Source organism: Streptomyces sp. NPDC048278, from assembly GCF_040652195.1.
In the GTDB taxonomy this organism is placed as follows: domain Bacteria; phylum Actinomycetota; class Actinomycetes; order Streptomycetales; family Streptomycetaceae; genus Streptomyces.
The window spans coordinates 57,672-113,735 of the sequence record NZ_JBEZLP010000033.1 but is presented as its reverse complement, the minus strand read 5'-3'; the positions used below and the strand labels follow the sequence as shown (position 1 = coordinate 113,735).

The 56,064-nt window shown below is 71.1% G+C and carries 55 protein-coding genes (2 of these 55 running past the window's edge); 38 read left to right on the top strand and 17 right to left on the bottom strand.

What is annotated here, in order from left to right:
- The 3 genes from AB0D74_RS39485 to AB0D74_RS39475 form a co-directional block, all read right to left on the bottom strand.
- On the bottom strand, positions 1-471 hold the 5' portion of the coding sequence (locus tag AB0D74_RS39485) for a TetR family transcriptional regulator (RefSeq protein WP_362598043.1). Its footprint begins 144 nt before the window's first position; 471 of the gene's 615 nt are visible here — the first part of the coding sequence; it begins with the start codon at positions 469-471; the stop codon falls past the left edge of the window.
- A gap of 5 nt (positions 472-476) precedes the next feature.
- Complete coding sequence (locus tag AB0D74_RS39480; RefSeq protein WP_362598040.1) at positions 477-2,045, bottom strand: MFS transporter; 1,569 nt, start codon at positions 2,043-2,045, stop codon at positions 477-479.
- A 127-nt stretch (positions 2,046-2,172) separates the two neighbouring features.
- Positions 2,173-2,889, bottom strand: coding sequence for a hemolysin III family protein (locus AB0D74_RS39475; RefSeq protein ID WP_362598038.1), 717 nt, complete (start codon positions 2,887-2,889; stop codon positions 2,173-2,175).
- 353 nt (positions 2,890-3,242) lie between these two features.
- Between AB0D74_RS39475 and AB0D74_RS39470 the strand changes: the two genes are divergently transcribed.
- Both AB0D74_RS39470 and AB0D74_RS39465 read left to right on the top strand, forming a co-directional pair.
- Positions 3,243-5,084, top strand: a complete 1,842-nt coding sequence (locus AB0D74_RS39470; RefSeq protein ID WP_362598035.1) for a phosphoenolpyruvate carboxykinase (GTP) — start codon at positions 3,243-3,245, stop codon at positions 5,082-5,084.
- A gap of 350 nt (positions 5,085-5,434) precedes the next feature.
- Entirely contained in the window at positions 5,435-7,411 is a 1,977-nt protein-coding gene (locus AB0D74_RS39465; protein ID WP_362598032.1) for a calcium-binding protein, read from the top strand.
- A 126-nt stretch (positions 7,412-7,537) separates the two neighbouring features.
- On the opposite strand, the gene AB0D74_RS39460 is transcribed toward AB0D74_RS39465, so the two are convergent.
- The 7 genes from AB0D74_RS39460 to AB0D74_RS39430 form a co-directional block, all read right to left on the bottom strand.
- Positions 7,538-8,140: a hypothetical protein gene (locus tag AB0D74_RS39460; protein ID WP_362598029.1), complete on the bottom strand. Its 603-nt coding sequence runs from the start codon at positions 8,138-8,140 to the stop codon at positions 7,538-7,540.
- The gene (locus AB0D74_RS39455; protein ID WP_362598026.1) at positions 8,127-9,668 is read right to left on the bottom strand and encodes a VWA domain-containing protein; all 1,542 of its coding nucleotides are present in this window, start codon (positions 9,666-9,668) and stop codon (positions 8,127-8,129) included. Before AB0D74_RS39455 ends, AB0D74_RS39460 begins: the two co-directional genes overlap by 14 nt.
- Positions 9,665-10,831 carry a toxic anion resistance protein gene (locus AB0D74_RS39450; protein ID WP_362598088.1) on the bottom strand — a complete coding sequence of 389 codons (1,167 nt, stop codon included), beginning with the start codon at positions 10,829-10,831 and terminating at the stop codon, positions 9,665-9,667. The genes AB0D74_RS39455 and AB0D74_RS39450 overlap by 4 nt, the downstream gene beginning before the upstream one ends.
- A gap of 63 nt (positions 10,832-10,894) precedes the next feature.
- A complete protein-coding gene (locus AB0D74_RS39445; RefSeq protein ID WP_362598023.1) occupies positions 10,895-11,974 on the bottom strand; it encodes a hypothetical protein in 1,080 nt (359 codons plus the stop codon).
- A gap of 109 nt (positions 11,975-12,083) precedes the next feature.
- A complete protein-coding gene (locus AB0D74_RS39440; RefSeq protein WP_362598085.1) occupies positions 12,084-12,677 on the bottom strand; it encodes a Uma2 family endonuclease in 594 nt (197 codons plus the stop codon).
- 88 nt (positions 12,678-12,765) lie between these two features.
- Positions 12,766-13,173 (bottom strand): hypothetical protein, encoded by a 408-nt coding sequence (locus tag AB0D74_RS39435; protein ID WP_362598020.1) that lies wholly within the window; start codon positions 13,171-13,173, stop codon positions 12,766-12,768.
- A 101-nt stretch (positions 13,174-13,274) separates the two neighbouring features.
- Entirely contained in the window at positions 13,275-14,486 is a 1,212-nt protein-coding gene (locus tag AB0D74_RS39430; protein ID WP_362598017.1) for a pyridoxal phosphate-dependent aminotransferase, read from the bottom strand.
- 149 nt (positions 14,487-14,635) lie between these two features.
- On the opposite strand from AB0D74_RS39430, the gene AB0D74_RS39425 reads away from it, so the two are divergent.
- From AB0D74_RS39425 to AB0D74_RS39415, 3 genes are all read left to right on the top strand, one after another.
- Positions 14,636-15,286, top strand: coding sequence for a hypothetical protein (locus AB0D74_RS39425; RefSeq protein WP_362598014.1), 651 nt, complete (start codon positions 14,636-14,638; stop codon positions 15,284-15,286).
- Positions 15,287-15,372: 86 nt separating this feature from the next.
- Positions 15,373-17,124: a P-loop NTPase fold protein gene (locus AB0D74_RS39420; RefSeq protein ID WP_362598011.1), complete on the top strand. Its 1,752-nt coding sequence runs from the start codon at positions 15,373-15,375 to the stop codon at positions 17,122-17,124.
- 106 nt (positions 17,125-17,230) lie between these two features.
- Positions 17,231-18,064 carry a serine protease gene (locus AB0D74_RS39415; RefSeq protein WP_362598008.1) on the top strand — a complete coding sequence of 278 codons (834 nt, stop codon included), beginning with the start codon at positions 17,231-17,233 and terminating at the stop codon, positions 18,062-18,064.
- 95 nt (positions 18,065-18,159) lie between these two features.
- Here the strand turns inward: AB0D74_RS39415 and AB0D74_RS39410 are convergent, their stop codons facing one another.
- Positions 18,160-19,779, bottom strand: coding sequence for a D-aminoacylase (locus tag AB0D74_RS39410; RefSeq protein ID WP_362598005.1), 1,620 nt, complete (start codon positions 19,777-19,779; stop codon positions 18,160-18,162).
- Positions 19,780-19,787: 8 nt separating this feature from the next.
- Positions 19,788-21,065, bottom strand: coding sequence for an amino acid deaminase (locus AB0D74_RS39405; protein ID WP_362598002.1), 1,278 nt, complete (start codon positions 21,063-21,065; stop codon positions 19,788-19,790).
- 140 nt (positions 21,066-21,205) lie between these two features.
- On the opposite strand from AB0D74_RS39405, the gene AB0D74_RS39400 reads away from it, so the two are divergent.
- The 5 genes from AB0D74_RS39400 to AB0D74_RS39380 all read left to right on the top strand — a co-directional run bounded on the left by AB0D74_RS39400 (position 21,206) and on the right by AB0D74_RS39380 (position 26,057).
- Positions 21,206-22,477 (top strand): PfkB family carbohydrate kinase, encoded by a 1,272-nt coding sequence (locus tag AB0D74_RS39400; protein WP_362597999.1) that lies wholly within the window; start codon positions 21,206-21,208, stop codon positions 22,475-22,477.
- On the top strand, positions 22,474-23,241 hold the full coding sequence (locus tag AB0D74_RS39395) for an IclR family transcriptional regulator (RefSeq protein ID WP_362597996.1): 768 nt from the start codon (positions 22,474-22,476) through the stop codon (positions 23,239-23,241). The genes AB0D74_RS39400 and AB0D74_RS39395 overlap by 4 nt, the downstream gene beginning before the upstream one ends.
- Positions 23,238-23,648: a RidA family protein gene (locus tag AB0D74_RS39390; protein WP_362597993.1), complete on the top strand. Its 411-nt coding sequence runs from the start codon at positions 23,238-23,240 to the stop codon at positions 23,646-23,648. The genes AB0D74_RS39395 and AB0D74_RS39390 overlap by 4 nt, the downstream gene beginning before the upstream one ends.
- Before the next feature lie 124 nt (positions 23,649-23,772).
- On the top strand, positions 23,773-25,251 hold the full coding sequence (locus AB0D74_RS39385) for a gluconate:H+ symporter (RefSeq protein ID WP_362597990.1): 1,479 nt from the start codon (positions 23,773-23,775) through the stop codon (positions 25,249-25,251).
- A 65-nt stretch (positions 25,252-25,316) separates the two neighbouring features.
- Positions 25,317-26,057, top strand: coding sequence for a hypothetical protein (locus AB0D74_RS39380; protein ID WP_362597987.1), 741 nt, complete (start codon positions 25,317-25,319; stop codon positions 26,055-26,057).
- Between the two features lie 54 nt (positions 26,058-26,111).
- On the opposite strand, the gene AB0D74_RS39375 is transcribed toward AB0D74_RS39380, so the two are convergent.
- Positions 26,112-27,467 carry a M14 family metallopeptidase gene (locus AB0D74_RS39375; protein WP_362597984.1) on the bottom strand — a complete coding sequence of 452 codons (1,356 nt, stop codon included), beginning with the start codon at positions 27,465-27,467 and terminating at the stop codon, positions 26,112-26,114.
- Positions 27,468-27,770: 303 nt separating this feature from the next.
- Between AB0D74_RS39375 and AB0D74_RS39370 the strand changes: the two genes are divergently transcribed.
- The gene (locus AB0D74_RS39370; RefSeq protein ID WP_362597981.1) at positions 27,771-28,694 is read left to right on the top strand and encodes an MEDS domain-containing protein; all 924 of its coding nucleotides are present in this window, start codon (positions 27,771-27,773) and stop codon (positions 28,692-28,694) included.
- A 67-nt stretch (positions 28,695-28,761) separates the two neighbouring features.
- On the opposite strand, the gene AB0D74_RS39365 is transcribed toward AB0D74_RS39370, so the two are convergent.
- Positions 28,762-30,486, bottom strand: a complete 1,725-nt coding sequence (locus AB0D74_RS39365) for a glycoside hydrolase family 18 protein (RefSeq protein WP_362597978.1) — start codon at positions 30,484-30,486, stop codon at positions 28,762-28,764.
- Positions 30,487-30,800: 314 nt separating this feature from the next.
- Between AB0D74_RS39365 and AB0D74_RS39360 the strand changes: the two genes are divergently transcribed.
- The 16 genes from AB0D74_RS39360 to AB0D74_RS39285 all read left to right on the top strand — a co-directional run bounded on the left by AB0D74_RS39360 (position 30,801) and on the right by AB0D74_RS39285 (position 42,831).
- Positions 30,801-31,628, top strand: coding sequence for a hypothetical protein (locus AB0D74_RS39360; protein ID WP_362598082.1), 828 nt, complete (start codon positions 30,801-30,803; stop codon positions 31,626-31,628).
- A 74-nt stretch (positions 31,629-31,702) separates the two neighbouring features.
- Complete coding sequence (cpaB, locus tag AB0D74_RS39355; protein WP_362597975.1) at positions 31,703-32,407, top strand: Flp pilus assembly protein CpaB; 705 nt, start codon at positions 31,703-31,705, stop codon at positions 32,405-32,407.
- 12 nt (positions 32,408-32,419) lie between these two features.
- Positions 32,420-33,685 carry a P-loop NTPase gene (locus tag AB0D74_RS39350; RefSeq protein WP_362597972.1) on the top strand — a complete coding sequence of 422 codons (1,266 nt, stop codon included), beginning with the start codon at positions 32,420-32,422 and terminating at the stop codon, positions 33,683-33,685.
- 194 nt (positions 33,686-33,879) lie between these two features.
- Positions 33,880-34,209 carry a pilus assembly protein gene (locus tag AB0D74_RS39345; RefSeq protein ID WP_362598080.1) on the top strand — a complete coding sequence of 110 codons (330 nt, stop codon included), beginning with the start codon at positions 33,880-33,882 and terminating at the stop codon, positions 34,207-34,209.
- A 1-nt stretch (position 34,210) separates the two neighbouring features.
- Positions 34,211-34,567 carry a TadE/TadG family type IV pilus assembly protein gene (locus AB0D74_RS39340; RefSeq protein ID WP_362597969.1) on the top strand — a complete coding sequence of 119 codons (357 nt, stop codon included), beginning with the start codon at positions 34,211-34,213 and terminating at the stop codon, positions 34,565-34,567.
- Positions 34,568-34,586: 19 nt separating this feature from the next.
- Positions 34,587-35,924 (top strand): CpaF family protein, encoded by a 1,338-nt coding sequence (locus AB0D74_RS39335; protein ID WP_362597967.1) that lies wholly within the window; start codon positions 34,587-34,589, stop codon positions 35,922-35,924.
- A 7-nt stretch (positions 35,925-35,931) separates the two neighbouring features.
- A complete protein-coding gene (locus AB0D74_RS39330; protein ID WP_362597964.1) occupies positions 35,932-36,876 on the top strand; it encodes a type II secretion system F family protein in 945 nt (314 codons plus the stop codon).
- A gap of 19 nt (positions 36,877-36,895) precedes the next feature.
- Positions 36,896-37,783 carry a DUF5936 domain-containing protein gene (locus tag AB0D74_RS39325; RefSeq protein WP_362597961.1) on the top strand — a complete coding sequence of 296 codons (888 nt, stop codon included), beginning with the start codon at positions 36,896-36,898 and terminating at the stop codon, positions 37,781-37,783.
- Between the two features lie 271 nt (positions 37,784-38,054).
- Positions 38,055-39,218, top strand: a complete 1,164-nt coding sequence (locus AB0D74_RS39320; RefSeq protein ID WP_362598077.1) for a histidine kinase — start codon at positions 38,055-38,057, stop codon at positions 39,216-39,218.
- Complete coding sequence (locus AB0D74_RS39315) at positions 39,215-39,979, top strand: response regulator transcription factor (protein ID WP_362597958.1); 765 nt, start codon at positions 39,215-39,217, stop codon at positions 39,977-39,979. The genes AB0D74_RS39320 and AB0D74_RS39315 overlap by 4 nt, the downstream gene beginning before the upstream one ends.
- 114 nt (positions 39,980-40,093) lie before the next feature.
- On the top strand, positions 40,094-40,279 hold the full coding sequence (locus AB0D74_RS39310) for a hypothetical protein (RefSeq protein WP_093499360.1): 186 nt from the start codon (positions 40,094-40,096) through the stop codon (positions 40,277-40,279).
- Positions 40,279-40,860: a pilus assembly protein TadG-related protein gene (locus AB0D74_RS39305; protein ID WP_362597955.1), complete on the top strand. Its 582-nt coding sequence runs from the start codon at positions 40,279-40,281 to the stop codon at positions 40,858-40,860. The genes AB0D74_RS39310 and AB0D74_RS39305 overlap by 1 nt, the downstream gene beginning before the upstream one ends.
- A 35-nt stretch (positions 40,861-40,895) precedes the next feature.
- The gene (locus AB0D74_RS39300; protein WP_362597952.1) at positions 40,896-41,477 is read left to right on the top strand and encodes a hypothetical protein; all 582 of its coding nucleotides are present in this window, start codon (positions 40,896-40,898) and stop codon (positions 41,475-41,477) included.
- 7 nt (positions 41,478-41,484) lie between these two features.
- Positions 41,485-42,114, top strand: a complete 630-nt coding sequence (locus tag AB0D74_RS39295) for an OmpA family protein (RefSeq protein ID WP_362597949.1) — start codon at positions 41,485-41,487, stop codon at positions 42,112-42,114.
- Positions 42,115-42,160: 46 nt separating this feature from the next.
- Entirely contained in the window at positions 42,161-42,442 is a 282-nt protein-coding gene (locus tag AB0D74_RS39290) for an Arc family DNA-binding protein (RefSeq protein ID WP_362597947.1), read from the top strand.
- Positions 42,439-42,831, top strand: coding sequence for a hypothetical protein (locus tag AB0D74_RS39285; protein WP_362597945.1), 393 nt, complete (start codon positions 42,439-42,441; stop codon positions 42,829-42,831). The genes AB0D74_RS39290 and AB0D74_RS39285 overlap by 4 nt, the downstream gene beginning before the upstream one ends.
- Positions 42,832-42,898: 67 nt before the next feature.
- On the opposite strand, the gene AB0D74_RS39280 is transcribed toward AB0D74_RS39285, so the two are convergent.
- Complete coding sequence (locus tag AB0D74_RS39280) at positions 42,899-43,264, bottom strand: DUF192 domain-containing protein (RefSeq protein WP_362597943.1); 366 nt, start codon at positions 43,262-43,264, stop codon at positions 42,899-42,901.
- A gap of 212 nt (positions 43,265-43,476) precedes the next feature.
- Here AB0D74_RS39280 and AB0D74_RS39275 point away from each other — a divergent pair, with 212 nt between their 5' ends.
- The 6 genes from AB0D74_RS39275 to AB0D74_RS39250 all read left to right on the top strand — a co-directional run bounded on the left by AB0D74_RS39275 (position 43,477) and on the right by AB0D74_RS39250 (position 47,909).
- On the top strand, positions 43,477-43,788 hold the full coding sequence (locus AB0D74_RS39275; protein ID WP_362597941.1) for a hypothetical protein: 312 nt from the start codon (positions 43,477-43,479) through the stop codon (positions 43,786-43,788).
- Positions 43,785-45,089 (top strand): hypothetical protein, encoded by a 1,305-nt coding sequence (locus AB0D74_RS39270; protein ID WP_362597939.1) that lies wholly within the window; start codon positions 43,785-43,787, stop codon positions 45,087-45,089. Before AB0D74_RS39275 ends, AB0D74_RS39270 begins: the two co-directional genes overlap by 4 nt.
- Positions 45,086-45,712 carry a hypothetical protein gene (locus AB0D74_RS39265; protein WP_362597937.1) on the top strand — a complete coding sequence of 209 codons (627 nt, stop codon included), beginning with the start codon at positions 45,086-45,088 and terminating at the stop codon, positions 45,710-45,712. The genes AB0D74_RS39270 and AB0D74_RS39265 overlap by 4 nt, the downstream gene beginning before the upstream one ends.
- A gap of 1 nt (position 45,713) precedes the next feature.
- Positions 45,714-46,370, top strand: a complete 657-nt coding sequence (locus AB0D74_RS39260) for a hypothetical protein (protein ID WP_362597935.1) — start codon at positions 45,714-45,716, stop codon at positions 46,368-46,370.
- A gap of 68 nt (positions 46,371-46,438) precedes the next feature.
- Positions 46,439-47,317: an LLM class flavin-dependent oxidoreductase gene (locus AB0D74_RS39255; RefSeq protein WP_362597933.1), complete on the top strand. Its 879-nt coding sequence runs from the start codon at positions 46,439-46,441 to the stop codon at positions 47,315-47,317.
- Positions 47,318-47,363: 46 nt separating this feature from the next.
- Complete coding sequence (locus AB0D74_RS39250) at positions 47,364-47,909, top strand: GNAT family N-acetyltransferase (protein WP_362597931.1); 546 nt, start codon at positions 47,364-47,366, stop codon at positions 47,907-47,909.
- A 99-nt stretch (positions 47,910-48,008) separates the two neighbouring features.
- Here AB0D74_RS39250 and AB0D74_RS39245 read toward each other — a convergent pair whose 3' ends face one another.
- Positions 48,009-48,521, bottom strand: coding sequence for a DinB family protein (locus AB0D74_RS39245; protein WP_362597927.1), 513 nt, complete (start codon positions 48,519-48,521; stop codon positions 48,009-48,011).
- Between the two features lie 43 nt (positions 48,522-48,564).
- Here AB0D74_RS39245 and AB0D74_RS39240 point away from each other — a divergent pair, with 43 nt between their 5' ends.
- The 5 genes from AB0D74_RS39240 to AB0D74_RS39220 all read left to right on the top strand — a co-directional run bounded on the left by AB0D74_RS39240 (position 48,565) and on the right by AB0D74_RS39220 (position 55,606).
- Positions 48,565-49,374 carry a class I SAM-dependent methyltransferase gene (locus tag AB0D74_RS39240; protein WP_362597924.1) on the top strand — a complete coding sequence of 270 codons (810 nt, stop codon included), beginning with the start codon at positions 48,565-48,567 and terminating at the stop codon, positions 49,372-49,374.
- An 899-nt stretch (positions 49,375-50,273) separates the two neighbouring features.
- Positions 50,274-51,047: an isoprenyl transferase gene (locus AB0D74_RS39235; protein WP_362597921.1), complete on the top strand. Its 774-nt coding sequence runs from the start codon at positions 50,274-50,276 to the stop codon at positions 51,045-51,047.
- Between the two features lie 409 nt (positions 51,048-51,456).
- Entirely contained in the window at positions 51,457-52,782 is a 1,326-nt protein-coding gene (locus AB0D74_RS39230) for a PhoH family protein (RefSeq protein WP_362597918.1), read from the top strand.
- A gap of 424 nt (positions 52,783-53,206) precedes the next feature.
- Positions 53,207-53,902, top strand: a complete 696-nt coding sequence (locus tag AB0D74_RS39225) for a transglycosylase SLT domain-containing protein (RefSeq protein ID WP_362597915.1) — start codon at positions 53,207-53,209, stop codon at positions 53,900-53,902.
- Positions 53,903-54,151: 249 nt separating this feature from the next.
- Positions 54,152-55,606: an AI-2E family transporter gene (locus tag AB0D74_RS39220; RefSeq protein ID WP_362597912.1), complete on the top strand. Its 1,455-nt coding sequence runs from the start codon at positions 54,152-54,154 to the stop codon at positions 55,604-55,606.
- A gap of 21 nt (positions 55,607-55,627) precedes the next feature.
- On the opposite strand, the gene AB0D74_RS39215 is transcribed toward AB0D74_RS39220, so the two are convergent.
- A protein-coding gene (locus tag AB0D74_RS39215) for an alkyl hydroperoxide reductase (RefSeq protein ID WP_362598075.1) crosses the window boundary here: on the bottom strand, positions 55,628-56,064 show its 3' portion. The gene runs 103 nt beyond the window's last position; 437 of the gene's 540 nt are visible here — the last part of the coding sequence; its start codon lies off the right edge, out of view — the gene reads right to left on this strand; it ends in the stop codon at positions 55,628-55,630.

Sequence of the window (56,064 nt, the reverse complement as noted above, 5' to 3'; positions counted from 1 at the left end):
GACCTCCAGGCTGTCCGGGTCGCGGCCGGTGCGCTCCCCGATGGCGTGGCAGAGCAGGCGCCCGGTGGACGACATGCTCTCCATCATCCGGGAGCGCACCGAGGGGACCTCGACCATCAGCCGGGTGCGCAGCCGGGAGACCACCGGGTCGTCCTTGACGCCCAGCCGGATCGCCCGGTGCATCACGTAGCGGATGGACGCCGGCCACGGCTCGTCGGCGGGCCGTGCCCGGAGCTCCTCCATGATCAGCAGGTCGTACTCGTCCGTGAGGACGATGTCCTCCTTGGTCGGGAAGTACCGGAAGACCGTCGACGGCGACACCTCGGCACGCTCGGCGATCTGCTCGATCGTCGTGGCGTCCCAGCCCTGCACCTCGACCAGCGCGTACGTGGCGGTGCGGATCGCCTCGCGGGTCTTGATCTTCTTGCGTTCACGCAGGCCGGGCTGGGGGGAGGTGTGCGGTGCCGTCATGCTGGTCATTGTCCGGCATCGGCGGTGGCGGGGGCCACGGCCGGGGACTCGTTCCCCTCGGTAGGTCGCTCGGCGGGGGCGTTGGGCAGGAGCGCGGCGGCCAGCAGGGCGGTGGCGAGCGCGGCGATGCCGCAGACCAGCAGGACCAGGCCCATGCCGTGGACGTACGAGGCGTTCGCCGAGGCGATCAGGTGCGTCGAGCCCGTCTTCTCCGCGACCAGGTGGGCGGCGACCACCGACTCGCCCGCGGTGTGGCCGAGGGGGGCGGGCAGGCCGGTGACGTCGAGCCGGTCCCGGAAGGCACCGGCCAGCAGGCTGCCGAGCAGGGCGATGCCGATCGCGCCGCCGACCTGGCGCATCGTCATCAGCAGCCCGGAGCCGCTGCCGGCCCGGTCGGCGGGCAGGGCGCCGAGCGCGCCGTCCATGGACGGGACGACCGAGAAGCCGAAGCCGAGGCCCGCGACGGACAGCCACAGCGCGGTGAAGCCGTAGCCGTCGCTCACCTGGGTACGGCTGCCGAGCAGGGCGGCGAAGGCGAGCACGACCAGGCCGGCGGAGACCACCGCGCGGGCGCCGAAGCGGGCGACGACCGGCTGGGCGGCCCGCGCGGCGACGATCAGGCCGCCCATCATGGGCAGCAGCCGCAGGCCGGTGCCGAAGGCGTCGTTGCCGAGGACGGCCTGGAGGTAGGGCGGCAGCACGAACATCAGGCCGGACAGCACGAACATCACCAGGGTCGCGGCGAGGGTGTTGAGCAGGAAGCCGCGGTGGGTGAGGAGCCCCATGTCGAGCATGGGGCGCCCGGCCCGGCGTTCGCGCAGCACCAGGGCGGTGACCAGGACGACGGCGACCGCGAAGAGGGCCAGCACCAGCGGGTCGCCCCAGCCGCGGTCGGGGGCCTCGATGATCGCGTAGACCAGGGCGCCGAGGCCGACCGCGGTGAGCGCGGTGGAGAGGGTGTCGACCCTGGGGGAGGCGGGGTCGCGGGTCTCGGGGAGCAGGAGGACGCAGGCGGTGACGCCGATGGCGGCCATCGGCACGTTGATCAGGAAGACCGAGCCCCACCAGAAGTGGTTGAGCAGGAAGCCGCCGATGATCGGGCCGAGCGGCAGGCCGAGCGCCGAGGCGGCCGAGACGATGCCGACGGCCCGGGTGCGCTCGGCGGGCCCGAACAGGGAGGGCAGCACGGACATCGCGAGCGGCATCACCAGGGCCGCGCCGACGCCCATGGCGGCGCGGGCGGCGATCACCCAGTTCACGTCGCCGGCCAGCGAGCCCATCACCGAGCCGGCCAGGAAGACCAGCAGGCCGACGACGAGCATCCGGCGGCGCCCGAAGCGGTCGCCGAGGAGTCCGGCGGGGAGCATCAGCGACGCGAAGACGATGACGTACGCGTCCGCCATCCACTGCTGCTGGCTGGTGGTGGCGCCGAGCTGCTCGGCCATGGTCGGGAGCGCCACGTTGAGGATCGTCGTGTCGAAGCCGAGCACCAGCATGCTCGCGACCAGGGCACCGAGGGCCCACCAGCGGCGGGGGTTCTGATGTGTCTCTTCAAGATGAGTGACAGTAGCCATGAAATGAGAGTAGCTCTCAAAATCTAGTTGCTGTCAATGGGGAGCTGATGTCGTAATGTGGGAGAGGGCATCAAAAAAGCGGCCACGGCTCGGGGAGCCGTGGCCGCTCGGGGAGCGGTGTGGAGGGCTACGCGTGCTGGTAGGCCACCAGGGAGATGCCGACGTAGTGCACGACGAACGCGGCCAGCGTGAAGGAGTGGAACACCTCGTGGAAGCCGAAGTAGCGCGGTGACGGGTTCGGGCGCTTGATGCCGTAGATCACGCCGCCCGCGCTGTAGAGCAGGCCGCCGACGACCACCAGGACCAGGACCGCGATGCCGCCGGTGCGCATGAAGTCGGGCAGGAAGAAGACCGCTGCCCAGCCCATCGCTATGTAGCAGGGCGTGTACAGCCAGCGCGGTGCGCCGACCCAGAAGACCCGGAAGGCGATCCCGGCCGCCGCGGCACCCCAGATGCCCCACAGCAGCCACTGCCCCTTCGCTTCGGGCAGCAGCAGCATGGTCAGGGGCGTGTAGGTGCCCGCGATGATCAGGAAGATGTTGGCGTGGTCGAGTCTGCGCAGGATGCCGTCCATGCGCGGGGTCCAGTTGCCCCGGTGGTAGAGCGCGCTCACGCCGAACAGTAGGCACGCCGTCAGGGCGAAGATCCCGCAGGCGACACGGCCGCGCGGTGAGTCGGCCAGGGCGGTGAGGACGAGACCCGCCACGAGGACGGCCGGGAACATGCCCAGGTGCAGCCAGCCGCGCAGCTTGGGCTTGACCTGTTGCGACAGGGAGGAGAGCGCGGCGGGACCGCGGCCGGCGGCCGGCGGATCCGTGGGCGCGTCGGGGGCGGACGCAGTCATGAGGGGCATCGTACCTACGGAACCGTAAGTTACGGATCAGTCTCGCTCGATGACCGCCGAAGAGTGGCCATCGTCTCACGGAGCCTCGGTTGCGCTCACATCGATGAGCAAAAAGACCTTGAGGCGAACTCAATGTGGACGCAAAGAAACGCAGGTGGACGCAGAAACCGTGGCCTTCCTCACGTCGCTCATCTGTGACTCCCTCTGGACAGATGGGAGATCGAGTCGGAGGATCAAATGAGTGCGGTCGGCACCGGATGAGCGGCTACGAAGCGTCCGGGTCGCAGCCCCCACGGGGCAACAAGGCCTGAAACAGGGCCGCAAGATCAAAAATCCCTCATTTAGGAGCAATCGTGGCGCGCGACATCGCGGCTCCCACCACCGTCATCCCCACCAACCATCAGGAACTGATCTCGTGGGTCAACGAGATCGTCGAACTGACGCAGCCGGACAGCGTGGTCTGGTGTGACGGATCCGAGGCCGAGTACGAGCGACTGTGCGAAGAGCTCGTGGCGAAGGGCACCTTCAAGAAGCTCGACCCGATCAAGCGCCCCCACTCCTACTACGCGGCCTCCGACCCGACCGATGTCGCCCGGGTCGAGGACCGCACCTTCATCTGCTCCGAGCAGGAGAAGGACGCCGGCCCGACCAACCACTGGAAGGCCCCCGCGGAGATGCGGGAGATCTTCAGCGGCGAGAAGGGCCTGTTCCGCGGCTCGATGAAGGGCCGGACGATGTACGTCGTCCCGTTCTGCATGGGCCCCCTCGGCTCGCCGCTGTCCGCCCTCGGCGTGGAGATAACGGACTCGGCGTACGTCGCCGTCTCGATGCGCACGATGACGCGCATGGGCCAGGCCGTCCTCGACGAGCTCGGCGACGACGGCTTCTTCGTGAAGGCCGTCCACACCCTCGGCGCCCCGCTCGCGGAAGGAGAGGCGGACGTGGCCTGGCCGTGCAACCAGACCAAGTACATCTCGCACTTCCCCGAGTCGCGCGAGATCTGGTCCTACGGCTCCGGCTACGGCGGCAACGCCCTGCTCGGCAAGAAGTGCTACGCCCTGCGCATCGCCTCCGTCATGGCGCGCGACGAGGGCTGGCTCGCCGAGCACATGCTGATCCTCAAGCTCACGCCCCCGCAGGGCGAGTCGAAGTACGTCGCCGCGGCCTTCCCGAGCGCCTGCGGCAAGACGAACCTCGCCATGCTGGAGCCCACCGTCTCCGGGTGGACCGTCGAGACCATCGGCGACGACATCGCCTGGATGCGGTTCGGCGCCGACGGCCGCCTCTACGCGATCAACCCCGAGGCCGGCTTCTTCGGCGTCGCGCCCGGCACCGGTGAGCACACCAACGCCAACGCGATGAAGACGCTGTGGGGCAACGCCGTCTTCACCAACGTCGCGCTCACGGACGACGACGACATCTGGTGGGAGGGCATGACGGAGGAGACCCCGGCCCACCTCACGGACTGGAAGGGCAACGACTGGACGCCGGCGTCCGAGACCCCGGCCGCCCACCCCAACGCCCGCTTCACCGTCCCCGCCGCCCAGTGCCCGATCATCGCGCCGGAGTGGGAGGACCCCAGGGGCGTGCCGATCTCGGCGATCCTCTTCGGCGGCCGTCGTGCCACCGCCGTCCCGCTGGTGACCGAGTCCTTCGACTGGAACCACGGCGTCTTCCTCGGCGCCAACGTGGCCTCCGAGAAGACCGCCGCCGCCGAGGGCAAGGTCGGCGAGCTGCGCCGCGACCCGTTCGCGATGCTGCCGTTCTGCGGCTACAACATGGGCGACTACATGGCCCATTGGATCGATGTGGGCAAGGCCGCCGCGCAGCGGGAAGGGTCCCAGGCGAAGCTGCCGAAGATCTACTACGTCAACTGGTTCCGCAAGAACGACGCGGGCAAGTTCGTCTGGCCCGGCTTCGGCGAGAACTCCCGCGTCCTGAAGTGGATCGTGGAGCGGCTGGACGGCAAGGCCGAGGGCGTGGAGACGCCGATCGGCGTGCTGCCGACGCGCGAGTCCCTGGACACCAACGGGCTGGACCTGGCCGACGGCGACCTCGACTTCCTGCTGACCGTCGACAAGGAGATCTGGCGCGAGGAGGCGGCACTCGTCCCCGACCACCTCAACACCTTCGGCGAGCACACGCCGAAGGAGCTGTGGGCGGAGTACCACGCGCTGGTGGAGCGGCTGGGATAGGTCCCCCCGTCACCAGCAAAGACTCCGCGGCCGGTTGGGGGATGTGCCCTGACCAGCGATCGTCACGGCCGGCCGCGGTGCCTACCGGCGAGGCCGCGTACAACGGCGTGCGCGGCTCCTGGGCCTGTCGTCACTCGCTCCCGTCCGCCCCGACGGGAGACCGGTGGCGACAGGCCTTCGCCTGCGCAGGGGCCTCACCCGCGCGGGTGGATTCCTGCGGCCGGTGAGCGCAAGACGGCTCGTGGCGGGCCGAGCTGCGGACCGGCGTCGGAACGCTGTCGCCCATGTTCACACCACACGTTCGATCGTTCACACCTGGTGTTCGATCGCTCACGGTCCGGGCCGGGACCGTGGCAGCCACCCTCGCGGCGCTGCTCCTGGCCCTGCCCGGCACCGCGGTCGCCGCCCCCGGCGACCTGGACACCGCCTTCGCCGGCGACGGCACGGTCCTCACCGACTTCGGCGGCAACGACTCCGCCAACGACATCGCGGTGCAGTCCGACGGCAGGATCGTCTCCGTCGGCACCACCTTCGACAACTCCGGGGCGGAGAGCGACTTCGCGCTGACCCGGCACAACCCCGACGGCTCGCTGGACACCACCTTCGGCGGCGACGGCCGGGTGACCACCGCCGTCAACAACCTGCCGTCGAGCGAGGGCCTCCAGTGGAGCGATGCCCACGCCGTCGCCCTGCAGCCCGACAACGGCGACATCGTGGTGGCGGGCAGCACCTGGCGCGGGCCCGAGAACTGCTGCTGGTTCACGCTGGTCCGGTACAAGGCGGCCGACGGCTCGCTGGACACGGGTTTCGGCAACGGCGACGGCCGGGTCTTCACCGACTTCGGCGTCCCCGAGGAGGCCGCGGACGTCGTGGCACTGCCCGGCGGGAAGATCGTCGCCGCGGGCTATGTCGGCGGCCGGGCCGCGGTGGCCCGCTACAACGCCGACGGCTCCCCGGACACGAGCTTCAGCGGCGACGGCAAGGTGACCACCGCTCTGGGCGACTCCCTCCAGGAGGGCGGCGACGTACGCGCCCTGGCCGTGCAGCCCGACGGCAAGGTCGTGGTCGCGGGCGAGGTCGGGACGACCCGCTTCGACTTCGTCCTCGTCCGCTACAACGCCGACGGCAGCCTCGACACCGGATTCGGCACCAACGGCATCCAGCGCACCGACTTCGGCGACTACGACTCCGCGGAGGCGCTCGCGGTCCAGCCCGACGGCAGGATCGTCGCGGCCGGTTCGAGCGGCGGCCGGGTCGCGCTCGCCCGCTACACCACCGACGGCTCCCTGGACCCGAGCTTCCACGGAAACGGCCTGGTCGTCACCCCCGGCGGCGGCGCCCAGGACATGAAGCTGCAGAGCGACGGGCGGATCGTCGTCGCAGGCAACGGGCCGGGCGGCTTCAACGTCCTGCGGTACAACACCGACGGCGCCCTGGACAGCGGCTTCGGCAACGGCGGCCGGACGGCCACCGGTTTCGGCGGCAGCGACGTCGCCCACGGCGTGGCCGTCCAGTCCGACGGCAGGATCGTCGCGGCCGGCCAGGGCGGACCGGACGACGACTTCGCCCTGGCCCGCTTCCTGGGCGGCGGAGGCAGCACGCCCCCGCCCCCGCCGCCCAGCGCGGACCTCTCCGTCACCAAGACGGGCCCGTCCACCGTGACCATCGGCGACCGGGCCTCCTACACCGTCCGCGTCACCGACGCGACCGCCTCCACCGCGTCCGCCACCGGCGTCACGCTGACCGACACCCTCTCCGGGGCGGGCGCGACCCTGGTCTCGGCCACGCCCTCCCAGGGCAGCTGCACCACCACCGCCACCGGCGCCACCTGCGCCCTGGGCACGCTGGCCCCGGGTGCGAGCGCCACGGTCACGGTCGTCGCCGAACCCCGCGCCACCGGCACGCTCACGAACACCGCCAGGGCCGCGGCCACCCAGACCGACCCGGCCACGGGCAACAACACCGCCACCGCGACCGGCACCGTCGACAACTCCCGGGGCTGCACGATCATCGGCACCAGCGGCGCCGACACCCTCAACGGCACCTTCCGCAACGACGTGATCTGCGGCCTGGGCGGCAACGACACCCTCCGCGGCAACGACGGCACCGACACCGTCTACGGCGACTACGGCAACGACAACATCGACGGCGGCAACGCCAACGACACCCTGTACGGCGGCCCGGGCAACGACACGGTGAACGGCGCCGCCGGCAACGACCGGGTCATCACCACCGACGGCGTCTCCGGCAACGACACCGCCAACGGCGGCCCCGGCACCGACACCTGCACCACCGACCCGGGCGACACCCGCATCAGCTGCCCTTGACCGCCCCCCCGCTCCGGCCCCTCGCGCTCCGCGGGGGGCCGGCCGTCTGCTGTCTGCCGTCTGCGGCGCCGTCGTGGCCGGTCGCGCAGTTCCCCGCGCCCCTTTGGGGCGCCGAACCGCAGCGGATCAGTTGTTGCGGTCCTCCAGGTACCGCGTGTGGGTCTCCTGGCGCCTCGCCTCGGTGTCCCGCAGTCCGGCCGCCAGTTGCTCGGCCTCCTCCTTCAGGAGGCCCAGCTGGCGCTCCAGATGCCGCTCCGGCGGCTCCTGCCCGGGCGTCAGACGCGTCCACCACCGCGTCCGTACGAAGCTGTCGACCGCCTCCGGGATGTCCTGCCGTACCGTGCGCGAGAGGACATGCACCCCCTCCGGATCCTGGGCCAGCAGTTCCGCCGCCCACCCCGGGTCGAGCAACGCCGTGAGCAGGTCGGTCAGTTCGGCGAGCCGGGTCTCCGTCGAGGCCGGCAGGCCGACCTCCGCCAGGTAGGTCTCCAGCCTGCGGAAGTCGGCCCGCACCTCCTCCAGTTGGGCGGAGGGCGTCGGGAAGTCCGGCAGCGGGGGGCGTTCCGGCGGCGCGATCAGCGCGCCCGCGCCGTACAGGCCCGCCACCACCACCGGCCAGTACGGGCCTGCCACGCCCGTGAACGTCAGGACCAGGCCCAGCAGGCCGCCCGCCGAACCGGTCAGGTTCTTGCGGGACTCCAGGTAGGCGAGGGCCCTATTGGTAGCCACGGATCTCCTCGAAGGCGCCGTCCAGGGAGCCCTGCCGGCCGTCGAAGAGACGGCCGCCGGTCAGGTCGGCGATGTGCTGGAGTTCGGCGCGGGACGAGTCGCCGAAGAGGATGGGGAAGACCGGGATCTGCTGCCGGTCGGCGGAGAGCTTGTTGTAGAACGCGTCGAAGTCGCCGACCTTGGCGCCCGTGGTGTTCTCGCCGTCGGTCATCAGCACGATCGACGTGAAGGTCTCCTCGGAGGGGTTCAGCTGGGCGTACGCCTTCTCCAGGGAGGTGTAGATCGCCGTGTTGCCGTCGGCGTGCAGGGCGTCGGTGTCCTTGCGGATCGCGGCGAGGTCGGACTTGTCGTCGACCACGTGGGTGCTGACGCTCTTCACGGCCGAGCCGAACGGCATCAGGGTGACCTCCTCGCGGTTGCGGAAGTCACTGGTCAGGCCGGTGAAGGCCGCCTTCAGACGGGAGAGGCGGTCGCCTTCCATCGAACCCGAGGTGTCCAGGACGTAGACCGTGCGGGAGGGCCGGCGCAGGTCGTTCTCGTAGGCCGAGATGAGCCCGTCGGCCACCGACTGGGTACCGGGGAAGGGGAGTTCACGGCGGCGGCTGGTGTCCAGGCCGGCCGCAGGGGCGACGGAGGCCACCACCGGGCGGCGGTGGGTGGTGTCCGTGACGAGCTTCTGCACGGCCGCCGTACGCAGGTCCTCCGTCACCCTGCGGACGTCCTCGCGGGTCGCGGAGGAGGTCGAGGCCAGGGACGAGAACGGGTAGTCGGCGGTGATCACGCCGTCGCTCGGGCGGATCACGGTGAGACCGGGGATGCCCTGAAGCACCGACTCGTAGTTGAGCAGGGCGTCCACGTTGCCGCGCCGCTGGTAGGCCGAGGCCAGCCAGCCGGAGGAACCGGACGTCAGGGTCTGGCCCTTGAAGAACTTCTTCAGCCGCGGAGTCGCCTTCGTGACGTCGGCGTCCGTGAGCGCCGACTGGGCGCCGGAGAGCGCCGAGGCCACCGAGACCAGCGTGGCGAAGCCGGAGTTGGAGCGCGCCGGGTCGGTCATGCCGTACGTCAGCTTGCCGGCTTCCACGGCCTGCTCGACCTGGGACCAGGTGACGTCGGCCGGCTTCCAGCCCAGTGACCGGACGGTGGCCGTCTTCACGCCGATCGCGACCGGGCTGGACATGATCGACGTCTCGGAGACCACCTTCTTCGCCGCCTCCGGGCGCAGCCGCAGATAGTCGTCGGAGGAGAGCCAGAGCGCGTCGTACCTGCCGTCCGTCTTCCCCTTGGCCAGCAGGTCGACGGCGTCCAGGGTGCCCATGTAGGTGGGCCGGATCGTGACCCCGGTGTCCTTGCGGACCCGGTCGAACACGGCGGTCATGTCGCTGAGTTCGGAGGAGGCGAGGACCCGCAGGGTGCCCGCCTTCGGGGCCGTGGAGTCGTCGTCGCCGTGGTCCTCGGAGGTGCAGCCGGTCAGGACGACGGCCGCCGTCGCGAGGAGTGCGGAGAGGGCGGGGAGGGTGCGTCTGTTCATCCGAGGCCGCCCTCCAGCGCGCTCTTCGAGCGGCTGCGCTCCAGGTAGGCGCTCGCCTGGTGGAGTTCGTCGGTGAGGGACTGCACGGTGCTCGCCATCGCCTCGGTCGCCTGCACCTTGTAGGTGTCGATGGCATCGAGGGTGCGGTAGATCTGCTGGAACGCGGAGCGCAGCGTCTCGGCGCCCACCGCCGGGTCGGCGGCGATCCGCTGGATCTCCCCGCTCTGCGTCGCGAGCATCTCGGCGTTGCCCCGGATCAGCTCCTCGGTCGTCCCGCGCAACGCGTTGACCTGCTCGATCACCTTCTTCTGGTTGTCGAGCGCGGAGGCCAGCATCACCGAGATCCGCAGCGCGGAGACCGTGGTGGTGGCGGCCCGCTCGACGCCCTTGATCAGCTCGTCGTTGTTGCGCCGTACGACGTCCATCGCGAGGTAGCCCTGCGCGGACACCGCGAGCTGGGTGAGCAGGTCCTGGTACTTCTGCCGGACCGGGAAGAGCACGTCCGCCCGCACCGCGTCGGCCTCCTGGGGGTCCGGGATCCGGGCAGCGTGCTGCTCGACCGCGGTGTCCAGGGCCTGGGTGAGCACGACGTACTCCTGGAGCTTGCCCATGGTCTCCCAGAGCCGCACCCGCTCCGTCTGCAACGCCGCGTTGTCCCGCCGCAGTTCGTCCTGACCGCCGCGCAGCGAACCCACGATCTTGTTCAACGTGCCCTGCGCGGAGGCGTACTTGGCGACGTGGTCGCGGAGCTTGTTGCCGCCGGGCAGCCGGGAGAGAAACTTGCGGCCCTTGCTCGCCGGCAGGTCGCGCGGGTCCAGATCCTCGACGACCCGCCGGAGTTCGACCAGCGAGCCGGCCACCTTCGCCTGGGCGTCGCCGCCCTTGTCGGGCAGGCTGCGGACGGCACGCTCCAGCATGCGGTTGGACTGCGCGGCGGCGGTGCGCATCTCGCCGGCGCCGAGTCCGGTGATCTCGCCGACCTTGCTCGCGAACTCCGGCGACCGGGCGTCCAGCGCGGCCAGGTCCCGGACGTAGTCGGAGGCCTTGCGGGCCATGTCCGTACGGACGCCGTCGTCGACGGGCACCAGCCCGCCGGCCTTCTCCCGCGGCACCGGCGCGACCGCCTCCGGCGGGGTCAGCGTGAAGACGTCCTCACCGCTCAGGGTGGGCGGGTGCTCGCCGCCGCTCGGCCGTATCTTGTCGAAGTTGCTCACAGGGTCCCCCCGTCAGCCGCGCGCCCGGCGGGCCATCTCGTGCAGCACCGCGGAGGTGGGCACGGGCGCCTGCCGAACGCCGGTCAGTGTCTGGTTGAGGTAGGCGGCGTGGTCGGCGGTGTCCTTGACGAACTCGGCGGAGTCGCCCTGGGGCCGGAAGCCGTGCTTGACGGCGAGCCTGCGCAGGGTCGGGTCGCTGCTGAGGAGTTCGCCGAGCTGCCGGCCGGCGTCGTCGAGCGGCACGATGGTGTGGTCGCTGTTGACCGTGGTGTCCGGGTAGAGGACGACGAGGTCGTCGGCGTCGTGCTGTTCTGCGAGCAGCGACACCACCTGCGACTCGTACAGGCACACCAGCGGGTTGCCGGCGCCGCTGATGAAGTCCCTGAACACCGAGTCGCTGCTGGGCTGTTGTGCCCCCTGCACGCTGACCAGCTTGTGCAGCAGCGGTGCGGTCCTCGCGACGTCGGCGTCGCTCGCCACCACGCGCCCCCCGTTGGCGACGTAGGAGGCGGCGGCGAGGTACAGCGCACCGGAGTTGGAGGTCTCCGGGTCCGTACTGGTGATGTACAGCGTCCCGGTCAGCTCCCCGTGCGCCTTGGCCCCCTTGAGCTGCTGCCAGGTCCGGTCGTGCCGGGCGGCGTCCAGGTAGGCGGCCATCTTCAGGGTCCCCTTGCCGCCCTTCGCGTCGAGCACGGCGAGCCCGTTGGCGGCCAGCACCCGGGCCGCGCTGCGGTGGGCGACCACGACGAGGGGCGAGTAGAAGGGGCGGGGGAGGGGCTGGCGGGCGTGGTACTTCGCGGCCAGCGTGTCGGCGGGCGCCGAGCTGGACGGGAAGGCGAAGTCGTAGCCCTTCAGGTCCAGATCCTCCATGGCCCAGGATCCGGATGCCTCCGTCTTCACGGTGTAGCCCTTGGCGGCGAGGGCCTTCACCACATCGGGATCGGCGAAGAAGTCCGACTTCTCCGAACCGATCACACCACGCACGGTCTTCGTTGCCGTGCCCTTGTCCTCCCCATGCCGGCCTGCGACGACGGCAGCCACCACGCCACCGATCAGCAGCACCGCGAGGACGATTCCAGCGATACGTCTCACGAGGTGGAGAGTGCTCCCGGAATCCCTCAGTCCTGGGTGGAACGGATGAACGGGGGGTGAAGGGGGCGCCCCGGAACGAAACCGGAGCGCCGAAGTCCGCCGGGCGCCGTCAGACGGGGCCGTTCGGGTCGTTCCCTGCCTTGCCGTAGCGGCGGAAAGCGGAGGTCTCCACCTGCCAGGGGCCGAAGGGCACCAGGTCGCCGTAGATGTAAGGGTCCATGCGCCGGTAGCGGTTTCCGCACGGGTCTGAATGCACTTCGATCGTGCCCTTCCGGGGGTCGACGATCATGTAGTGGGCGATGCCCATGGCCGAGTATTCGCAGATCTTTTCGACGTAGTCGTTCTCCGGGTTGGACGGTGAGACGATCTCGACGACGGCCAGCACGTGGGACGCGTCTACGGCGAGACCCTCCTCGTCGAGCACATCCTCCGGGATGACCACGGCGTCCGGGCGGCGCATGCGGGCGAGAGCGGGGTGTTCGACCTCGGGGCCGGGGATGCAGCCGTAGCCGGGGTGCGTGGTGAGCAGCTGTCGGTCCAATTGCTTGGAGATGCGGCGGATGGTGCCCTCGTGCCGCTTCGACGGGCACATCATCGCCAGTATCGGACCGGACGGCCCGATCTCGACGCTCCAGGTCCCTTCGAGCTGCTCGGCGTAGGCCCCGAGTTCTTCGGCGATCGCGCGCATCTTCGAGTAGTCCATGCCCATGACCTCAGCGTACTGAGATATGGCAACCCGGTCCGCGCGTCGCTGCGGGAGCGCGCGGACCGGGGCCGTAGGGGGGGGTGGGTCAGCCGGCCGTGGTGAGTTCCGTGGCTGCCGCGTGGGCGTCCATGCGCTCCGCGGCGAGGATCGCCGCCGCGGTGTCCGCGCGGGACGCGGCGACCAGCAGGGCGCGGCCGGCGACGGCATGTGCGCGCTCGTGGAGCGCGGCCGGCTCCTGGACCGCGGTCAGTGACGCGCGGACCGGCGTACGCCCGCCCCGCAGCCGGGCCACCTGCTCGGCCAGCCGGGTCGCGGCGGCGTCGAGGTCGGTGGACGGCGCGAGTGCGCGCAGCTCGTCGGTGACGGCGAGCAGCGCGGCGAGGTGTCCGGCGAGCTGGATGTCCAGCTCCTCCTCGCGCGTCCGGTGCGGGAAGTCGGAAGAGGGGCCGGCCATCGTGCTGTGGACCGACTTGGTGCGGATCGGTTCGTACATGGGATGGCCTCCTGTGCTCTGACAGGAAACCATCCTAGCTTAGATTTCGTCTAAAGTTGACCAGGGTCACGGACGGTCGCCCGGCGGCTGCCGTGGGCCGCCTACGGCTGGCCGTAGCCGTCCAGGAACCGCCCGACCCGGGTGATCGCGTCCCGCAGATCGCCCACCGCCGGCAGAGTCACCACCCGGAAGTGATCCGGCTCCGGCCAGTTGAAGCCGGTGCCCTGGACGACCATGATCTTCTCCTGCCGCAGCAGGTCGAGGACCATCTGCCGGTCGTCCTTGATCTTGAAGACCTGGGGGTCGAGGCGCGGGAAGAGGTACAGCGCGCCCTTGGGGCGGACGCAGCTCACCCCCGGGATCTGGGTGAGCAGCTCGTAGGCCGTGTCCACCTGTTCCTTCAGGCGCCCGCCCGGCAGCACGAGGTCGTTGATCGTCTGGCGTCCGCTGAGCGCGGCCACGACCCCGTGCTGACCCGGCATGTTCGCGCACAGCCGCATGTTCGCGAGGATCGTCAGGCCCTCGATGTAGGAGTCGGCGTGCGCGCGGGGCCCGGAGAGGGACATCCAGCCGACCCGGTAGCCGGCCACCCGGTACGCCTTGGACATGCCGTTGAAGGTGAGCGTGAGGAGATCCGGGGCGACGGCCGCGGTCGGCGTGTGCGTGGCGCCGTCGTAGAGGATCTTGTCGTAGATCTCGTCCGAGCAGACGAGCAGGTTGTGGCGGCGGGCGATGTCGGTCAGCCCGCGCAGCATCGCCTCGTCGTACACCGCGCCCGTCGGGTTGTTCGGGTTGATGATGACGATCGCCTTGGTGCGGTCGGTGACCTTGCGCTCGACGTCGGCGAGGTCGGGCATCCAGTCCGCCTGCTCGTCGCAGCGGTAGTGCACGGCCGTACCGCCGGAGAGGGAGACGGCGGCGGTCCACAGGGGGTAGTCCGGCGCGGGTACGAGGACCTCGTCGCCGTCGTCCAGCAGCCCCTGCATCGCCATCACGATCAGCTCGGAGACGCCGTTGCCGATGAAGACGTGCTCGACGTCGGTCTCGATGCCGATGGTCTGGTTGTGCATGACGACGGCGCGCCGGGCGGCCAGCAGCCCCTTCGCGTCGCCGTAGCCGTGCGCCGAGGACACGTTCCGGAGGATGTCCTCCAGGATCTCCGGCGGGCACTCGAAGCCGAAGGCGGCCGGGTTGCCGGTGTTGAGCTTGAGGATGCGGTGACCCGCCGCCTCTAGCCGCATCGCCTCCTCGAGAACCGGGCCCCGGATCTCGTAACAGACGTTGGCGAGCTTGGTCGACTGGATCACCTGCATGTCGGTGAGCTTACGGGGCGGTAACGCCCGTCGGGTCGTGTTTTCCACCACGTGAGACCCGTGTGGGGGACAGCCGCAGGTCCGGCGCTTTGGCCTGTTATCGCCGGTAGCTGTCTCAAAGGCCGCTGCCCTCCCTAGAATCCGCGTTCATGCCGAGACCTGCCGAGGACGAGACCGGGGCGCCCAGCGTCTACCGACCCGAGGGCGAACCGGCCCCCGCCTACGAGGAGTACCGGGATCCGGCCTTCGCGCACGGCTGGCTCAACGCATACGACGAGACGCGCGAGCTGCCGAGGGTCGCGCTCGCCGCGCCGGGACCGGGCCGGGCGGAGCGGCGGCGGGCGGCCCGTGGCGTGGGCGGCCTGCGCGCGAAGCACGTGGCGGTCGCCGTGGGTGCGGTGGGTGCCGCGTCCGTGGCCGCACTGGTCGCCGGTTTCGCCTTCTCCTCGTCGTCCGGCGGCGGCCAGGTGGAGCAGGACCGCGCGAAGCACACGGCCGGTGATGCGTCGGCGCTGGCGCAGGCGCCGGAAGAGAGCCCGAGCAGTGCGTCGTCCGCCTCGCCCGCGGTGAAGTCGGCCGCGCCGGTCGTGGAGTCGCCGTCGGCCCGGACCGCGTCCACGGCCGGGACACCGGTGTCGGCGGCGGAGACCCACTCGGCGAGTGCCACCCCGACGGGCAGCGCGAGTGCGAGTGCGAGCGTGACACCGTCGCCGACGGCCGCCGTCACGTCCCCGACGGCGAGCCCCACGTACGGGGGCCACGGCTGGGGGCACGGGCGGGGCGGCGGCAGGGGGCGCTAGCGGCGAGCCCCGTGGGCAGGGCGGTGCGCTCGGTCCCAAATGGCCGCGGAAATATATAGTTTGGCCCCCTGAGCGAAGGGGGCCGCATGGAATTCTCGCTGCTCAACGACGAGCCCGTGACCGGCCCCGCGGCCGATCGGCTCGGCGCCGGGCAGGCCGCCCGGCAGCTGGCCAAGCTGCTGCACGACTCCCGGTCCGCGACCCCGCTGACGCTTGCCGTGGACGCCGGCTGGGGCATGGGGAAGAGCAGCCTGATGCGGCTGGTCGAGGCGGAGTTACGGCAGAAGGACGTCGAGACCGTCTGGTACAACGCCTGGACCTCCACCGGCGCCGACGCCCTCGAAGGGCTCATCAAGACCGTCCTGATGCAGCTGGACGAGCGGGTGCTGCGGCGGGCGGTGGCCCGGCTCTCCGGGAGGAAACCGTGGCTCACGACCCTGCGGGCGACGCTGACGGTGGCGGGCGCGACGGTCGGGCTCGCGGGCCTGGTCGACCGGTTCTGGGAGGAGCTGTCGGTCGACGCGAAGGCCCGCAACGACCTGCGGACCGAGCTGCGGGGACTCGCGACCGCTTGGGCGGAGGGGGCCGGTGACCGGCCCCGCCGCATGCTGGTCGTCTTCGTCGACGACCTCGACCGCTGTGCCGAGGAGACGGTCCTCGCGGTGTGCGAGGCGGTGAAGGTCTACCTGGACGTCCCCGGTCTCGCCTTCGTCATCGGCTGCGACCGCGCCGCGCTCGGGTCGTCGGGGCTGCTGCGGGATCTGGGGCCGGCCGGGACGGCGTTCATGGAGAAGATCTTCCAGACGAGCTACCGGCTGCCGGTGGCGGGCGGCGAGCACCTGGAGGCGTACGTCCGGAGCTGTGCCGAACGCTCGGGGCTGCGTGAGCTGCTGGACGACGACCTGGTGCGGCTGATCGCCGCCCGCTCGGCCCGCAACCCGCGCCGGATCAAGCGCCTCATCAACGGCTTCGGACTCGAGTGCGCGCTCAATCCGGTGTGGGCCCGGTTCAGGCCCGAGGCCGTCGTCAGGACCCTTCTGCTGCAACACCTGTACGGCGACTTCTACCGCCTCCTCGTCTCCAGCGACGGCACCTACGGGCACGCGGCCCGGGAGTTCCTGGAGTACCGGACGGCCAGGCGGGTGCTGAGCCGGTGGGTCGAGGTCGACGCCGAGTCGTGGCGTACGACGGTGGACTCGGTGACCGGGCACGGGCTCGTGGCGCCGGAGACGGGGGCTCCGGACAGCTGGGAGGCGGTGCTGACCCGGCTGGAGGAGGAGCTGCCCACCGCGTTCCCGGAGCTGGCGAGGGACCACGGCTTCGTCCATCTCGTCGAGGAGTGGATGCGGCTGCCGCAGGCGGACGAGCTGCTGCGGCGGTTGCAGGAGGGTGCCGCGCCCGTCGCGGTCCGCGCGGACGAGGACCCGCCGGCCGGGCAGCCGGAGGGCCGGGACGAGTACCGGGGTGTCAGCGTCCTGTGGGTGGACGACTACCCGGAACAGAACGCGACCTCCGTGCGCCACCTCCGGGCGCACGGAGCGGACGTCCTGGTGGCCCAGAGCGGCCCGACGGCCGACCGGATCCTCTCCACCCACCCCGTGGACCTGGTGATCTCCGATGTCACGCGCGGCACGGAACGGGACGCGGGGTTCGCCGATCTGGCGGCCTGGCGGAGCAGGGGCCTCTTCGGCGGTCCCGTCGTGTTCTTCGTCGGCCGTGTCACCCCCGCCCGCGAGCAGCGCAGCCGTGAACTCGGCGCGCGCATCACGTCCGGCTCCTCGGATCTCTTCGAGCACATCGACGCCGCCTGCGCGGAAATCCGCCAACGCCCTTCCTGAAACAGCTCCTTGCCCGCGCGGCCACTTGTGTTGAGAATGTGCATGACAAAAACAGCGGGTGGCCGGAAGATCTCCGGTCACCTCGTCGTATAGAGGGGACCCCCACATGAACAAGCCTCTCGTCGCCGCGCTCGCCTCCCTGGCCATCACCGGGATCGGCACGGCACCGGCGGTCGCAGCGCCGCAGACGGCCAAGGCCGCCGCGGTGACCGTCAACTTCGCGGGCACCGTCTCGCTCAGCAACTGCTCCGGCTCCGTCATCCGCTTCCCGAACTCCGCGGACAGCGACCCGGCGCTGGTCCTCACCAACGGCCACTGCCTGGAGACCGGCTTCCCGGAGCCCGGCGAGGTCATCACCGGCCAGTCCTCCAGCCGTACCTTCGGCCTGCTGAACTCCTCCGGCACCAGGGTCGCCACGCTCCGCGCCAACCAGGTCGTCTACTCGACGATGACCGACACGGACGTCACGATCTACCGCACCACCACGACGTACGCGGCGATCAAGAGCTCCTACGGCATCAGCCCGCTCACCGTCAGCGCCACCCACCCCGTCGCCGGCACCGCCATCAAGGTCGTCTCCGGGTACTGGAAGACGATCTACAGCTGCAACATCGACGGGTTCGTGTACCGGCTCAAGGAGGGCGACTGGACCTGGAAGGACTCGGTCCGCTACACCTCCGCGTGCAACACGATCGGGGGGACCTCGGGGTCGCCGGTGATCGACACCACCACCGGGCAGGTCGTCGCCGTCAACAACACGGGCAACGAGGACGGGGAGCGGTGCACCGTCGACAACCCGTGCGAGGTGGACGAGAGCGGGAACGTGACGGTGCGGCAGGGGATCAACTACGCGGAGGAGACGTACATCATTCCGGCGTGCTTCACGACGGGGAACGTGCTGAACCTCAGCGCGAGTGGTTGCACCCTGCCCAAGCCGTAGCGCTTCGCTGGGGGCGCCGTTTTCGGGTGCGGGTCGGTGGGGGCCGGTCGCGCCCACGCGGCGGAGCCGCATATCGAATACAGCCCCGCGCCCCTTCAGGGGCGCTGCAGCGGGGTGCGTCGGATTGCTCGGCCCGCCAGGGCGTCCGTGCGGCCGCCGTCCTCGATGACGAAGCGGCCGTCGATCAGGACGTGCGGGATGCCCGTCGGCAGTTGGCGGGGGTTGTCGAACGTCGAGCCTGCCGCGACCGTCTGCGGGTCGAAGAGGACCAGGTCGGCCCGGTAGCCCTCGTGTACGAGGCCGCGGTCCGGCAGGCGCAGCCGGGCCGCGGGGCGGGCGGTGAGGTGGGCGACGCACTCCTCCAGGGAGAGCACGCCCAGCTCCCGTACGTAGTGGCCGAGGTAGTGCGGGAACGTGCCGTAGGCGCGGGGGTGGGGCTTCGTGCCCTGGAGGATGCCGTCCGAGCCGCCGGTGTGCACCGGGTGGCGCATGATCGTGCGGACGTTCTCCTCGTGGCCGACGTGCTGGAGGATCGAGGGGGCGAGGCGGTCCGTCAGGAGGAGGTGGCGGGCCGTCGTCCACGGGGGCTCGCCGCGCAGCCGTGCCGACTCCTCGACCGTCCGGCCGACGAACTCCGTCAGCGCGGGGTCGCCCACGCCCGAGATCTCGATCGTGTCCCACTCGATGGGCACGCCGTGGCAGCCGTCGGAGCCGACGGCCTCCAGGTGGTGGCGGATGCGCTCGGACGTGTCGTCGTCGGCCAGGCGGGCCAGGGCCGCCGCCGGGCCGCCCTCGTTGGCCCAGCTCGGCAGCATCGCCGCGAGGGTCGTGCTGCCGGGGGTGTACGGGTAGGTGTCGAGGGTGATGTCGGCACCGGCGGCGAGGGCCTCGTCGAGGAGGGCCAGCAGTTCGGGCGCCCGGCCCTTGTTCACGCCGAAGTTCATGGTGGCGTGGGCCAGATGGAGCGGGCAGCCGGCCTCCCGGGTCAGGGCCACCATCTCCGCGTACGCCTCCAGCGCGCCCGCGCCGTAGGAGCGGTGGTGCGGGCAGTAGTAGCCGCCGTACTCCGCCACCACCCGGCACAGCTCGGTCAGTTCCGCGTCCGGCGCGTACATGCCGGGGGTGTAGGTGAGCCCGGAGGACAGGCCGACCGCGCCCTGGGCCAGGCCCTCGGCCACCAGCCGGCGCATGTGGTCCAGTTCGGCCGGGGTCGCCGCGCGGTCCTCCCAGCCGACGGCCAGCGCACGGACCGTGCCCTGCGGGACGAGGTAGGCCGCGTTGACGGCGATGCCGCGGTCGAGGCGGTCCAGGTACTCGCCGACCGACCGCCAGTCGACGTCGATGTCGTCGCCCGAGCCGTTCCAGCCGGCGATCGCGCCGCGGACCTCCGCCAGCGTGCGGTCGTCGACCGGGGCGTACGACAGGCCGTCCTGGCCGAGCACCTCCAGGGTCACCCCCTGCGCGGCCTTCGCGCTGTGGTCGGGGTCGCGGAGCAGGGCCAGGTCGCTGTGGGCGTGCATGTCGACGAAGCCGGGGGAGAGGACCAGGCCCTCCGCGTCCAGCTCGCGCATCGCCCGCGGGCGCTGGCAGCCCGCCGCCGCGGCCTCCTTGACGATGGACACGATCCGGCCGCCGTCGATCACCACGTCGGCGCGGTAGGAGGGTTCCCCGCTGCCGTCGACGACGTCCGCGTCCCGGATGACGAGCTGCTCCACGACCCCTCCTAGAAGAACGTGCGGATGTAGTCGACGACCGTCCCGTCCGCCTCGGCCACCGGGATCAGCTGCCACTTGTCGAACGACGTGCACGGGTGGGAGAGGCCGAGGCCCACCCAGTCCCCGACCTCCAGGTCCGCTCCGGGCCCGGTGCGCAGCCAGGCGTGCTGGTCGGAGAGGCCGGTGACCGAGACCCCGGTCGCCGGGCGCTCGGTGCCCGCCCGGCGGATCACCTGGGCGACGGGCAGGTCGAGGTCGTAGGCCGCGTCCCGCTTGCCCGCGTTGGTGAAGGCCTGCTCCGGGGAGGGGCGGGAGACGACCTGCGTCCAGAGCCGGAAGGCGGGCTCCAGGGCGCCCTCCTCGGGGACCCGGTTGAAGGGGGTGACGTCCCGGTAGCGGCCGTCGTCGTGCGAGACGTACGCCCCCGAGCGCAGCAGCTTCAGTACGGGCGCCGACAGTTCGGGGATGCCGGCGAAGACGTCCGCGACCGCGTCGAACCAGGCGCTGCCGCCCGCGCTCACCACGATCTCCGTCAGGCCCATGAACCGGCCCGCCTGGTCGAACCCGACGGCGAGGGCGACCAGCCGGCGCAGATAGGCGCGCACCCGGTCCGGGTCGGCCTCGGGGACCTCGCCCTCGTACCCGGCCACCCCGACCAGCCGCAGCGTCTCCGTCCCGGCCACCGCGTCCGCGACCGCCGCGCACTCCGCCTCGGTACGGACGCCGGTCCGGGCGCCCTCACCGGCGGCCAGCTCCACCACGACGTCCACGGGGCGGGCGGTCCCGCGCAGCGCCGCGTCCATCAGCTCGACCCCGCGCACGGAGTCGACGTAGCAGACGAAACGGAAGTCGGCGTCGCGCTCCAGCTCGGCCGCGATCCAGCGGAGCGCCGGGGCGTCCACGAGTTCGTTGGCGAGGAAGACCCTGCGGGTGCCGAACGCCCGCGCCACCCGCACCTGGTGCGGCACGGCGAGGGTGATGCCCCACGCCCCGCGCCCGGTCTGCCGGTGGAAGAGCTGCGGGGCCATCGAGGTCTTGCCGTGCGGGGCGAAGGCGAGGCCGTGCCGTTCGGTGTACGACTCCATCAGCGCGAGGTTGTGCTCCAGGCGCTCGGCGGAGAGGGCCAGCACCGGGGTCGCGAAGCCGTCCGTGAACAGGTTGCGGCGCTGGGCGGCCAGCTCGCCGACGGTGAGGCCCTCGGCGTCCGGCGGGAGGCCCTTGAAACGGTGGTCGACGCGTTCCTCCGCGAGCCGGGCGAGCGCTTCGGTGCCGGTGTCGAGGGACACGGAACCTCCCTGATCAGGTGGGTTGCATTCTGTGCAACGTCCATTGCGTATATCGCTTACCGCTGTCTAACATCCACGCCAACGCCGGGTCAATGGAGCCCGCAGCGACCCTTCCCCGACGACGAGGAGCCACGACCATCGTGAAGGCCACCGGCGCCGTTGACGCCGTGGACGTCGTCGCGCTCGGCGAGTCCATGGTCACGTTTCTGCCCACCCGGCCGGGGCGCCTCGCGGACGTGCCGTCCTTCGACCGCGCGATCGGCGGTGCCGAGTCCAACGTGGCGTGTGCGCTGGCCGCCGCCGGGCACGCCGTCCGCTGGGTCAGCCGGGTCGGCGCGGACGGGTTCGGCGACCACCTGCGGGAGACCGTCGCCTCGTACGGCGTGGACGTCTCGGCCGTGGGCCGGGATCCGGCGCGGCCGACGGGGGTCTACTTCCGTACGGCCGGGGACCGGGCGACGGACGCGCACGAGGTCGCGTACTACCGGGCGGGGTCGGCGGCGTCCGCGATGTCGGCGGCGACGGTGGACCTCGCGGCGGTGCGCGCGGGCCAGATCCTGCACCTGTCCGGGATCACGGCGGCCCTGTCGGAGGGCTGTCTGGAGCTGCTGCGCGAGCTGACGGCTCCCGCCGGGGGTGGCCGCCCGGTGGTGTCGTTCGACGTGAACTACCGGGCGGGGCTGTGGGGTTCGCGCGACGGCTCGCAGATCCTGCTGGAGCTGGCCCGCCGGGCCGACGTCGTCTTCGTGGGGGAGGACGAGGCGGAGCAGGCGTGGGGGGTGACGGGAGGGCCGTCGGCGATCCGGGAGGTGCTGCCGGAGCCGGCGGTGCTGGTGGTGAAGCAGGCCGCGAAGGGGGCGACAGCTTTCGTTTCGCCCGCGGCCCGGAGGGGGCCCGCGCAGTTCCCCGCGCCCCTGACGGGGCGCTTCACGGCTCCCCAGCTGCGGGCAGGCATGCCGCAGGGCGGCACGGGTGGGCGCTGGGGGTCCCCCCGGCCGAAGGCTGGGGGAGGCACCCCGCAAGCGCGGGCGAGCGAAACCCACCTCCGCCCAGCCCCCGCTGACGGCACCCGGCCGGCGCCGGTGAGTGTCCCCACCCCCCGGCCCCACCCCACCGGCACTTTCGAACCCGCCCCCGCCGTCGACGTCGTGGCAAACGTCGGCGCCGGCGACGCCTTCGCCGCCGGGTTCCTCTCCGGGATGCTGCGCGGCCTGCCGCTCACGCGGACGCTCAGGCTCGGTCACCTCTTCGCCGCCGCCGCCCTCACCACCCCCGCCGACCTCGCCCCGCCCCCCGCCCGCGACACCACCGACCGGCTGACCGCCCTGGACGCCGGCGCGTGGGGGAGACTTCGACTCGGCCCCGGCTGGACCGAAGCCGACGCGGCCGAAGAGGAGGTACCCAGCCCATGAGCCAGACCGTCGACCGAGCGCTCAGCATCCTGCCGCTGCTCGCCGAGGGACCCGCCGACCTCGGCCAGGTCGCCGAACGCCTCGGCGTGCACAAGTCCACCGCACTGCGGCTGCTGCGCACCCTCCACGAACACGGGCTCGTCTACCGCCAGTCCGACCAGCGCTACCGCCTCGGCGCCCGCCTCTTCGCCCTCGCCCAGGAGGCGATGGAGAACCTCGACGTCCGCGAGATCGCCCACCCCCACCTGGCCCGCCTCAACACGGCCTGCGGACACACCGTGCACCTCGCCGTGTTCGAGGAGGGGGAGGTCCTCTACATCGACAAGGTCGAGAGCCGCTACCCGGTGCGCATGTACTCGCGGATCGGCAAGCCCGTCGCCATCACCGTCGCCGCCGTCGCCAAACTGCTCCTCGCCGACCTGCCCGAGCCCGAGCGGCGGGCCCTCGCCGACAAGCTCGACTACCCCCTGTACACGGCCCGTTCGACGCCCAACGCGGAGGCGTTCCTGAAGGAGCTGGCCAAGGTGCGCGAACAGGGCTGGGCCACCGACCTCGGCGGCCACGAGGAGTCCATCAACTGCGTCGCGGCACCCATCCGCGGCGCCGACGGGCGCGTCGTCGCCGCGATGTCGGTCTCCGCGCCCAACGTCGTCGTCACCGCCGACGAACTCCTCACCCTGCTCCCGCAGGTGCGCCGTGCGGCGGACGCGATCAGCGGCGAGTACTCAGGCAGAACACCGATCAAGGAAGCCGGCACCAGATGACCGAGAAGACCGCCCTCACCCCCACGACCCACACCACCCCGCCCGCGAAGTTCTCGCACGGCGTCCGCAAGGGCAACATCCTCCAGGTCGCCGGCCAGGTCGGCTTCCTGCCCGCCGAGGAGGGCAGGCCCCCGACCCCGGCAGGACCGACCCTGCGCGAGCAGACCCTCCAGACCCTCGCCAACGTCAAGGCGATCCTGGAGGAGGGCGGCGCCTCCTGGGACGACGTCATGATGATCCGCGTCTATCTGACGGACGTGGACCACTTCGCCGAGATGAACGGCATCTACAACACCTACTTCGAGGAGCAGGCGCTCACCGCCCCGCCCGCCGCCCGCACGACCGTGTACGTCGGTCTGCCCGCCGGCCTGCTCATCGAGATCGACGCCCTCGCCGTCCTCGGCTGAGGCCGATACCCCGTCAACTCCCGCACACCGTACGTCCGTCACGGCGCGGCGCCCGCCCCGGGTGCCGCGCCGCGATCTCCCCTGCCCGAAAGCGCGATGCACTTACGCAGAAGAGGACCCCCACATGTCCCTACCGCTCGCCGCCTCAGCCACCCCCACCACCCCACCCCACACCGGAGGCCTGCTCCTCCTCCTCGACGGCACCGCCGGCCTCCTCACGGTCGCCGCCATCGGCATCGCCCTGCTCCTCTTCCTCATCATCAAGGCGAGGCTCCAGCCCTTCGTGGCGCTCCTCGCCGTCTCCATAGCCGTCGGCCTGCTCGCCGGGCTCTCGGTCACCGAACTCTTCGGCACCGTCCAGCGCTCGGACGCCGTCTCCACCGTCGAGTCCGGCATGGGCGGCATCCTCGGCCATGTCGCGATCATCATCGGCCTCGGCACGATGCTCGGCGCGATCCTCGAAGTCAGCGGCGGCGCGGAGGTCCTGGCGACCCGGCTGCTCAACCTCTTCGGGGAGAAGCGGGCCCCGCTCGCCATGGGCCTCACCGGGCTCATCTTCGGCATCCCGGTCTTCTTCGACGTCGGCATCTTCGTCCTGGCCCCCCTCGTCTACGCGGCGGCCAAGCGCGGCGGCAAGTCGATCCTCCTCTACTGCCTCCCGCTCCTCGCCGGCCTCTCCATGACCCACGCCTTCCTGCCGCCGCACCCCGGCCCGGTGGCCGCCGCCGCGCTGCTGCACGTCCAGCTCGGGTGGGTCATCCTGATGGGCGTCGTCTGCGGCATTCCGGCGGTGCTGGCCGCGTGGGCGTACTCGGCGTGGATCGGCAGGCGGATCTTCGTCGCCGTACCGCAGGACATGGTCGAGGCGGCCGAGGAGGCCAGGCAGGCGGTGGTGGCGGAGCAGCGGGCGGCCGGAGTCGAGCCCCAGGAGAAGCCGGTGCCGCTGGGCACGGTCCTCGCCATCATCGGAACGCCGCTCGTCCTCATCCTCGCCGCGACCTTCTCCTCCATCGCCCTGGACCCCTCCACCGGCCGCTCGGTGCTCGAGTTCTTCGGCACGCCGATGGTCGCCCTCACCCTCGCCCTGGTCCTCGCCTACTACCTGCTCGGCATCCGGCGCGGCTGGTCCCGCAAGTCCCTGGAGACCGTGTCGACCGCGTCCCTCAAGCCGGTCGGCAACATCCTGCTGGTGGTCGGCGCGGGCGGGATCTTCGGCGCCGTGCTGAAGGCGAGCGGCGTCGCCCAGGCCCTCTCCGACACCTTCCACGGCGTCGGGCTGCCGGTGATCGTCCTGTCGTACCTGATCTCGGTGGTCCTGCGGGTCGCCCAGGGCTCCGCCACGGTGGCGATCGTGACGACGGCCGGCATCGTCGCCCCGCTCCTCGCCGAGGGCGACCACTCCCAGGCCTTCGTCGCCCTCGTCATCATGGCCATCTCGGCCGGCTCCATCTTCGCCTCGCACGTCAACGACGGCGGATTCTGGATGGTGGCCAAGTACTTCGGCATCAGCGAGCGGGACACCCTGAAGACCTGGACCGTGCTGGAGACGGTGTTGTCGGTCGCGGGGTTCGCGGTGGCGGGCGTCCTCGGCGTCTTCGTGTAGGCGTCTGATAACGAAGTCAGGGGCTGGCTGTGTCCGGCACAGGTTCTTGGACCATACTGCCCGCTGTGGAGCAGCGCATAGGAGCCAACAGCCAGCCCCTGGAAGGCGCCGGATTCGACCCGGCCTTCATCCCCGGGCTCACCTCACCCGCGTCCGGCGAACCCGCGGACGCGAAGGCGGAGGACGCCCGGCCGGAGAAGGCCGAGGAGGTCGAAGAGGCAGCGGCGGCAGCGGAGGTGGAAGCGGCGGAGGCGGCGGCAGAGCCCGTGGCCGCGGCCGATGCCGACGCCACGCCGGCCGAGGACGCCGCCGACGCCGCCGACGCGGACGACGCGGACGATGCGGACGACGCCGACGCCGGGGAGACCGCCGAGGGCCCCGCCTTCGAGGCCGCCGACCGGCGCGCCCGGATAGTGGCCGACCGCCAGGGCGTGCGCCTCAGCCTCGACGAGGAGAACTGCGAGTTCCGCTGGGACGAGATCGGCGCGATCGAGACCGAGGCGCCCCGCTTCGGCAAGCGCTTCACGATCACCGTCCACACGCCGGAGCGCCGCTGGTACCCCATCGAGATCGAGGCGACGTCCCGCTCCCGCTTCAAGGAGTGGGAGGAGCAGCTGGACGCGGTCCTCGACGCGTACTTCGACGACGGCGAGGCGGAGAAGGCGGAAGCGGCGGACCTCCCCGTGGGAGATGCCGAGGCAGAGGCCGACGACGCCGACGACAAGGCCGAGGACAAGGCCGAGGACAAGGCCGACGACAAGGCCGACAGCAAGGCCGAGGACAAGGTTCTCGGCAGCGACAAGTAGTCGCCGGACCGCTCCGGCCCTGGCTGCCCCACGGCCGGAGCGGTGCTCTCGCGGCTAGCCGCAGTACTGCGCCTCCTTGCCGATCGACCGGTACATACAGTCCGCGTTCTCCAGCAGCTGGAACACCGCGTCCCGGTTCCGGGAGGTCTCCCGCTCGATCACCTCGTCCGGCGGGTAGAAACCACCGCCGGAACTGGACGTCGGGTACATCTCGAAGGTGTAGTCGAAGATCTTCTGGGTGCCCCACAGGTAGTCGTCGATCGAGCCGTCGGTGATGTACAGGTCGCTCGACTGCTCCGGCGTGTAGCCGTTGCTCGCCGCCATCTTCCGCCCGACCGCCTTGAACGCGGCGGCGTCGTCCGCGGTCATCCCGGTGGCGGTGTCCGCGGTCGTGTAGCCGAACGGCCACAGCACCAGCTCGCTGTACGTGTGGAAGTCGATCCCGGCCTTGATCTGCTGCTTGCCGCCGACGACCCGGCCGCGCACGAAGTCGGCGACCACCTTCACCTCGGGCGCCGACTCGGCGGCCGAACCCCGGTAGGTCTCCGAGGACGTCGATCCCGAAGAGCCCCCGCAGCAGCCCCACTTGTAGTTCCAGTTCCGGTTCAGGTCCGTACCGACGTACGACGAACCGGAGTTGGGCTGCCTGTTCTTGCGCCACGACCGGTAGGACCCGGTGGCGATGTCGTACTCGCCGCCGTCCGGGTTGAGGTCGGGCACGATCCAGATCTCCCGGCTGTTCACGATGTTCGTGACCCTGGAGTCCGTGCCGTACCCGGCGCCGAGCTCGCGCAGCAGGTACAGCGCCATCTCCACCGTGAGGTGCTCGCGCGCGTGCTGGTGGAAGGTGAGGAGGACCTCGGGTTCGTTCTCGTCGGTCGCCACGTTGTCGCTGACCTTGATGGCGACGATGTCCCGGCCCTGGTACGACTTGCCGATCACCTGCTTGCTCATGATGCCGGGGTAGGCCGCGAGCCGCTGGTCGATCTCGGCGTTCGTCTCCGCGTAGTTGTGGTACTTCGAGTCGGCGGTCGGGAAGTCGAACAGCCGCAGCTGATCGGCGGGGGCCGACCGGTCCGGGGCCGCGCCGAGGGGCGTGACCTCGTAGCCGAGCCGCTTCAGCGCGGCGATCTGCGCGGCCCGGCCGGAGACGACCACCGTCTCCTCGTCGGCCTCGTCCACGGTGACACCGGTCCGCTGGATGGCCGCACGGGTCACGGGGGTGGTGCTCTGGTGGATCTCGTACTGCCGGACGTCGTCGGCCGAGGGCGCGGGCCGCCGGGCGCTGTCGGCCGACGCGTGGGTCGCGGTCGCCGACACGGGGGCCGCGAGGGCGAGGGCCAGCAGGGCGCCGAGCGCGGCGGTCCGTCTGCCGCCGCGGGCGCCGGAGGCGCGGATGCGAAGTCGCATGAAGTCTCCTGGGGGAGAGGTGGGGGTGGTCCGTGCGACGTACCTGTGCGTGGGCTGTGCGGGTGCCGCCCATCGTCCAAGGAATGGCATGAACAGGTCAAGATGGTAAAACCGGCCGCGCAGTGTACGCGCGTGCCCGGCACCGCAAGCGGCCCTCGCCGAAGTGCACCCGCCCGCGTGACGCCCGTGTGCGTTCACCCGGTCCGCCGGGAGACGGTGGTCGGACGGCCGGGAGGAGGGCCGGCCGATCACGGGCGGACCGCCGCCCGGGTGACCGTCCGGCGCCGACGCACAGGAGACCCGATGAGTACCACCAGCACGGGCGCGCGCCCCGCCGCGGCCCACGGGCGGTTCGACCACCGGATGGCCGTGTTCGGCTCGGACGACGGGTTCGTCGCCGCCGCCCTGCCCTTCCTCGCCGAGGGCCTCGCCGCACCCGACGAGCCCCCGCCCGTCGCCATCGCCGCCCCCGGCCTGCTGGCCGCCCTGCGCGACGCGCTCGGCGCCGACGCCCGGGAGGTCGGCTTCATCGACCACACCGACTGGTACACGGGTACGGCCGCCAACGCCGTGGCCCGGGGCGCCGGTTACCTCGCGGCGAACGCCGGGCCCGGCGGCCGGGTCCACCTCCTCATGGAGCCCGACTGGGCTGGGCGCGCGGGCCGTTCGGCGCGGGAGAGCACCGAGTGGATCCGTTACGAGTCCCTCGCCAACCTGCTGTTCGCGCCCTTCGCCACCACCGCCCTGTGCGCGTACGACACCCGTACGGCGGGCCCGGCCGTCGTCGACGCGGCCCGCCGGGCCCACCCGGGTACGGGGGTGTACGAGCAGCCGCCGGTCCTGGTGCGGGAGCTGGACGCCGTACCGCTGCCCCCCTCGCCGCAGTCCGCGGCGCGGCTGCCCGCGCCGGAGGCGGTCGGGGCCTGGGCCGCGGGGCGTGGGCTTGCGGCGGTGGACGCCCGGCTGTTCGGCCGGGCCGTCGGGGCGGCGGCTGCCGCGCACGGGCCGGTGATCGAGATCCTCGCCTGGGGCCGGGCCCCGGCCTGCGTCTGCGAGCTGCGGCTGTGCCGGGCGGTGGCGGACCCGCTGGCCGGGTTCGTGCCGCCGCCCGGCGGCGAACCGGAGCCGGGGCAGGGACTGTGGTTCACGCGCCAGGTGTGCGCGTACGTCGACGTCCGGGACGGGGTGGCGGGGGACGGGGCGAGGATCCGCGTCCAGTACGCGTGAACGGACGCCGTACCCGGAGCGGTTCGGGTCCCGGCGGCCTGACCGGCCGCCGGGACCAGCGCGCCGGTTACGGCAGGGCGTGCACGTGGGCGCCCACCGAGGACGACCACGCGTTGCCGGCCGCCGCGTCCCAGTTCGTCGACCAGGTCATCGCGCCCCGCAGGCCGGGGTACGCCGTCGACGGCTTGAACGAACCGCAGTTAGTGAGCTTGGTCAGGCAGTCCAGGGCGTTGTTGACCACGGTCGGGGAGACGTAGCCGCTGCCCGCCGCGCTGGTCGACGCCGGCAGGCCGAGGCCCACCTGGGACGGCGACAGACCGCCCTGGAGCTGGATGCAGGCGAGCGCGGTGAGGAAGTCGACCGAGCCCTGGCTGTACACCTTGCCGTCGCAGCCCAGCATGGAACCGCTGTTGTAGTACTGCATGTTGACGACCGTGAGGATGTCCTTGACGTTCAGGGCCGTCTGGAAGTACCCGTTGGACGTCGACTGCATGTCGATCGTCTGCGGGGCCATGGTGATGATCAGCGACGAGCCCGCCTTCGACGACAGCGAGCGCAGCGCCTGGCTCATGTAGGTCGCGTTGATGCCGTTCTCCAGGTCGATGTCGACGCCGTCGAAGCCGTACGTCTGCATCAGCGAATACACGGAGTTGGCGAAGTTCGTCGCGGACGTCGAGTCGCTCACCGAGATGGTGCCGTTCTGGCCGCCGATCGAGATGATGACCTTCTTGCCGGCCGCCTGCTTGGCCTTGATGTCGGCCTTGAACTGGTCGACCGTGTACCCGCCGAGCCCGGCGGAGTCGAGGGTGAAGCTCACCGCACCCGGGGTGCCGGTCGCGTCCGCGAAGGCGACGGCGATGATGTCGTACGAGGACGGCACGTCCGAGATCTTCTGCACGGTGGCGCCGTTGTTGAAGTTCTGCCAGTAGCCCGTCACCGCGTGCTTGGGCACGGAGCCGCCCCCACCGGTGCCGGTCGCGGTGGTCGTCGCCGTCACCGCCGACGACTTCGCCGACTCACCGGCCGAGTTGGTCGCGCTGACCTGGAAGGAGTACGACGTCGAGGCCGCGAGCCCGGTGATTGTCGCCGAGGCGCCGGTGACCGCCGAGACCTTGGTGCCGTTCTGGTAGACGTTGTAGCCGGTCGCGCCCGACACCGCGCCCCAGGAGAGGGAGGCGGAGGAGGACGTCGTACCGGAGACCGCGAGGCCGGCCGGGGTCGCCGGGACGGTCGGGGCCGGGTCGGAGCCGCCTCCGCCGTCGGGGCCGTAGACCGAGAAGTCGTCGGCGTAGTAGGCGGGCTGGCCGTACCAGCCGTGCGTCCAGACCGTCACCGAGGTGGTGGAGGCGCCGGTGGTGAAGGTCGTCGACAGCTGCGTCCAGGCCGTGTTCGGGGTCCAGGTCGACACGTCCGTGGTGCCGGTGCCGGTGACGCCCAGGTAGGTGTAGGAGCCCTGCACCCACGCGCTCAGCGTGTACGTGGAGTTGGCCTTCACCGCCACCGTCTGGCTGCACTGGGCGTAGTCCTGCCCGGCCGGGGTCGCCTTCAGCGCGGCGGCGCCGGAGTGGACGGGGGAGGAGACCGTCGTCCCGCTGCCCGCGGAACAGGTCCAGTTGGACAGGCCCGACTCGAAGCCGGGGTTCTTCGCGTTGTTGACGTCGGCGGCGGAGGCGGGGGCGGAGGCGAGGCCCGCCATCGCGAGTGCCGTGGCGAGGGTGGCCACGGCCGACCAGGTGCGGATGCGTCGCTGTCCGGCATGCCGGGACACGAGCCGGGGGATGAGTCTGGGCATGACAAACAAGGTGGTCCAGACCAATTCACGTGTCAATAGGTCCAGACCAAATTCAAGGGTCCGGGGAAACCCCCGCAGGGCTGAACGAGCCCCGGTCATATGCTCAACCTGTCCCGATTTGGCGTCACTTGTGCGGTCACGGATCCCAGACAGCTACACAAACGCTGTTCTCCGGTCACAGGCGCGTGGTTACAGTGCTGAGGAAGTCACGCAATGAAGTCGTCCCGGCTCATTGGAGTAACGCCGGTGGGCCGCCGGGTGTGAAGAGCGGGGAGCTGCGCGTGCCAACTGCCATTGCCGTGACCAGTGCCGACATGGCGCTGCCCGTCCAGGACGAGCGGACCATGCCCGCGGTCGTCCTCAGGGACCTCGACCAGCGGCCCCTCGACCACGCCCTCGCCGAGTTCGTGGGCCTCATCGAGCAGTACGGACACGTGGTCGTCGTCTACTCGGACGCCGTACCGGAGGCCGTGGTCCGGCGCCTGCACACCCTGCGCTCCCTCCTGGAGAGCGACCGGATCGCGCTGTTCCGCCCCGACCTGCCGCCGCTCGGCATCGCCGTGCTGGCCCGGCAGCTGCGCCAGCTGGCCTCCTGCGACCTCAGCCCCGGCGTGCTCGCGTCGGCCGGCCGGCTGCTCACCCACTACATCCACTCCGGCGCCGTCCTCGGCTCCGTCGCCAAGCTGGACCGCGTCCCGGTCGGCCTCAGGACGCACGCCAAGTCCTGGATGCCCGGCACCCAGTTCGGGGTCGTCGCCCACCCCGAGCCGCAACTGGTCCGGATCGCCCCGGAGGCCGTGCTCAACGGCCCCGAGTTCAGCACCTGGATGCTGGTCGCCAGGGGGCAGCTGCAGTCCGACTGGATCGGCGGCCTCGCCAAGGCCTGGGGCGCGTACGGGCTGCGCGAGACCCCGCTGCCCGCCGAGTCCTCCGCGTGGTGGGGCACCGGCCGGCTGATCGAGTTCACCAGCTACCTCGCCGACCTGTCGGTCCTCTACCAACTGGTCACCTCCGTACGGCAGACCAGCTGCCACTGGTGCGGCATCGACGTCATCGGCGACCGCTGCGTCTTCTGCTCCGCCACCCCGCCCGACTACGACCCGCCGACGCCCCGCGCGCTGGAACAGCGGACGCCCGCCTGACCCGTACCTCCCGCCATCGCCCGGTTTCCCCGCTTCCCCCACTCTCCCGCTTCCCCGATGAGGTCGCACGGTCCATGAACTCCCGTCAGCGCCGCGGCGTGATACTCCTGATCCTGTCGGTGCTCTGCGCGCTCGCCGCGTTCGCCGGCGTGCTCTCGGTCATCGACAACGCGAAGTCCGAGGTCGGCCCCAAGGTCACCGCGTACGAACTCCGGTCCGACGTCACGCCGTACACCACGCTGAGTTCGAGCCAGTTCAAGAAGATCTCGCTGCCCAAGCGGTGGCTGTCCGCCAACGCGGTCACCAGCCTCAGCCAGATCCAGGGCAAGATCGCGGTCACCACGCTGAAGAAGGGCTCGCTGCTCCAGACCGACATGATCGTCGACCAGCCCGAGCTGAAGCCGGGCGAGCAGGAGGTCGCCATCATGATCGACGCGGCCACCGGAGTGGCCGGCAAGATCACCCCGGGCTCGCGGGTCAACGTCTACGCCACCTTCGAGGGCAAGCAGCAGAGCGACCCCGACGAGTCGAAGATCATCGTCACCGACGCCCGGGTCCTGGACGTCGGCGCCCAGCTCAGCTACGTGGACCCGGACAACCGGAACCAGCAGCCCAGCGACGCCGTCCCGATCACCTTCGCGCTGTCCACGCTCGACGCCCAGCGCCTCACCTACGCGGAGTCCTTCGCCCAGCGGGTCCGGCTCGCCCTGGTCGCGCCCGGTACGACGACCACCGTGCCGGACAAGGACCGCACCTACGAACTCGCGACGGACAAGTGAGAGGCGCCCTCCATGCCCATCAGGATCCTCCCCGCCGTCGGTGACGTGGACGCCGTCCGCTCCCTCGTCTCCCTGCTCAGCCAGCTCCCGGACGCCGAACCGCTGGCCCCCGTCGTCGACTCCACGCAGCTCGTCGACACCCTCGCCCGGGCCGCCGCCGAGTCCGTCGACGAACTCCCCGAGGTCGTCGTCGTCCACGAACGCATCGGCCCCGTCCCGGCGCTCGAACTGATCCGCGAGGTGGCCCTGCGCTTCCCCGCCGTCGGCGTCGTCCTCGTCACCACCGACACCAGCCCCGGCCTGTTCGCCGCCGCCATGGACTCCGGCGCCCGCGGCCTGGTCGGCCTCCCGCTGAGCTACGAGGAACTGGCCGGCCGCGTCCAGGCCGTCGCCCAGTGGTCCACGGGCGTACGACGCCATCTCGGCCACGGCGCCGACGTCTTCGCCGGCGTCGGCGGCACCGTCGTCACCGTCAGCGGCGCGAAGGGCGGCACCGGTGCCACCCTCGTCGCGGTCCAGATCGCCCTCGCCGCGCAGGCCTCGGGACACTCCACCGCCCTCGTCGACCTCGACCTCCAGACCGGCGACGTCGCCTCCTACCTGGACGTCCAGTTCCGCCGCTCGGTCGCCGACCTCGCCGCGGTCAACGACATCTCCCCGCGCGTCATGGCCGAGGCCGTCTTCCGCCACGACTCCGGGCTCGCCCTGCTCCTCGCACCCGCCGAGGGCGAACGAGGCGAGGAGGTCACCGACCGCGCCGCCCGCCAGATCCTCAGCGCCCTGCGCTCCCGCTACGAGGTGGTGGTCGTCGACTGCGGCGCCCAGCTCGGCGGGGCGGGCGCGGCGGCCGTGGAGACCGCCGACCTCGCCCTCCTGGTCACCACGCCCGACGTGGTCGCCGTACGGGCGGCGAAGCGGACGGTACGGATGTGGGACCGGCTGCAGATCCGCAAGGCCGAGGAGACGACGGTGGTGGTCAACCGGTACACGCGCGGTACGGAGATCCAGCCGGCCCTGATCGCCCGGATCACCGGGACGGCCATGGCGGGCACCCCGATCCCCGCCAACTTCAAGGAACTCCAGGGCGCGGTCGACGCGGGCCGCATGCACGAGCTGGACGCACGGAGCACCGTGAAGCAGGCGCTGTGGGGGCTGGCCGGGGAGCTGGGGCTGGTGCGCACGGGGGAGGGGGCGCCGCCGCCACGCCGGTCCGGGGCACGGGCCAGGGGCGGGGAGCGGGCGGCGGTGGGGTTCCGGCGCCGCAAGGAACTGCCGTGAGAGGCCCGGGGTCGGGTGCGGGTGCGTGGGGGCGGGCCGCGCAGTTCCCCGCGCCCCTGAAGGGGCGCTCACTGCGGCGCCCTGCTTTTAGGGGCGCGGGGAACTGCGCGAACGACCCCCACCGGGCCGCACCCGACCGACGACCCGGTGGACCCGCCCGCGACCGCGGACAGGTGAGCATCGAACTCCTCGGCATGACCCCGGTCATCATCCTCACCCTGGTGCTCATGTGGCAGGCCGTCCTCGTCGGCTACGCCTTCACCCTCGCGGGAAACGCCGCCGACGAGGGCGTACGGGCGGGCACGGCCGTCCCCCGCGGGGAACGCTTCGACGCCTGCCAGCGCGCCGCGCTGGAGGACCTCTCCGGCTCCTGGCGGGCGGGCGCCACCGTGGAACAGTGCGGCGGCACCGGCATGGTGACCGCGGACGTCGCGCTGCGCGTCCCGGTCCTCTTCCCCGGCTCGATCGACTTCCCCGTCACCGTGCACGGCCACGCCGGCACCGTCGAGGAGGTGAAGAACTGAGATGCGCCCCCGTCACCCCCGTAGGCGGCACCGCGACCGCGGCCAGGTCGCCGTCGAGTACCTCGGCTTCCTCCCGGTCCTCCTGATCGTCGGCCTGGCCGGCATCCAGCTCGGCGCCGTCGCCTACGCCGCCGAACAGGCCGGCACCGCGGCGCGGGCAGGGGCACGTGCCGCCTCGCTGCGGCAGGACGTCGGCGCCGCCTGCGCGTCCGCGGTCAGCAGCGGCATCCACGTGACCTGCGTGACCTCCGGCGGCGGCGACTCGGTCACCGTCACCGCCACGGTCCACATCCCCGAACTCATGGGGAAGGACCTCGGCAACGCCACCAAGTTCGCCACGATGCCGGTCGACCACTGAACGAGGAGCACGGACCACCATGAGCCTGCGGGCACGCATCAACTCCCCCGAGGAGCAGGGCAGCCGGGGCGAGGACGGCCACCTGGTCTCCTCGTACCGGGCCAAGCTCCTGGAGGAGATCGACCTCGCCGAGATGAGCGCGCTGGCCGCCGCCGAGCGCCGGGCCCGGCTCGAACGCGTTCTCGGCCACATCATCAGCCGCGAGGGCCCGGTCCTGTCGACCGTCGAACGCTCGCAGCTGATCCGCCGGGTCGTCGACGAGGCCCTCGGCCTCGGCATCCTGGAACCGCTCCTCGAAGACCCGTCGATCACCGAGATCATGGTGAACGGCCCCGACGCGATCTTCGTCGAACGCGGCGGCCGGGTCGAGCAGTTGCCGCTCCGCTTCGTCTCGGCGGACCAGCTGATGCAGACCATCGAACGCATCGTCTCCACCGTCAACCGCCGCGTCGACGAGTCGAACCCGATGGTCGACGCCCGCCTCCCGTCCGGCGAGCGCGTCAACGTCATCATCCCGCCGCTCTCGCTGACCGGCCCCATCCTCACCATCCGCCGCTTCCCGCGCTCCTTCACCCTCCAGGAGCTGATCGGCTTCGGCTCGCTCGACGAGCCCATGGTGTTCCTGCTGGCGGGCCTGGTGCAGGCGAAGTTCAACATCATCGTCTCCGGCGCCACCGGCACCGGGAAGACCACCCTCCTGAACGCCCTGTCCGGCCTGATCCCCGCCCACGAACGCATCATCACCATCGAGGACTCCGCCGAACTCCAGCTCCAGCAGTCGCACGTGGTCCGCCTGGAATCCCGCCCGTCGAACGTCGAGGGCAAGGGCCAGGTCACCATCCGCGACCTGGTCCGCAACTCCCTGCGGATGCGCCCCGACCGGATCGTGGTCGGTGAGGTCCGCGGCGGCGAGTCCCTCGACATGCTCCAGGCCATGTCCACCGGCCACGACGGCTCCCTCGCCACCGTCCACGCCAACAGCGCGGAGGACGCGCTGACCCGGCTCCAGACCCTGGCCTCCATGTCGGACGTCGAGGTCCCCTTCGTCGCCCTGCACGACCAGATCAACAGCGCGGTCGAGGTCATCGTCCAGCTGACCCGGTTCGCGGACGGCGCCCGCCGGATCACCGAGATCGCGATGCTCGACAGCCACGGCAGCGAGTCGTACCGGCTGGCGACCGTGTCCCGTTTCGACGCCCAGCCCATGACCCACGACGGGCGGGTCCACGGCGCCTTCCGCCACCACCCGCTCCCGCGCCGCACCGCCGACCGCCTCTACATGGCGGGCCAGCCGATCCCGCAGGCCTTCGGCGTGGCCCAGCACTTCGACCAGCTCACCACCCGAGAAGCCCGGTAGGCGGCCCATGTCCCTCCACGACCTCGTCACCCTCACCATCGGCATCACCCTGCTGGCCTGCCTCCTGGCCGTGCTGGGCCTGCACGCCTACGCCTCCGGCCGGGCCCAGCGCGCCGCCCTGGTGGACCGCCTCTCCTACTCCGGCCAGGCCCCGCTCTCCGGCCGCCGGCGCCGGTTCCGCACCCTGGACCGCCGGCTGCGCGGCACGTCGGTCGGCCGCCGCCTGGAACTCCGGCTGGCGGCCACGGGCCTGGACGTGACGCCCGGTGAGTTCTTCGTCTACATGCTCGCCGCCGTCGTCTCCCTCTGGCTCATCGGCCAGGCCGCCCTCGCCCCCTTCTTCGGCCCGGTGGCCGGCCTCCTCGGCGTCTTCGCCGCCGCCCAGTTCCTCAACTGGCAACGGCAGAAGCGCATCGAGCGGTTCATCGGCCAACTCCCCGAGCTGGCCCGCATCCTGGCCAACGCCACCCACGCCGGCCTCGCCCTGCGCACCGCGATAGGCATGGCGGCGGAGGAGCTCGAAGCCCCGGCCGGCGAGGAACTCGCCAAGGTCGCCGACCAGTTGGCCGTCGGCCACTCCATGGACGACGCGCTCGGCGAGCTGGCCGAGCGGCTCCCGTCCCGTGAACTGGTCGTCCTCGTCACCACGCTCGTCCTCTCCAACCGGGCCGGCGGCCAGGTCGTCTCCGCCCTGCGCAACCTCACCGAGACCCTGGAGGAGCGCAAGGAGACCCGGCGGGAGATCCGCACCCAGCTCGCCCAGGTGACGATGACGTCGTACGCCGTCCCGGTCCTCGGCATCGGCGCCCTGTTCCTGATGAACGGGGTCAAGGACGGCACCCTCGACCGCATGACGGGCACCGGGCTCGGCCAGGCGGCCGTGCTCATCGCCTTCGGGCTGTACGTCATCGGGTTCGTCCTCATCCGCCGCCTCAGCCGCATCGACGTATAGGGAAGCGGTGGTACGTCACATGGCACTCCTTCTGGCCCTCCTCATGGCTCTCGCCGTCTACGGCGTCTTCGCGGGCGTCCGCATGTACCGCGCGGACGCGAAGCTCCCCGCGGACCTGGCCATCGCCCTGGAGGTCGGCGCCACCCGCACCGGCGCCGCCAACTCCCTCATCGACCGCATGGGCATGCGCTACGCCCCCGCGGTCCTCCGCCTGATGGGCCCGCGCCAGGTGGCCAAGTACCGCCGCAGGATCGACCTGGCCGGCAACCCCGGCGGCCTCACCATCGACCGCTACGCGGCCCGCCGCGCCGTCTACGGCGCGCTCGGCGGCACCGGCTTCGTGGTCTTCCTCCTCCGCGGCCAGTGGCTGGTCGCCGTTCTGCTCCTCCTCTTCGGCGCGTTCTGGACGGAGGTCGGCATCTGGTCGGCGATCCGCCTCCGCAAGGACGTCATCGAACGCACCCTCCCGGACTTCCTCGACGTCCTCGCGGTCGTGGTCGGCGCCGGCCTCGGCTTCCGCCAGGCCCTGGACCGCGTGGCCACCCACTACGAGGGCCCCTGGGCCGACGAACTCCGCATCACCCTGCGCCAGATGGACCTCGGCATGAGCCGCCGCCAGGCCTTCGCGGAACTCCGCCGCCGCAACGACTCCGAACAGGTCGCGATGTTCGTGACGGCACTCCAGCAGGGCGAGGAACTGGGCGCGCCGATCGTCGACACCCTGGTCGCACTGGCCAAGGACATGCGCCGCACCGACGCCCAGAACGCCCGCCGCAAGGCGGCCCGCGCGGTCCCGAGGGCCACCCTCATGATCACCACGTTCATGGTCCCGGCGACGATGCTGCTGCTGGCCGCGGGCCTACTGCTCGGCTCCGGCGTCGACTTCGGGTCGGTCACGGGGAAGTAGAAGGAGAGCGGAGGTGACGACCGTGACGACCAGCGAGACCGAGACCGAGACCGAGACCGAGACCGAGACCGAGACCGGGGCCGGGGCCGGGGCCGAGGCGAAGACCGCGCGGGGCGCGACGGTCACGCAGGGCACGAAGGCCGCGCAGGGCACGATGGTCGCGAACGGCACGACGGTCGCGAACGGCACGACCGCCGTGGACCCGACGATCACCGCGGACCCGACGATCGCCGTGGACGGCGTGAAGGTCGAGGTCCGCGCCCTCCAGGCGATGTGCCGGCAGGTCTTCGGCCTCCGTCTGGCGATGATCGCCGTGGCGACCCCCGCCGCCCTCCTCAACGCCAGTCCCGGCCTGGGCGTCCGCCTGGTCGGCTCGGCCGTGGTCGCCACGTTCATGGTCTCGTACGTCCTCTTCCGGGACTGGCAGCGCTTCGGCCCCCTCCTCCTGCGCCACCCCACCCTCCTGGCCGCCGACACCCTGTTCGGCTCCCTCCTCCTGATATCGGCGGGCCCCGACACCACCCTCGCGTACGTCAGCGTCTGCACCCCGCTCCTCGCCGGCCTCCTCTACAGCTGGCGCGGAGCGGCGGTCTTCGCGTCCCTCCAGTCGCTGATCCTCCTGGTGGCGCAGGAAGCGCTGCACCACCCCCACTCGGTACTGGCCGAGTCCCTCCTCCTTCCCGGCCTCTGTGTCATCACCGGAGCGATGGGCTCGACCCTGCGCAACCTGATGCTCCGCTTCGGCACCGCAACCGAGGCCCTGACCGAGACCCGGGCCCGCCTCGCCGCGACCGAGGCGGCGAGCGCGGCGGCGAACGCGGAACGCGCCCGGCTGGCCCGCGAGATGCACGACTCGGTGACCAAGACGCTGTACGGCGTGGCGCTGGTCGCCGACGGCCTCGCCGCGTCGGCGGCCGTGTCCCCGGACCGCCTGGACCCGGCCCTGATCAGGCAGCAGGCGGAACTGCTGGCGCGCGCGGCACGCAGGGCGGCGGCGGAGTCCCGCGAACTCCTGACGGACCTGCGCGGCGACCCGGAGGCCGACGTACTCTCCCAACTGCGGTCACTGACGAGCGGCTTCACCGCCCGCACGGCCCTCCCCGCCCGGTACGACGGCCCCGCCGCCCCCGTCCCGCTCCCGCCCCCCACCGCCCGCCAGCTGCTGGGCATCGCGGCGGAAGCGCTGGAGAACGCGCACCGCCACGCACACGCGACGAGAGTCGACGTACGGGCCGCCACCACCCCCACCCACCTGGTGGTGACGATCCACGACGACGGCCGGGGCCTGCCCGCGGACACGTCCCTCGAAGATCTGCGCCGTACCGGCCACTTCGGCCTGCTCGGCATGACGGAACGGGCGGCGGCGGTGGGCGCCCGCATCCAACTGACCACCGGCAAGGGCACGGAGGTCCGAGTGGAGGTGCCGCTGACATGACCGACCCGAGCGAACCGACCGCCCCGACGGACACGGCCGACGAACCGGGGGCACTGCGCGTCCTGGTGGCCGACGACAACCCGGTGATCCGCGCGGGCCTGACCGCCGTTCTCTCCGCGGCGGACGACCTCACGGTGGTGGCGGAGGCCGAGGACGGCCGCGCGGCCTACGAGGCGGCCCTGCACCATCGCCCCGACGTCATCCTCCTGGACGTCCGCATGCCCGGCGTGGACGGCATCGCGGCCCTGCCCCACCTGGTCCGCGTCGCCCCGGTCATGATGCTGACGTACAGCGACGGCACGGACCTCGTGCAGGAGGCGGTCCGGCTGGGCGCCGGGGGCTACCTGGTCCACGGCGAGTTCACGACACAGCAGCTGACCCAGGCGGTACGGGACGTGGGCCGGGGCCGCCCGCACTTCACGCCGACGGCGACGAATGCGTTGCTGGCACACGTCAGAGGCCACGCAACTGCACACACAAAACCAGAACTACAGCTTCTGCCTACCGAATTTATCCACACAAGACTTTCGCAACTGCAATCCTCTGTGGGACAGTCATCCCAGTCCCGGTTTCAACTGAGCGGCAGGGAGGCGGAGATCATGGACCTCATCGCGTCCGGCATGAGCAACCAGCAGATCGCCGCCGTCTGCTTCATCAGCGAGAAGACGGTCAAGAACCACATCAACCGCATCTTCGCCAAACTCCACACCCCCACCCGCGCCCAGGCGACGGCCAAGTGGCTGGGGGGTGACCTGGGATGAGGTCCGAGACGAACCGGGTGAACTGGGTCCGGATTTGGGTCCCGGGACCCTCCACCGAAGGGTATGTTCCGCCATACGCTGCCAGGATCGGAACCGAACCCGGAGGGGAGCACCATGAGCAACCTGATGCTGCGGATGCTTGTCGCAATGCAGCGCCGTGCCGACGACCGGGGTCAGACCGCGGTCGAGTATCTCGGGATCATCGCGGTGGTGGTGGCGATCGTGCTGGCCGTTACGGGCACCAGCATCGGGCAGACGATCCTCACCAAGATCACCGCGGAGATCAACAAGATCACGTGATGCGTGTTCGCCGTTACGGCGACTCGGGGCAGGCCTTCCCTATCTACATCACGGTAGTGGGAGGCCTGTTCTTTCTCGCGCTCGCGTACTTCGCGGTCGGCCAGGCCGCGGTGAACCGGAACAATGCCCAGACGGCCGCCGACGCGGCGGCCCTCGCCGCGGCCCTGAACACGCGTGACGAGCTTGCGGACGACTGGGTGCAGGACGTACTCGACCCGACCAAGTGGGATGCGATCTTCCACGGCGACGTGTCGGTGGCCGACTCGTGCTGGCGTGCGCAACAACTCGCCGAGCAGAACGAGGCTACGGCGTCCTGCCCTCCCGGCGGGCCGCTGAGCTTTCGGGTCGAAGCCAAGACGAAGGGGTCTGTTGGTGACTCCGTGGTCCCCGGCACGGAGCACATACAGTCCACGGCCAGCGCCACCGCCGTGATCGAACCGCTCTGCACGTTCACGCTGTCCGGCGCGGGCGGCGTACTTCCCGAGCTCACCTGCAAGGACCGGAACTGGACTCTGGACCCGGACGACCTCACGAACCTTCCGGGACCCGAGGACCTCTTCGACGTCCATCTGGCCGACTGACAAGCGAATCGACGAGTGAAGAAGGAAGCGGTGCGATGAGCATTCGGTTCACTGCGATGGCTCGCAGGGGGACGGTCGCGTTGCTGGTCGCGACCGGTCTGGCCGTGGCGACCGGCTGCGGCGGTGGGGGCGGCGACAAGGCGGACAAGCCCCAGGCGTCGGCCTCCGCCTCGAAGGGCAGCGGATCGAACCCGAGTGCTCAGGAAGGCCAGTCCGAGACGCCGTTGGCCGAACTCAAGGGAACAGACGGCCTGCTCCTTCAGGTCACCTCCGCGCAGCGGGACTCCGGTGGCTTCGTCACCGTCAACGGGGACATCAAGAACGACGGTGCCGACTCGGTTGTCATCCCCGCCCAGGTCAGCGGTGACGAAACGGAGATCACCAAGCACGGCTTCTCCCTCGGCGGGGCCACCCTGGTGGACTCCAAGGGCAAGAAGCGCTACTACGTGCTCCGCGACACGGACGGCCGACCGCTCACCAGCACCGGCATCACGAACGTGGACGCCGGCCAGACCATCCCCGTCTTCATGCAGTTCCCCGCCCCGCCTGCCGACACCACCGAAGTCACCCTCCAACTCCCCACTTTCTCCAGCGGCACCATCAAGATCTCCGGGTGAGGCCGAAGTGACCACTGCACGCCTCCCCCTGACCCTGGGCGCCGCGACGCTCCTCCTCGCCGCGAACCTCTACGGCGCGACGACCGCCCGTGCCGACGGTGGTGACCCGAGCGTCCCCCCGGGCACGGAACCCTCCGCGAGCGCCCCCGTGAAGATCGACCCCACCGACCCCGACCTGAAGCTCCCCGAGGGCGCGACCCTGGCCGAGCCCAAGGTCCTGGACATCAAGTCGGTCGTGGAGGACCAGAGCGGCGACGAACGTCGTGAGGACACCAACGCGGACGTGACGTTCGCCCTCCAGGCCGAGGTGCTGTTCAGCAAGGACAGCGCGAAGCTCAGCGCGGCGGCGAAGGCGCGGATCGGGGCGATCGCGGACGAGATCAGGAAACAGAACCCGACCCAGGTCCGCGTCTTCGGGTTCACCGACAACCTGGGCACCTCGGCCCACGGAGACGTCCTCTCCCGCCAGCGCGCCAACGCCGTACAGGGCGTCCTCGACCAGGACCTGAACGACCCGAACATCACCTTCGACGTACGCGGCTACGGCGAGCAGTACCCGATCGCGGACAACTCGACGGAGGAGGGCAGAAAGAAGAACCGCCGGGTGGAGGTCACGTTCCCGCGGACGGAGAGCTGAGTGCTGTGAGGACACAGGGACGTATACGTGACGTATACTCTTTGCCATGTCCGATGTCATGATCCGCGTGCCTGCCGAAGTCCGTGACCAACTCGCCGCCGTGGCGGAGGCGCGCGGAACCAGTCTTCGTGCCCTCATGCAGGAGATAGCGGCTCAGACTCTGACCCCCCAGCAGATCCAGGAGCGGGCCGAGCGTACGCGTGCTCTCCTTGCCGAGCGGTTCGGTCACTACGTGACCGACGAGGAGTCCGCGGATATGCGGCGCAAAATGCGGGAGGCCACCGCCGCGCACCGGGCCGGACTGGCGGAGGCGGAGTCACCCCGTTGAACATCACCGAACACTATGTCCTCGACAGTGCCACTTTGCTGGCGATGGGCGGGAAGAAGCAGGTCTCCGGGCTCATCCACGCGGCGGCGGCAAGTGATGACGTGCGCCTGTGGGTGCCGGTTCTGTGTCTCCTGGAGGCCGAGCGGGAACGCTCGGGGATCGTCGCTCACGCCGGAGTCCTGCTGGACGTCCTCCGTTTCGTCGATGACGACTACGCGACAGCAATGACAGTTGCCGAGTTGCGCCGAACCGACGTCGACTTCGGTGTTGCAGCTGCCGTACATGTCGCGCGGCCGAATCCCATGCTTCCCGACGGGGCGCTGGTGGCCACGGTCGCGCCAGGGGCCTATGCGGGGCTCGGAGTCGGGGTCATGGACCTGAACCGCTGACGTAGGGCCGAGGCGGCGCGTCCAGCGGGACGCGGACACGGGTGCCGAAGGAGCAGTGCGGCGAGCCCTACTCCACCGCGACCGTCACCTGCGCACCTGTCCGTATCCCCCACCCGGCCATGGCCCCCGCCTCCGCCTCCAGCACATGCCGGGAACGGAGCCGGGGCCGGCCGAGGCGGCCGGGCGGCATTGTGCGCACGGCGATGACGTTCATCCGGCGGTCCAGATAGGCGACGTCGATCGCCATCCGCATCCGGAAGGTGTGGATCCCGTTGGCGGGCGAGAGCAGGATCGCGCCGTCCAGGCGTTCGCGCCCCAACAGCCCCTTGGTACGGGCGCGGTAGGACGTGGCGATCTCCAGCGGAACAGCCTCCGCCCGGCCCCCCTCCCCGTGCACGAGCAACGTTCCCCGGCCGTCCCGCCAGCGCCTCACACCCGACCCCTTCCATGGCTGCACCGCAGGTGCTCGCACCGACCGTATCCACAACGTGGGCGGCAGGTCCTGTCCGAGGCCCGAATACCTGTCACCCGAGCACGCGGAGATCGTTGAGCAGGGCAAGAGACCTCTAGCCCCACCTGGAGTCACCCCAGTGAACCGTCCTGCCCCCCTGCCTCCGGCCGTCACCAGCCCCACCGGGAATGCACATGGCTGACCGGCTGAAGATCGACGGCACGGAACTGGACAGGTTCTTCCGGGACTTGAAGAAGGCGCAGGAGTCGTTCACCGCCTTGCAGGAGGCGTTGCGCGCCCCGGGTGCCGACGGCCTCGGTACGGACGACCTGGACAGGGCCTGTGACCGGTTCCAGGAGGAGTGGCACTACGGGGCGAAGGAGATCGCCGAGCAGATCGGGGAGCTCACGGACATCACGCAGAAGGCGAAGGACGACTTCCGCGAGGTGGACGTGGCCCTGGAGAAGGCCCTGGAGAAGGCGCGGAGCAGGGGCGCGGGCAGGTGACCGTCGCGGGCCGCTACCCCCATCTCGGCTTCGACCCGGCGCCCGGCAGCACCGACCTGGTCCGGGACGTCCACCGCAAGCTGTCCGACTGCGCCAAGGAGATGGAGAGGGCGCACGCCAAGGTCACGAAGCTGATGAACGGCAGCTACTGGGAGGGAGACGCGGCCGTCGCGTTCCGTGCGCAACTGGAGGGCGGCCCGCTGCCGCTCAACCTGAGGAACGGTGCCCACTCCGTCGACCGGGCGGCCGGACAACTGGAGCTCTGGGGCACGGAGCTGGAGGAGTTCCAGCGGCGCGCGAAGAAACTCGACGCCGAGGCCGAGGAGGCCCGCGAGGCGGTGCGGCGGGCCCGGGGCCACGTGGACGCGGCCGAGCGGACCGCGGGCCAGGGCGACTCGGCCCTGCACAAGGCGAACGCCAAGGTCACCGCGGCGCAGGGAGACCTGGACGACGTGCTGAAGCGTGCCCGCTCGCTCGCCGGCGAGCACGAGGAGGCCGCCCGCAGGCGGGCCCGGCACATCGGCGACGCCACACACCGGCTGGCGCCGCACGAGCCGAACGGGTGGGACAGGTTCACCGACTGGCTGGGCGACAACCTCCCCGACATCCTCAGCGCGTGCGCCGCCGTACTGGGCGTGATCGCGCTGCTGGGCCTCACGGCCGTCGCCCCCTGGATGCTGTTCCTCGCGGCGGGCCTGCTCAGCGGAACGGCCTTCGGCCTGCGGGTCAGCGACCCCGAGGTCCTCGCATCCCTGGAGGACGGCTTCACCAAGGGCGAACTGGACGTCGACTTCTGGGGCAACCTGTTGGGCGTCGCGGGGGACTTCCTGGGGATGCTGCCGGGGTTGGGGGCGGTGGCCAAGGGCACCTACCTCGGACTGCGCTCGGTGGGGGAGTCGGGTGAACTGCTTTCGCTCGTGGCCGAGGGCGATGAAGTGCTGTCCCTCGGACAGAGGCTGGCGAGAGCCGGAGCCAATGGCGGAACGTCACTCACGTCGGTCGGCTCCTCGATCAAGTCCGAGGCCGAGGCTGCCGGCGGGGCTGCCAGCTTCCTGGCGCATTCGCGGGTGTTCGGCGGCAGGCTGGCCCCGATCGTGGAGAAGATCGACAAACCCGCGACGATCTTGGGGACCGGCACCGCCGTCTACGGCGTGACGAGCAGCTTCGTCGACACCCTGGACAACGATGCGGCCAAGACGGTCAGCAACCTCCTCGACGGACCCAGAACCCTGGGCATCGACGTCCCGGCGACCATGGGCGCGCTTCACTTCCTCCTGCGCGGTGCGGGCGAGGCCTCATGACCGGCGCTTCGTACGTGATCGATGCCTCGGCCAGGAACGCGGACGCCGACATCTGGTTCGCGTTGCCTTCGGGTTTCGTCCCGCTCCCCCTGCGGGATCTGACGGCCGCAGAGCGCGAACCGGCAGCGGCGGCGGAGCCGTTGGCCTGGCACGGTCCGGTGTTCCGGCTGGCCCGGCTGCTCCTCGAAGCAGGAACAGTGCACTGTTGCCTTGGTCTGCATGCAGATGACGAGGGGGACGGCAGTCCGCTGCTGTCGCTCTTCACGCTTGCCCAGCGGGCCACCGGATGGGCTCCGCGCAGCGTCCTCGCGGCCCGTGCGGCAGCCGGTGCGGAGAACGCCGATCACATCGAGATGCTGGATCTGCCGTGCGGCTCCGCCGCGCTCGTGCAGACACGCACGACCGTGCCACCGCAACTGAACCTCGGTGCCCCGTGCGAACTGCTCCAGGCCACGGTCTACGTGCCATGTCCCGACAGCCGGCGCGTCGCGATTTTCTCCATCGCCACCGCAGCCGCCACGCGCGCGAGGCACTACCGTGCCCTGCTCAAGGAGATCGCCGGCACGGTCAGTTTCGAGAACCCCCTCCCGGACGTAGCCGATGACGTACCCGACAAGGACTGACATGCCGCCCACCTATCCCACGGCCTGGGACGATCAGGCGACCCGCCGGGCCTGGACGAAGCTGCTGATCTGCGCCGCCCTCGGGCAGGTCCTGTGGCCTGCTGCCTGGGCGGCACTGCTGGCGTGGTACGTCAGCATGTCGGTCAGCTGGACTCTGTGGCTCTTCTTCGTCCCGATGGCCTACGCGTTCTACCGGACGTTCCTCCAGTGGGCCTACTGGAGGGGTGCGTTTCGCGCGCGGCGCATCCTGCGTCAGTACCCCTGGCAGATGTACGAAGCTCCGGAGAGCGGGATCGGCAACATCCCCGGTGTCCGCAAGGGCTACGCCTGGTTGAACTTCCCCAACCCGGAGGTGCCGGACCAGCAGGTGACGATGGTGATGCACTCGCACGTGCGCTCCATCTGGTGGGGCGGTCGCCTCGGCAAGCGTGCCGGCGCCGAACGGAAGGCACAGGTACGGGAGATCTGGTTCGCGGGCGATCCCCGCTTTGCCGCAGTGCTCGCGGTACCTGGGCCCCGCCGCCTTTACGTCATCCATCAGCGGCCGAGTTACCACCCCGGTCTCCCCGCCGACGACCATGGAGCCGGCCCCCAGGCACTGGAACTCGCCCGCCGGGCCGGGGCCCGGGTACCGGACGTCAGCTCGGTCGGTCCGTGACCCGGATACCCGCCCGTCGGCACGCGATTCTGTTGTGACGGAGTCGGTCCCCGGGTAATACCTCCCCCATGACATCACTCGGCGCAGTCTTCCGTCCCCAGCTACCCCCCGAGCGTCTGCGGGACGTCGTGGAGGTCGCTGAGGATGTCGGGCTTGAGGAACTGTGGTTGTGGGAGGACTGTTTCCGGGAGGGTGGGATCTCCGCGGCGGCGGCCTCGCTCGGGTGGTCGGAGCGGGTGCGGGTCGGGGTGGGGCTGTTGCCGGTGCCGTTGCGGAACGTGGCGGTCACCGCGATGGAGGTCGCCGCGCTGCACCGGATGTTCCCGGGGCGCGCGATCGTCGGCGTCGGGCACGGTGTGCAGGACTGGATGGGCCAGGTGGGCGCCCGCGCCGACTCCCCGCTGACCCTGCTCCGCGAGCATCTCGACGCCCTGCGCGCGCTGCTGCGCGGGGAGCGGGTCACGGTCGACGGGCGGTACGTCCGGCTGGACGACGTCGCGCTCGACTGGCCGCCCGCCGGCCCCGTCGAGGTCCTCGCCGGCGCCGAGGGACCCCGTACCCTCCGCCTGTCCGGTGCCGCCGCCGACGGGACCGTTCTCACCTCCGCCACCTCGCCCGACGGGGTGCGCCGGGCCCTGCGGCTCATCGAGGAGGGGCGGCTGGCCGCGGGGCGGGGCGCGGACGAAGCGCACAAGGTGGTCGTGTACCTGCTGACGGCCACCGGGACCGACGGCCCCGCCCGGCTCCGTGCCGAACTCGTCGCGGAGGGGCTGGAGTCCGTCCCCGACCTCGGGGTCGCCGGCGACGCGGACGCCGTCGCCAAGGCCGTGCAGCGGCTCGTGGAGGCCGGTGCCGACACCGTCATCCTCCAGCCGACCGCGGACGAACCCGATCCCGAGGGCTTCGTACGGTTCACCGCGGAGGAGGTCCGGCCGCTGGTGGCGTAGCGCCGGCCGCCCGGCGTTGTCAGTGGCGGGTGCCAGACTCGCCGGCATGACGACCGATGACGTTCGGCTGCGGCCGGTGCAGGACGCCGACCTCGAGATCTTCCTCGCCTACGAGCACGACCCGGAGGCCGTCCGGCGGTCGAGGTTCACGCCCCGGCCGCGCGAGGCCTTCCTCCGGCATTGGCGGGAGCGGGTGCTCGGGAACCCGACCGGCCGGGTGCGGACCGTCGTCGCGGACGGCGAGGTCGCGGGGAACATCGTCGCCTGGTGGGACGGCGAGCGCCGGTTCACCGGGTACTGGCTCGGGCGGGCCTACTGGGGGAGAGGCGTCGGCAGCCGCGCCCTCGCCCTCTTCCTCCAGGAGGAGACCGTACGGCCCCTGTTCGCCGACCCCTTCGCCGGGAACACCGCGTCGGTGCGGCTGCTGGAGAAGAACGGCTTCGTGCCGTACCAGGGCGGGGGCGGGGGCGAGGGCGAGGGCCGGGGCGGGGGCGGCGACCAGGACGAGGACGGGGAGCAGGACGTGGACGAGGGGTACGTGCTGCTGGTGCTGCGCGACCACGCCACGGGGGCGGCTACGACGGCACCTTGACGCCCCGCCCCCGCCCCCGCCCCGCCGCCTGGCCCCGCTCCCCGCCCCGCTCCCCGCCCCGTCCCCGCCCTCGTGGCGGGGGCGCCGCCTCCGGTTGCGTCACGCCGTGCCCGTGGCGCGCGGATGGTCCCCCGTCGCCCCGTCGATCAGCTCCCGCAGGATGTCCATGTGCCCGGCGTGCCGCGCCGTCTCCTCGATCATGTGGACGAGGACCCAGCGGAGCGAGACCTCGTGATCGCGCCAGTCCGGGCGGCCCGGCGCGTCCAGCGGGCGGCCGGTGATCACCGCGTCGGACGCGGCGCGCGCACGGCCGTAGAAGTCGGTGATCTGCCGGGTGGTCTCATCGGGGCCGATCGACAGGTCGTCGTCGGTGTAGGGGTCGAACCACAGCGGCTCGACCTCGCCGCCGAACGACGAGACGAACCAGCCGTACTCCACCGAGGCGAGATGCTTCACCAGCCCCAGCAGGTTCGTGCCCGACGGCGTCATCGGGCGCCGCAGCTGTTCGTCGTCCAGGCCCTCCAGCTTCCACAGGACCGCGTCCCGGTGCCGGTCCAGGCTCGCGTGCAGGATCTCTCTCTCGCCGGCGGTGTACTTCTCGTCAGTCGTCATGGTGGGCGAAATTAGCAGCGGGCACCGACAACCCCCTGCGACCATGCGGGGCATGGCCGCGCAGCAGACACACCGCACCTTCGAGGACCTCGTCGCCGAGGGCGCCGCCGTGCCGACCGAGGGATGGGACTTCTCCTGGTTCGAGGGGCGGGCCACCGAGGCACGCCCCTCCTGGGGGTACGCCCGGGCGGCCGGCGGGCGGCTGGCCCGGGCCGCGGCGGCGCTCGACATCCAGACCGGCGGCGGCGAGGTGTTCGACGTCGCCCTCGGTACGGCGGCCCCGGACCGGCCCCGGCTGCTCGCCGCCACCGAGGGCTGGCCGCCGAACGTCCCGAAGGCGAGCGCGCTGCTGGGCGCCCGCGGCGTGGTGGTCGTCGCCTCGCCCGAGGACGCTCCGCTGCCGTTCGCCGACGGGACCTTCGACCTGGTGCTGAGCAGGCACCCGGTGCGCGCCCACTGGGCCGAGATCGCCCGTGTGCTGCGGCCGGGCGGCACGTACTTCGCGCAGCACGTCGGGCCCGCCAGCGTCTTCGAGCTCGTCGAGTTCTTCCTCGGCCCGCGGCCGGAGGCCGTCCGCGGTGTCCGTCACCCCGACGCCGAGCGCGCCGCGGCGGAGGCGGCCGGGCTGGAGGTGGCCGGGCTGCGGGCGGAGCGGCTGCGGATGGAGTTCCACGACATCGCGGCCGTCGTGCACTTCCTGCGGAAGGTGGTGTGGATGGTCCCGGGGTTCACGGTCGAGGCGTACGAGCCGCAACTCCGCGCCTTGCACCGGCGGATCGAGACGGAGGGGCCCTTCGTGGCGCACAGCTCCCGGCACCTCTTCGACGCCCGTAGACCGGTGCGCCGGCCCTGATGCACCGGCCTTGCAATGCCAGGCGGCGAAGAATGGCCAAGAACCGCCGCCGGGACCCCCGGACGCCCGCGCGGCCGAGCGGAGAGTGAAACGATCAAGGCGGGTCATCAAGGGGCTTCGGTGATCAATGCGGGCAACTCGTGCACTATGGAGCAGATCTGCGCATAAGTGAAGAGCGAACCCCTTCGTTCATCTCTCATTTTCACAGCTTTCTCACATCGTTACCTCATTTGCTCCGTATCGCCCGATCGGCTCACGTAAGTTCAGACCAAGGCAATTCGCGTGAGCAAAGCTGCGCGGGCGGTACCGCGCAGTGGAGGGGGCTGCGCGGTGCCGTATCGCCCCACTCGCCCCCGTCAAGCCGCCGTTCGCACCCGGGGTAGCCCGTCGGGGGGACGGGTGAGCAACTCGCCGAGTCGTCCACAAGACGGCTCAAACCCTCTTGATCTCCCCGTAAGCGGCTACTTTTCCTGGGATTCCGTTGTGAATCGGCCACGCTGGACTCCCGAATCCAGTGTTTCGGGCCCATCGGGGCGTCGCCGGATGACTCCGGAGAGTAGTTGATGCGCGCTGATGCGCGCAGCATCACTTACGAAGGGTTATGGTGGAAGCCCCCCCTCGGGCCGGTCCGTCTCCCCCCCCACGGACCGGCCCGTTTTTTCACCCACTTTTGAATCGGCCCCAGGGCCGTGCCCCGAACGGGCGCGGGGGAGTGCGCGACCAGCCACGACCCGCCCGCGGTCACGCGAAGGCCCCAACCCCCCACCCCCCGGGGCGTCAACGGGCTCAACCCCCGGAGGGGTAGGCTTCCGCCCGCGGACTCCCGCATCCCCAAGCACGCGGACTCCACGCGACTCCACGCGGACTCCCGCATCCGATTCACGAGGGGCGGACTTCAAGTGAACCTGCGCGACAAGCTGCGCGGCCTGCTCGTCAGGCTCTACGCACGCCGGGTGGAAGGCCACCTGGACCACGCTCAGGTGCCCAAGCACATCGGCGTCATCATGGACGGCAACCGGCGCTGGGCGAAGGCCGCGGGATCCAGCACGGTCCACGGCCACCGCGTCGGCGCCGAGAAGATCGAGGAATTCCTCGGCTGGTGCTCCGAGACCGACGTCGAGGTCGTCACCCTCTGGCTGCTGTCGACCGACAACTTCGACCGCGCCAAGGAGGAGCTGGTCCCGCTCCTCGGCATCATCGAGGACGTCGTCCGCACCCTCGCCGCCGACGGCCGCTGGCGCGTCCACCACGTCGGCACCCCCGACCTGCTGCCCGCCCCGATGCAGACCGCGCTGAAGGAGGCCGAGGAGGCCACCGCGCACGTCGACGGAATACTGGTGAACGTCGCCATCGGCTACGGCGGCCGGCAGGAGATCGCCGACGCCGTCCGCTCGATGATCCTCGACGCCCACGACAAGGGCGTCGCGATGGACGACCTCGCCGACGCCGTCGACGTCGACATGATCGGCCGTCACCTCTACACCGGTGCGCAGCCCGACCCGGACCTGGTGATCCGCACCAGCGGAGAGCAGCGGCTGTCCGGATTCATGCTCTGGCAGACCGCCCACTCCGAGTACTACTTCTGCGAGGTCTTCTGGCCCGCGTTCCGCAAGGTCGACTTCCTGCGCGCCCTGCGCGACTACGCGGCCCGGCACCGCCGCTACGGCGGGTGACGTCATCGTGACGGCGGACGTCAACACGGCATACGACCCCCGGCACCGCCGCCACGCTGGATGACCACGTCGTCACGGTGGATGACCTCTCGCCACCCATGAGGCGTAAATCACCCATATTGGGGCGCGAGTAACACGGAGTTCACCTGCGCGTCGTTGCGGACCGTGGCATGGCGGCGCATGTTCGAGGGCATAAGCCAGACAGGTCGACGCCCGAACCCCGGGCATCGGATCTCAGCGGGCGGCTCGGGGCCGTCCGCCCGGGAGGCCCTTTGCACCAGCCCGACCGTGCGGTCACGGCACGGAAGAAGCAGCGGGGGGCCGGTTTTCGGCCCGTGCAGGGCGGCCGTCAACCGGTCCAGCTCGCCATCGTCGCTCCCCGACCTCATCCGAGGGGGTACGTCCTTCCGTGGTGACCAGCACAACGCGCCGCAAGTCCGACCGGCGCACCTATGTTCTCGACACCAGCGTCCTGCTGGCCGACCCGAACGCCATGGCCCGCTTCGAGGAGCACGAGGTAGTGCTCCCGATCGTCGTGGTCACGGAACTGGAGGCCAAGCGGCACCATCCCGAACTCGGTTACTTCGCCCGGCAGGCGCTGCGCCTGCTCGACGACTACCGGGTCCGGCACGGCCGCCTCGATGCCCCCATCCCGATCGGGGAACTCGGCGGCACCATCCGTGTCGAGCTCAACCACTCGGACCCCAGCGTGCTGCCGAGCGGCTACCGCCTGGGGGACAACGACTCCCGCATCCTCGCGGTCGCCCGCAACCTGCAGGCCGAGGGGTACGACGTCACCGTCGTCTCGAAGGACCTGCCGCTCAGGATCAAGGCCTCGTCGGTCGGTCTCCTCGCCGAGGAGTACCGCGCCGAACTCGCCATCACGGACTCCTCCGGCTGGACCGGGATGTCCGAACTGACCCTGCCCGGCGAACAGGTGGACATCCTCTTCGAGGAAGGGCACGTGTACGTCCCGGAGGCCGCCGACTTCCCGGTGCACACCGGGCTGACCATCCAGTCGGAGCGTGGCAAGGCGCTCGGCCGGGTGACCGCGGAGGGCACCATCCGCCTGGTGCGCGGCGACCGCGAGGCGTTCGGCATCAAGGGCCGCAGCGCCGAGCAGCGCATCGCGCTGGACCTGCTGCTCGACCCGGACGTCGGGATCGTGTCGATGGGCGGCCGGGCCGGCACCGGCAAGAGCGCGCTGGCGCTCTGCGCGGGCCTGGAGGCGGTCCTGGAGCGCCGGCAGCACCAGAAGGTGATGGTCTTCCGGCCGCTGTACGCGGTCGGCGGGCAGGAGCTGGGCTATCTGCCGGGCTCCGAGGCGGAGAAGATGAGCCCGTGGGCGCAGGCGGTCTTCGACACCCTCTCGGCGGTCACCAGCCGCGACGTCATCGAGGAGGTCACCGCCCGCGGGATGCTGGAGGTGCTGCCGCTCACCCACATCCGCGGCCGTTCCCTGCACGACGCGTTCGTGATCGTGGACGAGGCCCAGTCGCTGGAACGGAACGTCCTGCTGACCGTTCTGTCCCGGATCGGCGCGAATTCGCGGGTCGTTCTGACCCACGATGTGGCGCAAAGGGACAATCTGCGAGTGGGGCGTTACGACGGTGTGGTCGCCGTCGTGGAGAAGCTGAAGGGGCATCCGCTGTTCGCGCATGTCACCCTTACCCGGTCCGAGAGGTCCCAGATCGCCGCCCTTGTGACCGAAATGCTGGAGGACGGGCACATCTGAGCCATCTGGCCCCTGTGTCCAACTTGGGCTGACAGTCCACCCGTTGGCGCCGTCCGGCAAAGGCCCCGAGCCTAGCCGGGCGGCGCCTTCGCGCGTGGCGGTTTCCTGAAATCCCCAGGGAGAAACCGGATGTGAGCTTTCACACGCAACTCTGAATTGCCACCCGGCGTCGGGTTACGGCAGAGTCTCACTCCTGTCAGGCCCCGCATACGACACACCCGTACCCCCAGCGGTACGGAACAACAGAAGCATCACTGCTAATTCCATAGCGACGTCGTATGCCGCCCGAGCACCATGTGCGCTCCCTTCCGGAGTTGCCCACCGGGCCCGTGTCTCCCGTGACCCAGTAGTGAGGAGACCTGTGTCAGGGGCAAGATTGCGTCCGCCAGGGTCACCGAAGCGGGCGATGCTGGAAGGAAACCGTGTGAGCCGGATCTCGGTCCGGGGATTCGCAGTGGCTTCGGCCACCGCGGTCACCGCCGTCGGAAGCGTCGTGGGTGTGGCCTCGGGCAGTGTTGCCCAGCCGAACAACGACGCCGAGGCTACGGCAGCCGACGCCACGCTCCTCGCGGATCTGCCCGCGGGCCAGCAGGCCCAGGTGCAGACCGCGTCCCTGACGCAGCAGGCCGACGCCGTGGCGATCCAGGCGGACGCGTCCGCCAAGAAGGACGCCGAGCAGGCCGCGCGGGTGGCGGCAGCCAAGACCGCGGAGGCCAAGAAGGCCGAGGCGGAGAAGGCGGCCAAGGAGGCCAAGGAGCGCGCCGAGGCGAAGGAAGCGGCCAGCCGGTCCTCCGTGTCCGCGTCCAGCTTCCCGGTCCAGAGCTCGTACACCGTGGCGCAGATCCAGGCGATGGCGCAGCAGATGGTGGCCAGCGGCCAGTACCAGTGCTTCAGCAACATCGTGGACCACGAGTCCAGCTGGAACTACCAGGCGGTCAACGCCTCCTCCGGTGCCTACGGTCTCTTCCAGGCCCTGCCCGGCTCCAAGATGTCCTCCGTGGGCGCCGACTGGCAGACCAACCCGGCCACGCAGATCAAGTGGGGCCTCAACTACATGAACTCCCGGTACGGCAGCCCGTGTGAGGCGTGGTCGTTCTGGCAGGCGAACCACTGGTACTAGGCGTTCCGCCGGGTCAGCCGACAAACGGCGCTGCGGTCCGTCGTAGTCTGCGGGTCGTGTGTGGCTGAGCGCGCAGTTCCTCCCCCAGCCTTCGGCCGGGGGTACCCCCAGCGCCCCTTCGGGGCGCTCACTGCAGCGGACCCTTCTCTCAACCTTCGGCAGCCCCTCCCCGTCCTAGGGGGAGGGGCTGTTGCCCTGTACGGTCGTTGCGGACGACTCCAGGGGGGAGTGGTGGGGAGAGGGCGGATCATGTCGCGCGTGCCTGAGTGGCTCGGCCGTATCGGGGCCGGACTGACCGAGATGGGCGAGCGGTTGGACGAGCGGCGGGCCGAGGTGGAGCGGGAGCACGCCGCGCCGGAGCCGCCCGCTCCGGCCGTACCCGTCCCGGCACCCGCCCCGGCCCCGGAGCCGCAGGCACCCGCGCCCGTCCGGAAGCCGGTGCCGCGTCCCGACCCGGTGACCGCCATCCCGTGGGGTGTGCGGGTCGCCGCCGAGGCCGGCTGGCGGCTGCTGGTGCTGGCCGGCGCGGTCTGGATCCTGATGCGGGTCATCAGCTCCGTGCAACTGGTCGTGTTCGCCTTCGTCGTCGCCCTGCTCATCACCGCCCTGCTCCAGCCCACCGTCGCCCGGCTGCGCCGCTACGGTGTGCCGCGCGGCCCCGCCACCGCGCTCACCGCCATCTCCGGCTTCGTGGTGATCGGCCTGATGGGCTGGTTCGTGACCTGGCAGGTCATGGAGAACATCGACACGCTCTCCGACCAGATCCAGAACGGCATCGACGACCTGCGCAACTGGCTGCTGAAGAGTCCGTTCCACGTCACCGACAAGCAGATCAACCAGATCGCCAAGAACCTCCGCGAGGCGATCGGCGCCAACACCGACCAGATCACGTCGTTCGGCCTGGAGGGCGTCCAGGTCGTCGTGGAGGCCCTGACCGGCCTGCTGCTGGTCTTCTTCTCCACGCTCTTCCTGCTCTACGACGGCGACCGCATCTGGAAGTGGTTCCTCAAGCTGGTCCCCGCCGCCGCCCGCGAGGGCGTGGCCGGCGCCGGCCCGCGCGCCTGGCGCACGCTCACCGCCTACGTCCGGGGCACGGTCCTGGTCGCCCTCATCGACGCCATCTTCATCGGCATCGGCATCTACTTCCTGGATGTCCCGATGGCCGTGCCGCTGGCCGTCTTCATCTTCCTGTTCTCCTTCATCCCGCTGGTGGGCGCCGTCGCCTCCGGCGCGCTGGCGGTGATCGTGGCACTGGTCACCCAGGGCGTCTTCACCGCGGTCATGACCCTGGCCGTCGTCCTCGCGGTCCAGCAGATCGAGGGCCACATCCTCCAGCCGTTCATCCTGGGCCGGGCGGTCCGCGTCCACCCCCTCGCCGTGGTCCTCTCGGTCACGGCCGGCAGCCTCGTGGCGGGCCTGGGCGGCGCGGTGGTGGCCGTACCGCTGGTGGCGGTGACGAACACGGTGGTCAGCTACCTGCACCACTACTCACGCGAACGGTACGGGGCCACCGAGCCCGACGACGCCGACCAGCCACACAATGCACACGATGCGCCCCGTCCGGTACCTGACGAGGGCGAGGGCGACGGTGATCAGCCACATGATTCAGCCCGTCCGGCGTTTGAGGACGAGGCCGTTCAGGCCGAAGGGGGGTCTGGGGGCGCAGCCCCCAGGGACGCGGAAGACCCCGCCCACCAGAGGTGAACGGGGTCGGTGCGGCGGCGCCTACTCGAACTCGGCCAGCACGGCCTCGGCCTCCAGGGCGGAGCCGACCGCCTGGACCACCGAGGCGATCTTGAACGCCTCCTGGACCACCTCACGGCCGACCCCCGCCTTGCGGAGCACCTGCTCGTGGGAGTCCAGGCACATCCCGCAGCCGTTGACCGCGGACACCGCGAACGACCACAGCTCGAAGTCGACCTTGTCGACCCCGGGGTTGGCGAGGACGTTCATCCGCAGACCCGCGCGCAGCGTCCCGTACTCGTGGTCGGACAGCAGGTGCCGGGTGCGGTAGAAGACGTTGTTCATCGCCATCACCGCTGCCGCGGCCTTCGCCGCCGTGTACGCCTCGGGCGTGAGGTTCGCCTTCGCCTCCGGTGCCAGCTCGCGCAGCACGATCGGGGAGCGGGCGGCGATGGCGGTCGCCAGGACCGTGCCCCACA

Excerpts from the sequence above, each read along its gene's own strand:
- AB0D74_RS39480 (WP_362598040.1), bottom strand. The coding sequence starts at position 2,045 with ATGGCTACTGTCACTCATCTTGAAGAGACACATCAGAACCCCCGCCGC.
- AB0D74_RS39475 (WP_362598038.1), bottom strand. The coding sequence starts at position 2,889 with ATGACTGCGTCCGCCCCCGACGCGCCCACGGATCCGCCGGCCGCCGGC.
- AB0D74_RS39455 (WP_362598026.1), bottom strand. The coding sequence starts at position 9,668 with ATGAACAGACGCACCCTCCCCGCCCTCTCCGCACTCCTCGCGACGGCG.
- AB0D74_RS39440 (WP_362598085.1), bottom strand. The coding sequence starts at position 12,677 with ATGGACTACTCGAAGATGCGCGCGATCGCCGAAGAACTCGGGGCCTAC.
- AB0D74_RS39435 (WP_362598020.1), bottom strand. The coding sequence starts at position 13,173 with ATGTACGAACCGATCCGCACCAAGTCGGTCCACAGCACGATGGCCGGC.
- AB0D74_RS39430 (WP_362598017.1), bottom strand. The coding sequence starts at position 14,486 with ATGCAGGTGATCCAGTCGACCAAGCTCGCCAACGTCTGTTACGAGATC.
- AB0D74_RS39425 (WP_362598014.1), top strand. The coding sequence starts at position 14,636 with ATGCCGAGACCTGCCGAGGACGAGACCGGGGCGCCCAGCGTCTACCGA.
- AB0D74_RS39420 (WP_362598011.1), top strand. The coding sequence starts at position 15,373 with ATGGAATTCTCGCTGCTCAACGACGAGCCCGTGACCGGCCCCGCGGCC.
- AB0D74_RS39415 (WP_362598008.1), top strand. The coding sequence starts at position 17,231 with ATGAACAAGCCTCTCGTCGCCGCGCTCGCCTCCCTGGCCATCACCGGG.
- AB0D74_RS39395 (WP_362597996.1), top strand. The coding sequence starts at position 22,474 with ATGAGCCAGACCGTCGACCGAGCGCTCAGCATCCTGCCGCTGCTCGCC.
- AB0D74_RS39390 (WP_362597993.1), top strand. The coding sequence starts at position 23,238 with ATGACCGAGAAGACCGCCCTCACCCCCACGACCCACACCACCCCGCCC.
- AB0D74_RS39385 (WP_362597990.1), top strand. The coding sequence starts at position 23,773 with ATGTCCCTACCGCTCGCCGCCTCAGCCACCCCCACCACCCCACCCCAC.
- AB0D74_RS39375 (WP_362597984.1), bottom strand. The coding sequence starts at position 27,467 with ATGCGACTTCGCATCCGCGCCTCCGGCGCCCGCGGCGGCAGACGGACC.
- AB0D74_RS39370 (WP_362597981.1), top strand. The coding sequence starts at position 27,771 with ATGAGTACCACCAGCACGGGCGCGCGCCCCGCCGCGGCCCACGGGCGG.
- AB0D74_RS39365 (WP_362597978.1), bottom strand. The coding sequence starts at position 30,486 with ATGCCCAGACTCATCCCCCGGCTCGTGTCCCGGCATGCCGGACAGCGA.
- AB0D74_RS39360 (WP_362598082.1), top strand. The coding sequence starts at position 30,801 with ATGGCGCTGCCCGTCCAGGACGAGCGGACCATGCCCGCGGTCGTCCTC.
- cpaB (WP_362597975.1), top strand. The coding sequence starts at position 31,703 with ATGAACTCCCGTCAGCGCCGCGGCGTGATACTCCTGATCCTGTCGGTG.
- AB0D74_RS39350 (WP_362597972.1), top strand. The coding sequence starts at position 32,420 with ATGCCCATCAGGATCCTCCCCGCCGTCGGTGACGTGGACGCCGTCCGC.
- AB0D74_RS39345 (WP_362598080.1), top strand. The coding sequence starts at position 33,880 with ATGACCCCGGTCATCATCCTCACCCTGGTGCTCATGTGGCAGGCCGTC.
- AB0D74_RS39340 (WP_362597969.1), top strand. The coding sequence starts at position 34,211 with ATGCGCCCCCGTCACCCCCGTAGGCGGCACCGCGACCGCGGCCAGGTC.
- AB0D74_RS39335 (WP_362597967.1), top strand. The coding sequence starts at position 34,587 with ATGAGCCTGCGGGCACGCATCAACTCCCCCGAGGAGCAGGGCAGCCGG.
- AB0D74_RS39330 (WP_362597964.1), top strand. The coding sequence starts at position 35,932 with ATGTCCCTCCACGACCTCGTCACCCTCACCATCGGCATCACCCTGCTG.
- AB0D74_RS39325 (WP_362597961.1), top strand. The coding sequence starts at position 36,896 with ATGGCACTCCTTCTGGCCCTCCTCATGGCTCTCGCCGTCTACGGCGTC.
- AB0D74_RS39320 (WP_362598077.1), top strand. The coding sequence starts at position 38,055 with ATGTGCCGGCAGGTCTTCGGCCTCCGTCTGGCGATGATCGCCGTGGCG.
- AB0D74_RS39315 (WP_362597958.1), top strand. The coding sequence starts at position 39,215 with ATGACCGACCCGAGCGAACCGACCGCCCCGACGGACACGGCCGACGAA.
- AB0D74_RS39310 (WP_093499360.1), top strand. The coding sequence starts at position 40,094 with ATGAGCAACCTGATGCTGCGGATGCTTGTCGCAATGCAGCGCCGTGCC.
- AB0D74_RS39305 (WP_362597955.1), top strand. The coding sequence starts at position 40,279 with ATGCGTGTTCGCCGTTACGGCGACTCGGGGCAGGCCTTCCCTATCTAC.
- AB0D74_RS39300 (WP_362597952.1), top strand. The coding sequence starts at position 40,896 with ATGAGCATTCGGTTCACTGCGATGGCTCGCAGGGGGACGGTCGCGTTG.
- AB0D74_RS39290 (WP_362597947.1), top strand. The coding sequence starts at position 42,161 with ATGTCCGATGTCATGATCCGCGTGCCTGCCGAAGTCCGTGACCAACTC.
- AB0D74_RS39275 (WP_362597941.1), top strand. The coding sequence starts at position 43,477 with ATGGCTGACCGGCTGAAGATCGACGGCACGGAACTGGACAGGTTCTTC.
- AB0D74_RS39265 (WP_362597937.1), top strand. The coding sequence starts at position 45,086 with ATGACCGGCGCTTCGTACGTGATCGATGCCTCGGCCAGGAACGCGGAC.
- AB0D74_RS39260 (WP_362597935.1), top strand. The coding sequence starts at position 45,714 with ATGCCGCCCACCTATCCCACGGCCTGGGACGATCAGGCGACCCGCCGG.
- AB0D74_RS39255 (WP_362597933.1), top strand. The coding sequence starts at position 46,439 with ATGACATCACTCGGCGCAGTCTTCCGTCCCCAGCTACCCCCCGAGCGT.
- AB0D74_RS39250 (WP_362597931.1), top strand. The coding sequence starts at position 47,364 with ATGACGACCGATGACGTTCGGCTGCGGCCGGTGCAGGACGCCGACCTC.
- AB0D74_RS39245 (WP_362597927.1), bottom strand. The coding sequence starts at position 48,521 with ATGACGACTGACGAGAAGTACACCGCCGGCGAGAGAGAGATCCTGCAC.
- AB0D74_RS39240 (WP_362597924.1), top strand. The coding sequence starts at position 48,565 with ATGCGGGGCATGGCCGCGCAGCAGACACACCGCACCTTCGAGGACCTC.
- AB0D74_RS39220 (WP_362597912.1), top strand. The coding sequence starts at position 54,152 with ATGTCGCGCGTGCCTGAGTGGCTCGGCCGTATCGGGGCCGGACTGACC.